Below are 56,516 nucleotides of genomic sequence, written 5' to 3' on the forward strand. Positions count from 1 at the left end.
TACTCAGGAGTTGGAGCCTCCGGCAAACCCGGCGCGGTTCACGCCGACCGATGAGGGCGTGCGGGTATTTCATGGTATCTACTTCAACTCTGATGAGCTTCAGGTTCTGCGGGATCGAATTAAGGGCAAAGTCAAAGTTTTCATTGATCCCGATAACCTGAATACGGCTTCCGTCGTTCTACCGGGGATCAAGGAGCCTGTCGAAGTCCAGCTTCAGATCACTGCATTCGCCGACATGACACTTCCCGAAGTTCTCAAGCTGATGGCGGAATTCCGGCGAGAAGACCCCAATACGAGTGAGATTCACGAAGATCGTATTATGCGGACAAGGCGAGACCGCTACGATCGGATCAAGGAAATTGGCCTGGAGCACAACCTTCCGCGAAGCTATTCTACCATGGCTGAATGCCGGGAAATGGCGAGGGCCGTCTTCTCTGGCGCGCGGCCGATAAGATCGCAGCCGTTGGCCGGAACTACCCGCCCGGGTGACATCACCGACATTCAACAAGGCGATGGGGTCTTTCACGTCGGCGGCGTTGACACTGCTTCAAGCGCTCCTGGCGAACCTGGTAACGCATCAAGTGAAGTGGGTCCATCATATCGCGAAACGTCGGGCATCCTATCGCCTGAAGGTGATCAATATGCTGTGGCAAAGCAGCCGAACGAGCCAGTGAAGCCGCGAAAGTCCAAAGACAAGTCGTCGGGTATGTTGGCTCGACCCAAGAATCTGAAAGGTCTGACCTGATGTCATTCATCAATACCAAAATCGTTGAAGCGTCTGCGCCTCTCAAAAGCGCCCATTTTCCGTTCAATCGGGGTGAGGATCTGTTCGAGGCTGTGTCGTGGTGCGTCACTGATTACTATACAAAGGCGTCGGCGGGGCAGCCTTTCGAAGCTCGGGGCGTGATGGTCATCGGGGAATCTCGACAGGGCAAGTCACGCGAGATCCAACGCCTCTTGGAAGAATTCAACGACGGGTCGGTGGTGATGCCTGATGGGCGGGAAGGGAAGATCATCCACTGCATTCTGTCTGGCAAAGTCACTTGGAAGGATCTTGGCCTGAAGGTCTTGGACCAACTTGGCTACCCGCTGAAAGGGCGCCGGACCCAGTCCGATATCTGGGATATGGTCATAAAGTATGCCAAGCTCCAAGGTGTAGTAGGCATCCATTTTGATGAATGCCAGCACGTGTTCTCGGAGGATGGCGCACGGACCAACCAGCAGATCCTCGATAGTTTCAAGACTTTGCTGAAGGAGTCTCGCTGGCCGCTAATGCTGATCCTTTCTGGTATACCGAGCCTCGCTGCGCATGTTGCGAAAGAAGAGCAGCTTGCCCGCCTGCTTCGCATCGTCCGGTTCCAGGAGATCGACCTGTCTCGGGCAGCCGACAAAGACGAAATGGTGCAGTTAACTTTCAGTTTTGCCGATAAGGCCGGACTGGATTTCACGCCACTTGCGACGGAAGACTTCCTTGCGCGCCTCGCTTTCTCCTGCTGCAATCGATGGGGGTTGGTGATTGAGATGCTTATCGAGGCGTTCACTCGGGCAAAGTTTCTGGGAGACGAGGTCTGCTCCAAGGACCATTTCTCTTACGCATACGCCCAGACCTACTCGACGCCGGCCGGCTACTCCCCGTTCACCATGCCCAACTATCACGATAGTTTCGACCAGGCGCAGCTCATGGAGGTGCTCAGACGAACCAAGTAGCTCCCAACAATTTTGTATGGAGAGGCCCGCCTTGTGCGGGCCTTTTTTTATCGCCGGACCATGCTGCGCAAGCTTTCAGTAAAAGTGCGCATGCTTATCCGAAGGCAAAACCGTAGTGAAAAAAATTTCGCTTGAAATCAATGCTATACAGATTTGGCGCGTTATCCGAATCACTTTGGTGCGCACTTATATGCCCCTTTGGCACCTAGCGGACCGCGCCTGCAGGCTCAGTGCGTCCAGGCACCGCGGCGCTTGGTGGCGAAATTCTCGCCATAGCCGCCGGGACGGATATTGGCGCGGCGAGATTTCGGCTTGGTCACCACCGCGTCGATGCCGTGCTCTTCGGCATAATCCCGGGCGTCCTGCTCGGTCGCGAACCGCAGCTTGACCTGCGATTGGGTGTCGCTGGAACTGGTCCAGCCCATCAGCGGATCGACCGATCGCGGCGCGTCGGGGGTGAATTCCAGCACCCATTCATGCGTCTTGGCGGTGCCCGATGACATGGCGGTGCGGGCGGGTCGATAGATGCGAGCAGTCATGGAACCTCCGGCATTGGGCGCGTGCCGTGTTATGGCGAAATGCGCGCCACGGCGCAAGGTTTCCAGAATTGGTCCGACGGCCCCGAAACGACGATGGCCGCCCCGAAAATGCGGGACGGCCATGCAAGTTGGGGTCCGACCAGCCCGAAGAGAGTGAGTGGGGAAATCTTGAGCCGGTCGGTTGGGGTCTTCTGCTTGCCCCTTCAATGAACGCGATCACATCGGAATGCGCAAGCATAAAATTCAACCTAAGGTTGCAATCCCCGGATCCGGCGACCGGTTTGCGGTTTCCCGCTCATCGAACCGGACCCCGCACGCGAGAATTTGCCTTGCCAGCGCTTGAGTTCACGGACCGAGACCTCAGATAAAGCCCTACCTGCCCAGATTCGCGGCAAATGTCCAAGGTCTTTGCAATGCCATATGCCCATTCCGACAAGCAAGCTCCCCTGATGACGGCGCCCGCCCCGCCGGTATCCGAGCGCACGAAACTGGAAGGCGGCATCGCATTTCGCCTGAAGTCGGACTTCAGCCCGGCGGGCGACCAGCCCACCGCCATCGCCGAACTCACCGCGGGCGTGCGTCAGGGCGAGCGGGACCAGGTGCTGCTGGGCGCGACAGGCACGGGCAAGACCTACACCATGGCGATGGTGATCGAAGAAACCCAGCGACCGGCCATCATCCTGGCCCCCAACAAGACACTGGCCGCGCAGCTTTACGGAGAGTTCAAGGGCTTCTTCCCCGACAACGCCGTGGAGTATTTCGTCAGCTACTACGACTACTACCAGCCCGAGGCCTATGTCGCGCGCTCGGACACCTTCATCGAGAAGGAAAGCCAGATCAACGAGCAGATCGACCGGATGCGCCACTCGGCCACCCGGGCCCTGCTCGAGCGTGACGACGTCATTATCGTGGCGTCGGTGTCGTGCATCTACGGCATCGGCTCGGTCGAGACCTACGGCGCCATGACCCAGGATCTGCATGTGGGCAAATCCTACGACCAGCGCGCGGTGATGGGCGACCTGGTGGCCCAGCAATACCGCCGCAACGACCAGGCATTCCAGCGCGGGTCGTTCCGGGTCCGGGGCGATTCGCTGGAAATCTTCCCCGCCCACTTGGAAGACCGCGCCTGGCGGCTCAGCTTTTTCGGCGAAGAGCTGGAAAGCATCACCGAATTCGATCCGCTGACCGGCGAGAAGACGGGCACGTTCGACCGCATCCGGGTCTATGCCAATTCGCATTACGTGACGCCGAAGCCCACGATGCAGCAGGCCGTCATCAACATCAAAAAGGAGCTGAAGCAGCGGCTCGACCAGCTTGTCGGCGAGGGCAAGCTGCTGGAAGCCCAGCGGCTGGAGCAGCGCACGAATTTCGATATCGAGATGCTGGAAGCCACCGGCGTGTGCAACGGGATCGAGAACTATTCGCGCTACCTGACGGGCCGCGCCCCGGGCGAGCCGCCCCCCACCCTGTTCGAATTCATCCCCGACAACGCGCTGGTCTTCGCCGACGAATCCCACGTCTCGGTCCCGCAGATCGGCGGCATGTACAAGGGTGACTACCGCCGCAAGTTCACCCTTGCCGAGCACGGCTTCCGCCTGCCGTCCTGCATGGACAACCGCCCCCTGAAATTCGAGGAATGGGACGCCATGCGGCCCCAATCCGTCTTCGTGTCGGCCACCCCGGCGGCGTGGGAGCTCGAGCAATCGGGCGGCGTCTTCACCGAGCAGGTGATCCGCCCCACCGGCCTGCTGGACCCGGTCGTGGAAATCCGCCCCGTCGAGACTCAGGTGGACGACCTGCTGGACGAGATCCGCAAGGTCACCCAGCAGGGGATGCGCACGCTCTGTACCACCCTGACAAAGCGGATGGCCGAGGATCTGACCGAATACCTGCACGAACAGGGCATCAAGGTGCGCTACATGCACTCGGACATCGACACGATCGAGCGGATCGAGATCCTGCGCGACCTGCGGCTGGGGGCCTTCGACGTGCTGATCGGCATCAACCTGCTGCGCGAGGGTCTGGATATTCCCGAATGCGGGCTGGTGACGATCCTGGACGCCGACAAGGAAGGGTTCCTGCGGTCCGAGACGTCGCTGATCCAGACCATCGGCCGCGCCGCGCGCAACGCCGAAGGCCGGGTCATCATGTATGCCGACCGCATCACCGGCAGCATGGAGCGCGCGCTGGCCGAAACCAACCGCCGCCGCGAAAAGCAGATCGCCTACAACCTGGAACACGGCATCACCCCCGAGACGGTGAAGAAGAACGTCGAGGATATCCTGGCCGGGCTTTACAAGGGCGACGTGGACATGGCCCGCGTGACCGCCAAGATCGACCCCGAGCGCGGCGGCTCGAACCTGCAGGCGGTGCTGGAAGGCCTACGAACTGACATGCGCAAGGCCGCCGAGAACCTGGAATTCGAGGAAGCCGCCCGCCTGCGCGACGAGGTCAAGCGGCTGGAAGCCGTGGACCTTGCCATCCACGACGACCCCATGGCAAGGCAATCCGCGGTCGAGGCGGCAAGCGATGCAGCCACGAAGGCATCCGGCCGAAGCACGGCCGGGCGTCCGGGCCAGCGGGGCGGGAATGTGAAGCGAAGGAAGAAGGGTGGCTGACTACCGAGAAGTTTCACAAGAGTATGCACAAGGCGCGATTAAGGCTGCTCTCTGGGCGAACGGTGGGATGGCTTTCGCAATCCTGAGCCAGCTTTCAAGCCTGTCGGAATTTATGGGACCAGAAACTGTGGCTACTGCCAGTTTAATTGGCTGTGTAGGCGTCCTGGCTGGCTTAATTACTTGGCTCTTGGCCTTCTTTTCAACGAGATACGTGGATCGAACCATACAAGGAGAAGAGGAAAGCTTCGAAGTGGCTAACCGATTTATGTTATGCGGCGTAGCAGCATTCGCGTGCTCTCTCTTATGCTTCATCATCGCTCCAATAGTCATCCTCTTCGGCATTTAAGGCTAAGTTCGGTCCGAACGCCTGCTGATCCATAAGCTTTGGATCTGCAAACAGCCCCCACCATCACCCCGAAGCGCGAGCTCCCGGAGCCGTCTTCGCCCATTTCATCCCTATAGTGCGCGTCAGCTCGGGCAGCTGGAACCGACCCGGGGCACCTGGGCGGCGCGGGTCTCAATCAGCACGGCCGTCTCGGAAATTAGTCTTACGCCAGTATTGACGCTGACGACCTTTGCGAGGCTCGATAGCCTCGTGCGTTCACGTCTGAGGCAAGAGGCGTGCCGTTCGCCTCGGAGCAACCTCGGTTTAAATGACGGTCGCAAGCTCAGATAACAAACGGGGTGCTGTCACCGATCGCCGAGTAGGCGGAATCGCTCGATGCCCGGCAGCGAGTTCCGCTCTACCTAATCACATGCACCGCACACGGCGCGTCGCGGATGATGCGGCCGGCGGTGGTGCCGAGCACCCAGTCGCGCATGGCGGGGCGGTGCGAGCGCAGGATGACCAGGTCGAAGTCGCCCTCTTTCTGGGTGTGCAGGATCGCTTGGGCCGGAACGCCGATCTCGACCACGAGCTCCACGTCCTTGTCATCGCCCAGCGCGGCGGCCAGCTTGTCGTGGGTGTCGGTGCGCGAGCCTTCGTAGATCTCTTGCGGCACCTGCACCTCGATATAGGCGGGCATGGCCTCGACCACCGACACCGCGGCGATCTGGCCGTCCGGGGCGCGCAAAGCGCGGGCGACCGGCAACATTTCGTCCAGCGTCTCGGCGTGATCGGGGGCGACGGCGATCAGGATGCGGTGGTACATGGCGGCTCCTCCTGCATCCGGTCTAGGGCGCGAGACGGATCCGCTTATTGATGTCGATCAAGCCCCCGTGCGCGCAACGAAAAAGGCGCCCCCGTTTCCGGGGACGCCCAAACTCGGCAAGACGGATCGCCTTACTGCGTGGCTTGGTCGTCGGTCTCGTCGGCTTCGGCGGCCGGCTCGACATCGACGGTCGGCACGGTCACGGTTTCCTCTTCCGTCGTCACTTCGACGTCGGGGACCGTCACGGTCTCTTCGGTGGTGCCGACATCGACCGATCCGGTATTCACCTCGGCCTCGGGCAGTTCGCCCTGTTCGACTTCCACGTTCACATCGGGCAGCGAGCCCTCATCCGTCACGTCGACATCGACGAAATAGAATCCCAGCAAAATAACGATGATGGCCACCAGCAAGGCGGCAATGACACCCTTGTTCATAATATGTCCCTTCATTCACAGACTCGTTTGCTAGACGTTCATCTCTGCGAAGGGTTCCTGCCCGGACCAAAGAAATGCGACCAATTGCAGCAGGACGGCGGATTTCAGCTGCGCCGGTCCCCGAAGAGCGCTCGCACCACCGCAAGAAGCAGGACCGCGCCCACCAAGGCCACGATGGCGATAACGAGCAGTCCACCCGCGGCCAGGACGCCCAGCCCCAGGGCCGCAAGCACGAAGGGCAGCGCCACCGCCCCCACGATGCCCGCGGCCAGGTAAAGCAGCTTGCGCCGCCCGGCGACCGCGCCCGCGATCAAGCCCGCGACCGCCCCTATGACGACCAGCAGGATCAACGCCGTCGCGCCGATGACGTCCAGTACCTGTTCCATGGCGGCTTCCTTTCGCGCTTCGCTCACAAGGATATGGGTCCTTGTGGGGTTCGCCGCAAAGGGAAGCCTTGCCGATCCGCGCCGCGCTCAGAACGGCTTGTCGCAGCGCACGGTCAGTTGCACCTTTCCCTTGACCGGCCTGCTCCAGCGCACCTTCACCCGATCGTTGTCGGCGCCGTCCAGCCCGCTGGTATTGGGCATGTCGAAGACAGCGTTGCCGCCCCCATCGGTGATCGCGCCCGTGGATTGCAGGGCTGCGATCGTCCGGGTCCAGCCATCGAAGGGCATCCAGGCGCCCGGCGCCAGCGTCCAGGTCTGGGCGGCGGTGGACTGGTTGAATTCCAGCGTCACCGGGTTGATCGTTTCCTGGCGGATGTTGTGGAAGCTGTTTGCGGTGAACTCGATCATCCGGTGCCGCGACGCATCAAGCGGCGCGATCGAATCGTCCACGGTCTCGACCCGGTCCACCTGCCCGTTGATCGAGCGGAACGTGTTTCCCGTGACGCTGAGGCCGTGAATGAAATGACCCGGCCCGAAGGGTTTCACCACGATCCAGCTGAACCAGTCGGCACTGTCGTTCACGGTGAAGATGTTGCCCGTCAACGTGAGCCCCCCGAACGAGAATTGTTCGCCCAGCGCCGGGAAGGCCTCGTGTTGGTTCGTCATCTCGACGAATGAATTGTCCAGGTAATTGCCGGTGATGATCGACTTCGGGTTGGTCTGGGTGAACACGACCCCCGCTACGCGCGGGGTGTTGGTGCCGTTGTCGCCCTGGAACCAGTGGTTGCCCACGATCAGATGGCCCGCACCGTCCAGCACCATCGTCGTGCCCAGACGCTGGAAGCGGTTGTCGCGGATCTTGCCGTCATTGGCGTTGATGTTGAAGCCGACGCTGGTGCGTTGGGTCGCCAGCGTGCCCTGCTCGTCGGACAGGAAATGGCAGCGGTCGATCTGCAGGTCCTGGCAGCCGCGCCCGTGGCTGGTGATGCCGCGATCCATGGGCTTGCCGAACGAGCAATCGCGGACGTGGAACGTCTCGCCCTCGGGCGCCAACAGGATACCGCTGGCCTTGCCGTCCATGTAAAGCTCGACATTGTCCAGCGTGAACTTGCTGAGCTTCGTGAAGCCGCTGAAATCGAGCACGTAGCGATAACGCTTGAACGTGTAGCTTTGCTGCGGGCCCGCCCCCCAGAGCGGTTGCGACAGCTCGATCGTGCCGGCGCCCACGTTCTTCGAGCGCACATAGACCTCGCGGCCCACGCCGTTGCCGATCACGTGGCTGCCCACCTCGATGTTGGCGACGTTCGTCACGCCGGTCAGCCGCGTCTGGTTCGCCGACGGATCGTACCCGGCCTGCGCGGTCACGGTGCGGGTGTTCCAGTTTGCACTGGTCTTCACGTTGAACTGGCCGTTGAGGATCGTGCGGCGGATTTCGAACACCGACTGCTCGCCCGCGTCGGCCATGTCTATGGGCCCGTAGGTTTCGATCCGGCGGCCGCACATGTCCAGGCTGTCGTGGTCGGCATTGGTCAGCAGCGCCTGGAAGGCCTTCTTGAACGCTTCCACCTCGTCGCCGAACGCGTCGATATAGGTGGCCAGGTCGAAATTCTTGCGCAGCACGAACTTGCGGTTGCGCGGCTGGGTGACGGTGCCTTCGAAGCGGATGCGGGTGTCGATGGTCACGTCCTGCGCCAGCCGGTAGGTGCCCGCGGGCACGATGATCTCGCGCCCTTCGGACGCGGCGTCGGCGGCCTCGAACGCGGCGCTGTCATCGGTCACGCCATCGCCCTTGGCGCCGAAATCCAGCACGTCGACGACCGGGATCAGGTCGGAAAGGTAGGCACCGGTGATGTCTTCGATGTCGATGTCGTCGATGCGCACAACGCCGCCCGACGGACCCGTCAGGTCCAAGCCGAAATAGCCGTAGGTCGGCGTGCCGCCCCAGACCATGTCCACCCCGCCGCGCGCGCCGGTTCCGACGATGGCCGATATCTCGACCACCTGGCCATAGGCCGTCAGCGCGGTCGACGGCCCGACCTCGGTGATGCCGCCCACGCCCACGTCGTTGCCCCTGCCCGCCCAGCCCGCGATGCGCACCGATGGCAGGTTGCCCGACACCGCCTTTACCCGCGCGCGGATGCGCAGGTAGCAGCCCGGCTCGATCGGGGTGCGCAGCATGTAGCGCAGCTTCTGGGTGGATTGCGTCTTCAGCAGCTCCAGCGCGCCGCCGAAATCCTGATCGGCGGGCACGAAGGCGGCGTTGGACGCGTTTTGATAGGTCGGCGATCCGGCGGTGCCATCACCGCTGGACCAGACATCGAGCCCCGCGCTGAAAGGCGTGGGTTGCAGCACCAGACCGTCGGTAATCGTCTTGTTCATCGCGTTCCTTTCCCACGAGGAACCCGACACACAGAAAGTCTGACCCGGCAGAACGCCCAAGGGTGGCCGGGATCTCGAATGTCATTGCCAAGGGGCCAGGCAGGCCCCGATCACTGGGAAAAGAATTAATGGGGCCGACTTAAGCCCGCGTCATCGCACCGTGCGCAGGAGTTACGCGCCCACCTGCGGCGCGCGCAGTAGCTGGACGCCGTTGATCTGCCACGCGCCGTCGACCTGGATCATCTCGTATTCCAGGACGTGCAGCGCCCCGTCCGCGTCCCGCATCATCACGCGCTGGCGGGTGACGGGGCCGACTTCGCGGGCGTTGAGGTATCGGACCTCGGCGGGGCGATAGACCATGGGATAGCCCTGCTCGACCATCATGCCGAAACGCTCCGGCGTGCCGAACATGCCCTTGATCATGGGCGAGGCGTAGCTGAAGGCGGTCTCGAAATCGTCGGCCTGGAAAGCGGTGATCTGGTCGGCGATCACCTGTTGGGCGTCGGTCTCCTGGGCCTGTGCTGCGGTGCACAGGGTCAAGGCGAGCAGTGTCGTGGCAAGGAACTTCATGGACTGACCTTTCGTAAGGTGAGCTTAAGTCACGAAAGATAGCCTGACCAAGTTTCAAATCCCTTGCTGCGCCGAAGTGCCTCAGCCTTGCGCCAACTGGCCCGCTAGCGCGCTTGAGATCAGCGCGCGCGTCTCGTCCACCCCGTAAAGCGCGATGAAGCCGCCGAATCGGGGGCCCTGGCTGGCGCCCAGCAGCACTTCGTAAAGCGCCTTGAACCAGTCGCGCAGCGGCTCGAACCCGTGCGCCTTGCCCACGGCGAACACCTCGGATTGAAGGGCTTCCGCGTCAAGCGGCCCGTCCCAGGCGGCCAGCCGCGCCTCGAGATCCTCCAAAGCCGCGCGTTCGCGGTCGTCGGGCATCCGGTACACTTTCTCGGGCTTCACGAAGTCGTTGTAATACCGCACGGCGAAAGTCGCCGCCGCGTCCAGGTCCGGATGCGTGTCCGGCGACGCTTCGGGCGCGTAGCGGCGGATGAAGCCCCACAGCGTCTGGGCATCCTCGGCGCCCGCCACGCTGGCCAGGTTCAGAAGCATGGCGAACGGCACGACCATGCGGCTTTCGGGCACGTCGGCGCCGTGGATGTGGAACACCGGGTTGGCCAGCTTCTGGCTCGCGTCCTGGTCCGGGTACGCCCGCAGCTGCTGGTGGTATTCGTCCACCGCCTTCGGGATCACGTCGAAATAGAGCCGCTTCGCCGTCTTGGGCTTTTGATACATGAAATACTGCAGCGATTCGGGCGCGGCATAGCGGAGCCATTCCTCCATGCTCAGCCCGTTGCCCTTCGACTTGCTGATCTTCTGACCGTGCTCGTCGTTGAACAATTCGTAGGTCAGCGTCTCGGGCGCGGGACGGCCCAAGGCGCGGCAGATCTTGCTGGCCTGCGTCACCGAATCGATGAGGTCCTTGCCCGACATCTCGTAATCCACGCCCAGCGCGTACCAGCGCATGGCCCAATCGGGCTTCCACTGGATCTTCACGTGGCCGCCGGTCACGGGGATCTCGACGCGCTCGCCGTCGGGTTCTTCATAGACGATGGTGCCCTTCGCCACGTTGCGCTCCAGCGTCGGGACCTGCAGGACGTGGCCTGTCTTGGGGCTGACGGGCAGGAAGGGCGAATAGGTCGCGCGCCGCTCTTCGCCCAGCGTGGGCAGCATGATCTCCATGACCTTGTCGTATCGCTCGAGCATCCGCAGAAGCGCGTCGTCGAAACGCCCGCTGGTGTAGTATTCGGTCGAGGACGCGAATTCGTATTCGAAGCCGAAACTGTCCAGGAACGCGTTCAGCCGTGCGTTGTTGTGGGCACCGAAGCTTTCGTGGGTTCCGAACGGATCGCGCACCTTCGACAGCGGCAGATGCAGATCCTCGGCCATCTGGTCCCGGTTCGGCACGTTGCCCGGCACCTTGCGCAAGCCGTCCATGTCGTCCGAAAAGCAGATCAGCTTGGTGGGAATGTCGGAGATCAGCTCAAATGCGCGGCGCACCATGGTCGTGCGCGCCACTTCGCCGAAGGTGCCGATATGGGGCAAGCCCGAGGGCCCGTAGCCCGTTTCGAACAGCACATGGCCCTTTTCTGGCGGCGCCTTGGCGAACCGCTTGACCAGGCGGCGCGCTTCCTCGAAGGGCCAGGCCTTCGACGTCATGGCAGTCTCTCGCAGGTCGGTCATGGGGTGCCCTTTCGGCTGGCGTGCTTCGGCGGCACTGCCTATTGCCGCAGCCCGTCCGCGTCAATAAATTGCAAAGGCGCGACAAGGATTTGCCGATGACCGAGATCACCCATTCCATGACCCCGCCCGATTGCCTGGTGGCGATGATGGTCGCCGTGTCCGCATCGGACGAAAATCTGCGCACCACCGAACTCGTCACCATCGAACGGATCGTCAATCACCTGCCCGTCTTCAAGGGCTACGACCAGGACCGCATCCGCACCATGTCACAGGTGGTGTTCGACCTCTTCGCAGAAGAAGACGGGTTGGACGCGCTGTTCGGGCTGATCCGCGAAAACCTGCCCGAGCGCCTGAACGAAACCGCCTACGCGCTGGCCTGCGACGTGGCCGCCGCCGATGGCGAGCTTCTGGACAACGAAATCCGGCTGCTCGAAGAAATGCGGTTCGAGCTCAACATCTCGCGCCTGTCGGCCGCCGCCATCGAGCGGGGCGCCCGCGCCCGGCACATGAGCTGAAAATACCCGCGCAACCATTCGGCACCTGCGACGTTATGTCCAAAATCGCAGCAAGAAAGTTTGCCCAATGGAATATGGAATTTTCGGCCTGATCGTCCTGATCGCGGACGTCTATGCCCTTTACAATGTCATCACCAGCGCGGCCTCCACCGGCTCGAAGATCATCTGGTGCCTTGTGATCCTGATCCTGCCGGTGCTGGGCTTCATCGCCTGGCTCATCGCGGGTCCGCGGGGCGGCAGCGCCCGCGTCTAGGCCTGCCCCGCATAGGCTTCGCCCCAGCGCGCCAGAAGCGCGCGCTGGAGGGTGCGCGCCTGGCCTGCCCAGGCACGGCCGCCTTCGGGCTTTTCGCGTTGGGCCATGGTCAGAGCGTCGCGCCGCGCAACGTCCGAACAGAAGATCGCGAAGGCCAGCTTGCGACCGTTCGCGGCGTCCAGGTATCCCGTCAGCGCATTCACGAAGTTCAGCGTCCCAGTCTTGGCCGCGACCTTGAAGGTGCCACGATCCCTCAGGTCGAAGGGCTTCATCAGGCTGCGCAGGTCGCCCGCCTTGTCGGCTTGCGCCATGGCGCGCACCATGTCCGACGCCGAGATGCGGCTGTCGTCGCCCAGGCCCGAATGATCCTCGAGCGTGACCTGCCGCAGGCCCAGGCTGTCCTTCAGCCACTGGTTCATCCGTTCGGCCGACCCGACCAGCGTTTCGGCCCCGCCCAGGGCTTCGGTGGCGCTCAGGCCCATGATCTCGGCGGTGATGTTGGTCGAATATTTCATCATGTCGCTCAGGATCGCGCGGCTGGTCGCGCTGTCGACCCTGGCGAGCTCGGTGCCCGCGTCGCTGTCGGCCCGCAGGATGTCACCGCCGATCTGGATCCCGTAGGACCGCGCCAGCGTCTGGAAGACCTCGCCCGCGTAAAGGCCGGGATGGCGCACGGGCAACCAGCGCGCCCCGCTTCCGCCCAGCGCGCCACGCGCCACGGTCCAATCGTCGCGGGCCGCTTGCCGCTGGTAGGTATAGATCGGCCCCTTGCGGTCCACGACCGCCATCCGCGCCATGGTCACGCCCGGCACCCGCGAGGCCGAGCGCGCGTCCATCGAGACCTGGTAATTCGCGCCCTGCCGCTTCCAGCCGAAATGCACCCGGTTGTAGTTCAGGTTCAGCCCGCCGATGGCCGGGTTGTAGCCCACGTGGTCGGGCTGCTCGGTGTCGATCTCGTGTAGGCTGGGCAGCGCGCCGGTCCAGATCTTCAGGTGCCCCGCGACCTCGCGCACGCCCGCCGCCTTCAGCTTCGAGGCCAATTCAGCCAGACCGTCGGTGTCGAGCGTGGGATCGCCGCCGCCCGCCAGCACCAAGTCGCCCTCGATGCGGGCGTTCTCGATCGGACCGGTCGCCAGCAACCGCGTGGTGAAACGGTGATCCGGGCCCACGACGCCCAGATGATAAAGCGACGTCAGCGCCTTGGCCGTGCTTGCGGGCGGCTGCGGGAACAGCGGCGCGCGGCTTTCCAGCACCGCGCCGCTTTGCGCATCGGCAACCACGAAGCTGACCCTGCCGCCCAGCTTCGCCCGCTCGATCAGGTTCTCGGCGCTCGGAAGCGCATTCTTCGAGAAGTCGGCCGCCCGCGGTGCCGGGCGAATCGAGCGCGCGGGCGCCTCGGCCAGCGCGCCGGTCGCGGCGGTGGCCAGCAGGCCTGTCATCATGTCGCGTCTGTTCAGTCGCAAGGCCGTTCTCGTCCCCCAGGTATCAATGCATGGCTTAGGTCAGTCACTTACGATCAATCAATCCCCAGATCATGGTAAAAATCAGTCAGATTGTTGCCAACTGCCGTTTTCACGCAATGCTGATGAGCTGTCATCGCGCATCGGCAGGTTCAGGAAGGTCCAAGCGGGCGGCGAAATGGATGCCAGCCCCTGTGCCTGCGACTTCGATCGACGGGCGAAGGCGTAGATCCGCGCGGCGGGCGACAGCCGGGCCGACAGCCGATCGCCGGGCCGCGCCAGCACACCCATGGGCACGCGGGCCACGATATCCTGCCAGTCGTCCCAGCAATGCAACTCGGCCAGGTTGTCGGCGCCCATCAGCCAGACGAAGCGCACGCCCGGATAGCGCGATTGTAGGGCGGCCAGCGTGTCGGCGGTATAGCGCGTGCCCAGCCGCCGCTCCAGGTCAGTCACGCGGACGCGGGGATGCTGCATCATCTCGCGGGCGCGGGCCAGTCGTTGGTCAAGCGGCGCGGGGCCATGCATTTTCAAAGGGTTGCCGGGCGTCACCAACCACCAGAGCTGGTGAAGGCCCAGGCGCTTCAATGCTTCGCGGGTGACGTGAACATGGCCGGGATGCGCGGGGTCGAACGATCCGCCCAGCAGGCCGATCGCCATGCCTGCCCGCGCCAGAGGCCACCCCGGTCCCCATCCCATGCCCGCTCCTTTCCCGGCTCAGGCCGCGAGGCCCAGCGCCGCGATCTCTTCGGCGATGATGTCGCCGATCAGCGCGCAATCGTCCAGCGAGAAGGTCAGCGGCAGGCGCATGTCGAACAGCGTCGACAGGATGCGGTCCGTCTGCGGTAGATCCTGCGCCTGCATGTAGCGCCACGAGGCGTGATTTGACGTGAAGCCGACCGGATCGGGCGCGCCGAACCATTTCAGCACGACGCCGCGCCCCTCGCATCCGGCGATCAAATCCCGGCAGAGCGCCGCATCGGCCCTGGGCAGCCGGAACTGGAAAGACGAGCCGACCCGCATCGCCTTGTCCAGCGGCCGCGGCAGCGCCACCCCCGCCACGCCATCCAGGCGCGCGCGTACCACCTCGTGCCGCTCGGACCACCGCGCGATATTGTCGTCCAGGTGGATCAGCTGGGCCCGCAGGATCGCCGCGCGCACCGCATCCATCCGCGCGCTGCAATTGGGCATCTCCAACCGCGCGCGCACGAAGGCATCCGGCTCGGGACCGGCGCCATGGTGGGCGTAATTCATGTAGCTGCCCGACAGAATCGTGGCGCGGGCCATCACCTCGGGGTCCGCGGTGGTCAGAAATCCGCCCTCGCCCGAATTCATGTGCTTATAGGTCTGGGTCGAAAAACACGCGGCATGGCCGAATTGACCCGAAAGACGTCCATCCCAACGCGCGCCCATGGTGTGGGCGCAATCCTCGATCACGATCAGGCCGTGGCGCGCGCAGATCGCCATCAGCTTGTCCATATCGCACAAATGCCCCCGCATATGGGACAGCAGAAGCCCGTCGCACTCGTGGTTTTCTGCCTTTCGCTCCAAGTCGCCCAGGTCGATGCACAACTCTTCGTCGCACTCGACCAGGACCGCCTGCGCACCAACGGCCGCGATTGCGCCGGGCACCGGGGCCAACGTGAAAGCGTTGCTCAGGACCCGGGCGCCCGGCCCAAGCCCAAGGGCCCGCAGCGCGATCTGCATGGCCTGCCCCCCCGACGTGACCGCCAGGCAATGCCGTGCGCCCTGCCAAGCGGCGTATTCGAACTCGAGCTCGGCCACCATGCCGCGCTCGTCCCCGGCCAGGTTATAGCGATGCAACCGGCCGGACCGCAGGATGTCGACCGCCGCGGCGATCCCCGCTTCGGGAATCGGCTCTTGCTGCGTGAACGACCCGCGGAAGATCCTGCCGGACCGCGTCTGCTGCATGGTCTTCATCTGCAACGAAATACCTCGATGGGGGTCGGAAAGCGCAAACCCCCCGACGTCTTTGCCAGTGATAGCGCCCATGCGGCAATTTTTCACCCTATTTCCGCGATCGTCTCATTGCAGCCTGCCCCGCGCCCGACTAGAACCCAAGGCCAAGTGCCGGGCCTTCCCGGCGCGCAGCTTATGGGAACCTTGAGGAGGCACGACATGGCTGACGCAGCCGTCCACGGCCACGACGGACACGACGAGCGGGGCTTCTTCACCCGCTGGTTCATGTCCACCAATCACAAAGACATCGGTATTCTGTACCTGTTCACGGCTGGTCTGACCGGCTTCATCTCGGTGGCCTTCACGGTCTACATGCGGATGGAGCTGATGAGCCCCGGCGTGCAGTACATGTGCATGGAAGGCGCGCGCCTGCTTCCCGCCGCCATCGAGAATTGCACACCCAACGGCCACTTGTGGAACGTGATGATCACGGCGCACGGCATCCTGATGATGTTCTTCGTCGTCATCCCGGCATTGTTCGGCGGCTTCGGCAACTACCTGATGCCGCTTCAGATCGGCGCGCCCGACATGGCGTTCCCGCGCCTCAATAACCTCAGCTACTGGCTGTTCGTCGCAGGCTCGACCCTGGCGATCTGCTCGGTCTTCGCGCCGGGCGGCAACGGCCAGCCTGGATCGGGCATCGGCTGGGTGCTCTATCCTCCGCTGTCGACCACCGAAGGTGGCTATTCCACCGACCTTGCGATCTTCGCCGTCCACGTCTCGGGCGCCTCGTCGATCCTGGGTGCGATCAACATGATCACGACCTTCCTGAACATGCGTGCCCCCGGCATGACCCTGTTCAAGGTGCCGCTTTTCTCGTGGTCGATCTTCGTGACCGCATGGCTGATCCTGCTGTCGCTGCCCGTTCTGGCCGGCGCCATCACGATGCTGCTGACCGACCGCAACTTCGGGACGACCTTCTTCGATCCCGCCGGTGGCGGCGATCCGGTCCTCTACCAGCACATCCTGTGGTTCTTCGGACACCCGGAAGTGTACATCGTGATCCTGCCGGGCTTCGGCATCATCAGCCACGTCATCAGCACCTTCAGCCGCAAGCCGATCTTCGGCTACCTGCCGATGGTCTGGGCGCTGATCGCCATCGGCGTGCTGGGCTTCGTCGTCTGGGCGCACCACATGTACACGGTGGGCATGTCGCTGACGCAGCAGTCCTACTTCATGCTGGCGACCATGGTGATCGCGGTGCCCACGGGCATCAAGATCTTCTCGTGGATCGCGACCATGTGGGGCGGCTCGGTGCAACTGAAGGCCCCGATGCTGTGGGCGTTCGGCTTCCTGGTGCTGTTCACCGCCGGTGGCGTCACCGGCATCGTGCTGAGCCAGGCCGCCGTGGACCGCGTCTATCACGACACCTACTACGTCGTGGCGCACTTCCACTATGTCATGAGCCTTGGGGCCGTGTTCGCCATCTTCGCGGGCATCTACTTCTACTTCCCCAAGTTCACCGGCAAGATGATCCCCGAATGGATCGGCCACACCCACTTCTGGGCGATGTTCATTGGCTCGAACCTGACCTTCTTCCCCCAGCACTTCCTGGGTCGTCAGGGCATGCCGCGCCGCTACATCGACTATCCCGAAGCGTTCTCGCTGTGGCATTCGGTGTCGTCCTGGGGCGCGTTCCTGAGCTTCGCGTCGTTCCTGTTCTTCATCGGTGCCGTTTTCTGGGTGCTGATCAAGGTGCCGCGCACCGTGGGTGCCAACCCGTGGAACGAGCATGCGGACACGCTGGAATGGACCCTGCCCAGCCCGCCGCCCGAGCACACGTTCGAAATCCTGCCCAAGCAGGAAGAATGGGACCGCCCGGCGGTGCACTGATCCCATGCCGATCGAGTGGATGAATTCCGAGACGGCCCCGGCATCGCCCGGGGCCTTTTCGTTCCAAGCCGGGGACGGCCCCCGCGCGCGCATCTCCCTGCGCCCGCACCGATCCCTGCCACGCAGCGGTTTCGCGGCCTTCATGCTGTTCACTTTCGCGATGATCCTGCTGCCGCTGCTAGGCGTGCTGGGCACGCCGGTGCTGTGGGGGCTGCTTCCCTTCCTGATGCTGGCGATCTGGGGGCTCTATGCCGCGATCCAGCGCAGCTATCGCGATGGCGAGACGCGCGAGGAACTGGCGCTCTGGTCCGACCACCTAGAGCTCGTGCGCTCGGATGCCGGTCGACCCACCCGCAGGTGGGAGGCGAACCCCTTCTGGGTCAAGCTGAACCTGATTAAGAAATCCGGCCCCGTGCCCTACTACTTGACCCTGTCCGGCGCGGGCCGCGAGGTCGAGCTGGGCGCCTTTCTCAGCGCCGAGGAGCGGCAGGAGCTCTACGACGACCTGACGCGACTTCTGGGGCGGAACGTCTAGCGTTCGCGTGGGGCGGAATGAAGTAAATCGAGGGATTCGATAGCCAATGAACGACTTCGATCGATTGAATCCGTTAACCATGGATCGCGCACGAGGTTTCCTGAGTTTGGCCAAGCGCAGTGACGGGTCAGTAAGCGAAGGTATCCCGGCAGTAATACTTGCCGCATTTGCGTGCGAAATTTCGCTAAAGGGCCTCGGAGCGGGAGAAGGGCACGACTTGTTGAACCTCTTCCACGATCTTTCAGACGCCCGTCAGCATTGGCTTTGTGACCGTTACGCCCAAGAGGTCAAGGGCAACCTAGAAGCCGACCTGGAGAAGTGTAGAAATCTCTTTGTCGATTTGCGATACATCCACGAAAAGAACAGTTTTTCTGGCGATACTGGAATTTGCTACACGTTGGCGAATTTCCTGATTGCCGCCGGACACGTGGCAATCGAAGCACGCGCCGATCGGCAATTCATCTCACTCGAATGGACGTCTCGCTAACTCAGGCGCTTCTTCACCATCGGGCCCACAAGGCCGAAATCCATCTGGCCGGTATACTTGCCCTTCAGAACGCCGATCACCTTGCCCATGTCGCGGATCGACGTGGCCTCGGTCTCGGCGATGGCGTCGTCTATGGCCGTCTCGACCTCCGCGTCGCTCAGCTTGCGGGGCAGGAATTCCTCGATCACCTCGATCTCGGCGCGTTCGGCGTCGGCCAGTTCAAGCCGCCCGCCTTCTTCGTAGGCGCGCACGCTTTCCTGGCGTTGTTTCACCATGCGTCCCAGGATCTGCATCAGCTCGGCATCGCTGGCCGCACCCGGGCTGTCGTCGCTGCCGCGCGCCGCGATATCGCGGTCCTTGAAGGCGGCGTTGATCAGGCGCAGCGTGCTCAGCCGATCGGTCTGCTTTTCCTTCATCGCCGTTTTCAAGGCGGCGTTGATGCGGTCGCGAATATCCATCGTGTCACCTTGTGCTTGGGACCAGATCCGAGGCGCAAGGAGTATCCTAGTCCAGCCTGCGCCACAACCAAGCCCGGCCGCCGCGATCGCGCCTTGACCGCTCGCGCCCGCCTCCATAGAACACCGAAGATTTGCGCCCTGCCCCCTGCCAATCAGGAGTGTCCGATGCCCCGTCCCAAGCCCACCGCCTGTCTTGCGCTCGCCGATGGCACCATCTTTCAAGGCGTCGGGTTCGGAGCAACCGGCGACACTACGGCCGAGCTGTGCTTCAACACCGCCATGACCGGCTACCAGGAGATCATGACCGACCCGTCCTACGCCGGCCAGATCGTGACCTTCACCTTCCCCCATATCGGCAATACCGGCACCACGCCCGAAGATGACGAGGCGCGCGAGCCCTTCGCCGCCGGCATGGTCGTGAAGTGGGATCCGACCCAGCCCAGCAACTGGCGCGCGACGGGGACGCTGCAGGACTGGCTGCGCAAGAACGGGCGGATCGGCATCGGCGGCGTCGATACCCGCCGCCTGACCCGCGCCATTCGCCAGCAGGGTGCGCCGCACGTGGCGCTGGCCCATGATCCCGATGGCAATTTCGATATCGGGGCGCTGGTCGCGCGGGCCCGCGCGTTCAAGGGGCTCGAGGGGCTGGATCTTGCGAAGGACGTGACCTGCGCGCAATCCTACCGCTGGGACGAAATGCGGTGGGCCTGGCCCGACGGCTATCCCACGCGCGAGGGCAAGGGGCACAAGGTCGTCGCCATCGACTACGGCGCGAAACGCAACATCCTGCGCTGCCTGGCCTCGGCGGGCTGCGATGTGACAGTCCTGCCCGCCTCGGCCACGGCCGAGGACGTGCTGGCGCAGAACCCCGATGGTCTGTTCCTGTCCAACGGCCCCGGCGATCCGGCGGCCACGGGGGTCTATGCCGTGCCGATGATCCAGCAAGTTCTGGAAAAAAGCGACATGCCCGTCTTCGGCATCTGCCTGGGCCACCAGCTTCTGGCGCTGGCGCTGGGGGCGCGCACCGTGAAGATGAACCACGGCCACCACGGCGCGAACCACCCGGTGAAGGACCATGAGACCGGCAAGGTCGAGATCACGTCGATGAACCACGGCTTCACCGTCGACAGCCAGACCCTGCCCGCGGGGGTGGTCGAGACGCACACGTCGCTCTTCGACGGGTCCAATTGCGGGATCAGGATGGCCGACCGCCCCGTCTGGTCGGTCCAGCACCACCCCGAGGCCAGCCCGGGCCCGCAGGACAGCTATTACCTGTTCGAGCGATTCTCGAAAGCCATGGCCGCGCGCAGCTGAATTCTTAACACATCGTTAACCAATTTTCGGCACTGTATCCTGGGGGATTTCTTCGGGAAACAGGCTTCGGGTGCTGCATAAATCCATCTTTTCGTCGGTGCGGACCCTGCCTTCGGGCGGGATTGATCCGCGCGGGCGGAAGCTCGGCGCCATCCTGGTCGATGCCGGTCAACTCACCGACGAGCGTTTGGACTGGGCCATTAGGCGCCAACGGCGGCACCTGTGCAAAATTGGCGACATCCTTCTCAGGCATGGGCTGGTCAGCGAGCATGTGCTCTATTCCGCCCTCGCCCGCCAATATGATGCACTCTTCCTGCAAGCCGCCGATGCGATCGCTGCACCCGACCTGATCGACCGGATCGGGGTGGATCTCTGCGTGACGCACGGCATCCTTCCGCTTCGCAGGGCGGGGGGCCTGTGCCTTGTGGCGACCTGCGAGCCGCAGGCCTTCGAAGGTCTGCGCACCCTGCTCGAGCCGCTTCTGGGTCCCGTTGCGATGGTCGTGATGCCCCGCTCTGACCTGCGCGCCAAGCTTCAGGCCATGCGCCGCCATCGGCTGGTCGGTCAGGCCGAATGCCGTGTACCGCTGGCGACGTCCTGCCGGACTTTCGGAACGGGCCGGGGCGGTGCGGTGGCGCTGGCTCTGTTGGCCCTGGTCGCCGCCTTCGCTTGGGCAGCACCGGTGACCATTTTCGCCATTGCGGCAGCTCTGGCATGCGCCCTTACGGTCACCAACACCGCCCTTCTGCTTTACGCGATGCACGTGCCGCGATCCCGTTCCGTCGAGGCGAACGCGACAGACACGCTTTCCATGGCGCGGCTGCCGCGCGTGTCGGTGCTGGTGCCGCTCTATCGCGAGCGCGAGATCGCCGACGCGCTGGTCGAGCGCTTGTCGCGGCTGAACTACCCGCGCGAATTGCTCGAAATCTGCCTGGTGGTCGAGGATGACGACGTGATCACCCGTGACGCGCTGGATCGGTCCGACCTGCCGCTCTGGATGAACCAGATCGCCGTGCCCTATGGCACCCTGCGCACCAAGCCTCGGGCGATGAACTACGCGCTGGGCTTCTGTTCGGGCGACATCATCGGGATCTACGACGCCGAAGACGCGCCGCCCGCCGACCAGATCCTGCGGGTCGTCCACCAATTCGCGCGCTCCCATCAGGACGTCGGGTGCCTGCAGGGGCGGCTGAACTTCTACAACCCGCGCGCGTCCTGGTTGACGCGCTGTTTCAGCATCGATTACGCCGCCTGGTTCTTCCTGATCCTGCCCGCGATGCACCGGCTGGGCTGGCCCATTCCGCTTGGCGGCACCACCGTGTTCTTCCGCCGCGCCGCGCTGGAAGACGTGGGCGGCTGGGACGCGCATAACGTGACCGAGGACGCCGATCTGGGCATCCGGCTGGCGCGGCGCGGCTATCGAACCGACCTGCTGCCCAGCCTGACGCTGGAAGAGGCGACGATCCACCCCCGCGCCTGGGTTCACCAACGCTCGCGGTGGCAGAAGGGCTACGCGATCACCTACCTGGTGCACATGCGCCGCCCCTTCCAGCTGCTGCGTGAGTTGGGGCTATGGCGCTTCGCCGGGGTGCAGATCCTGTTTCTCGGATCGCTGGGCAGCACCGTGCTGGCGCCGGTCCTGTGGTCCTTTTGGCTGCTTTGCTTCGGGCTGCCGCACCCGTTATCGGGCGTTCTGGGTATCGCCCCTTCGATCATCCTGATGGCGATCCTGTTTTCGTCGGCGCTGGTCGGCGCGGCCGCGCAGGCCCAAGCCTTGATGCGGTTGCGCCGTCCCGGGCTGATCCCCGCATTGCCGCTGATGCATCTCTATTACCCGCTGGCCACGGTGGCGCTGATGAAGGCGCTTTGGGAACTGATCCGTCGCCCGTTCTTCTGGGACAAGACCCAGCACGGCGTGTCGCAGCCTGATGTGCCGATCACAGAGCTGGATCCCGCCCCGAATCGTGCTTGAGGCGCGTCTCGAACGCCTTCGAGATATGCGCCCTCAGCGCCTCGTAGGCCGCGTCGCCGTCCCCTGCCCCAATGGCGCTCACGATGCTTTCATGCTCGGCCAGCGCGTCTTCGCCGCGGCCTTCGACGGCCAGCGACGTGGTCGCCAGAAGCGCCATCGAGCGATGCACGAGGTCCAGCTGCTGCACCAGGTAGCGGTTGTGCGACGCCAGGTGGACCTGCTTGTGGAAGCGTCGGTTGGCACGGCTCAACGCGGCCGGGTCGTTCAGCAGCGCCCGGTCTTCCTCGACCATCTGGCGCAACACCCGCACTTCTTCCTCGCTGGCGTGCTTGGCGGCCAGCCGCGCGGCCAGCCCCTCGAGCTCGGCGCGGACCGCGTAAAGCTCGGCCAGCTGGTTGTGATCCAGCGACGCCACGATCAGGCTGCGCCCGTCCCGCGTCAGCAGCGACTGGGTTTCAAGCCGCTGAAGCGCCTCTCGGATGGGTGTGCGCGACACGCCGAACCGCTCGGCCAGCTCGTTTTCGACCAGCCGATCGCCCGGCTGGTAGGTCCCGTTGTCGATTGCATCGAGGATCAGCCCATAGGCATCCTGCGGCGCCGGTTTCATGTCACATCCCCCCGTCCGTTTCACCCCGCCATAAACCACAGCGAAACACGCTTTGGTATAGGATTGCGCACGCGGTGTGCCCGCGATAGGCCGTTTCCATGTTGGACTTCGCGCATATCCGGACCTGGATCTTCGATCTGGACAACACCTTGTATCCGCCAGAGGCGAACCTGTTCGCACAGATCGAAACCCGGATGACCGACTGGGTCATGCGCGTGACGGGCGTGGACCGGGCCCGCGCCGATCACTTGCGCAGCGATTACTGGGCGCGCTACGGAACTACGCTGGCAGGATTGATGGCCGAGCATGACGTGGATCCCGCGCCCTATCTGCACGACGTCCACGACATCGATTTCGGTCATCTCGAGCGGGATGAAACGCTGGCCTCCCGCATCCACGCGCTGCCCGGCCGCCGCATCGTCTTTACCAATGGCTCGGCCCCCTACGCGCGCAACGTGCTGGCCGCGCGCGGCCTCGGGGCCGCGTTCGATGCCGTTTACGGCGTCGAACACGCGGATTTTCGCCCCAAGCCCGAGCGCGCCGCCTTCGATGCCGTGCTGGCCCGCGACGGGACCGATCCGACCAGCGCAGCCATGTTCGAGGACATGGCCCGCAACCTGATCGCGCCGCACGAGATGGGGATGCGCACCGTTCACGTGGCCCCGGCGGCCGAGCCCGCGCCGCATATCCACCACCACACCGCCGATCTGTCGGACTTTCTGTCGCGGCTGGGGAACTAGCCCCACGAGCGGCCGGTTTCCTGATCCACACCAGCGGGGAACGAAAGCCATGACCGACAGCACAGACATCTTCATTTCGGGCGCCGGGTTGGCGGGCATGATCTTGGCCGCACGGCTGGCCAAGCGCGGCTTCAGCGTGGTGATCTGCGATCCCTCCACCCCGCCCGAGAACGCGGAAGCCGAAGGCTCGGACCTGCGCTCGACCGCGTATCTGGAGCCGTCCCGGAAGGTGATGGACGATGCGGGGATCTGGGAAACGCTGGCGCCCTACGCCACTGCGCTGAAAGCGCTACAGGTCATCGACACCCATGATTGGCCCCCGCGGGAACGGACGCGCCGCACCTTCCACCCCACGGACCTGGACCTGGACAGCTTCGGCCAGAACATCCCCAACTGGCGCGCGCACCTGGCGCTGATGGAGCATTTGCAGACCCGCGACAGCGTCGATCTGCGTCTGGGCGTGGGCTATGACAGCCACGTGGCCCGCGATGACGCGGTGACGGTCACGCTGACCGATGGCAGCACGATCCGCGCGCGACTTCTGATCGGGGCCGACGGGCGAAATTCGCCCGTGCGCGACGCGGCGGGGATCGACGTGAAGACCACGCGCTACGGCCAGAAGGCCTTCGCCTTCGCCGTCGGCCATGAAAAGCCGCATCACAACATATCAACCGAGATCTACAATTCGGGCGGCGCCTTCACCACCGTGCCGCTGGCCGATCACGACGGCGCCCCGGCCTCGGCCATCGTGTGGATGAACGACGCCAGCCGGTCCCGCGAGTTGTCGGAAATGGACGAAAGCGGGTTTCGCGAGGTTCTCAACGCGCGGTCCTGCAGCATCCTGGGCGACATGCACGCGGTATCGCCGATCCGCACCTGGCCGATCATCACGCAGACGGCGAAGGCCCTGTCGGCCAAGCGCACCATCCTGATCGCCGAAGCCGCCCACGTGCTGCCGCCCATCGGCGCGCAAGGGCTGAACACGTCGATCGCCGATATCGCCGTGCTTTGCGACATGCTGGGCGACGATCCCGGCGCCGACGACACGCTGCAGCGCTATGCCAAGGATCGCGCCCGCGACATGAAACTGCGCTCGGGCGCCATCGACCTGTTCAACCGGGTCTGCCAGTCCGACAACGCGGTCGTGCAGGGGATGCGCAGCGCGGGGCTGATCGCGTTTCACGACTTCGCCCCGCTTCGCAAGCGCGTGATGCAGGCCGGGATGGGCAGCGCGGCCTAGAAGACCGCGTCCAGGACCTTTTCTAGCCGCCCGACGCTGGCATCCACGTCCTTCAGCTTGTCCAGGCCGAACAGGCCCAGCCGGAACGATTTGTAGTCGTCCCCCTCGCCCACCATCAGCGGCACGCCCGCGGCGATTTGCACGCCGTGCTCGGCGAAGGCCTTGCCGGTCTTCACGTCGTCGCGCTCCGTATAGGCGACCACCACGGCGGGGGCTGCGAAGCCGTCGGCGGCGACCGAGCGGATGCCGCGGTCACGCAGCAATCCGCGGACCTTTTCGCCCTGCTCCCACTGCGCGTCACGCAGCTTGTCAAAGCCGTAATCGCGCGTCTCGATCATCGTGTCGCGGAACCCGCGCAGCGCGTCGGTGGGCATGGTCGCGTGGTAGGCGTGGCCGCCGCCCTCGTAGGTTTCCATGATCGACAGCCACTTGCCCAGGTCGACGGCGAAGCTGTTGGACTTGCGCGATTTCACCACATCGACCGCGCGCTTGCTCATCATCACGCAGCCCGCGGCGGGTGACGCCGACCACCCCTTCTGCGGGGCCGAGATCAGGACATCCACGCCGGTGGCCTTCATGTCCACCCAGGCGCAGCCCGACGCGATGCAGTCCAGCACCATCAGCCCGCCCACATCGTGCACAGCCTTGGCCACGCGCGCGATGTAGTCGTCGGGCAGGATCATGCCAGCGCTGGTTTCCACGTGGGGCGCGAAGACGACGGCCGGGCGCTTCTCGGCGATCTTTGCCTCGACCTCTTCGATGGGTGCGGGCGCGAAGGGCGATTGCGGGTCGTTGCCCTGGCGGCGGGCGGGCATCACGATCTCGTCGTAGGGCAGATCGCCCGCCTCGAAGATCTGGGTCCAGCGGTAGGAAAACCAGCCGTTGCGGATCACCATGACCGTCTGGTCGGTGGCCAGCTGGCGCGCCACGGCTTCCATGGCGAAGGTGCCGCCGCCGGGGATCAGCGCGACCGCGTCGGCGCGATACACCTCTTTCAGCATGCCCGACAGATCGCGCATGACCTGCTGGAACGCGGCGGACATGGAGTTGAGCGAGCGGTCGGTGAAGACCACCGAGAATTCCATCAGGCCATCGGGGTCGATATCGGGCAGCAGCGCGGTCATGGGTAATCCTTTCGTTTTACCTTTGGTAACGGGACCGCGGGCGCTGGGCAAAGTCTATCTTCGTATGCCGTTCAGAGCGGCCCGGGGCGCCGTTCCTCGCTGAGCAGGACGTTCGCTTCCACATCGCCCACGCCCGGCAGGGTCATGATGCGGCGGCGCAGGACACGCTCGAAATCCGCCAGGTCGCGGGCGACCACGCGCAGACGGTAATCGTAAAGACCTAAGACATGCTCGACCGTCTGGATCTCGGGGATGGCGCCCAGCGCGCGTTCGAAATCCGGCAGGGCGACGCGGCCCCTGGTGGCCAGCTTCACGCCCAGGAACACGGTCACGCCGAAGCCCAGCTGTGCGAGGTCCAGATCCAGCCGCCGCCCCGCGAGGATCCCGGCCTCTTCCAGGCGGCGCACGCGTCTCCACGTCATCGGCTGGCTCAGACTCACCCGGTCGGCCAGGGCGCCGCTGCTGAGCGTCGCGTCCTCCTGCAGGGCTCGCAGGATCGCGCGGTCGGTGGCGTCGATGGCGGTCAAAGCGGCAACCGTTCGTCGGTTTTCAGGGTCGCAAGCTGCATCAGCGCCTCGACCTCGGCGATATGGGGCAGCGTGACGATGCGGTTGCGGTAGAGCTGGTGGTAATGGTCCAGGTCGCGCGCGATCACCGACAGGCGCACGTCGACACGGCCGAGGAACGTCTGGATTTCGACGACTTCCGGCACCTCGCGCGCGGCCTCGATGAAGTCGTCGAAGGCGCGCGGCGCGGCCTTGTCGAGCGTGAAGCGCAAGCTGACCTCGACGCTGTAGCCCAGCGCCCGCCAGTCGATCCGCGCGTGCTGACCCCGCAGCACGCCGTCGCGGCGCAGCTTGTCGAAGCGTCGCGCGGCCAGCTGGGCCGACACCCCCGCGCGGGTGGCCAGCGCCTGCGTCGTGGCGGCGGGATCGTTCTGAAGCTGCCGAAGCAGACGGCGGTCGGTGTCATCGAGCATTGGATCGAGAGTTTTTCGCAGATGAGTGAATAGAAAACCGTATAGCAGCGCGCAATCTGCGCATCCAGAACGGTTTTCGCACGTGGATTTGCCCTTATGGTGCCCGCCAGAGACATCAACCCGAAAGGACGAAGACATGCGCGTGTATTACGACCGCGATTGCGACATCAACCTGATCAAGGACAAGAAAGTGGCCATCCTGGGCTACGGCAGCCAGGGCCACGCCCACGCGCTGAACCTGCGCGATTCGGGCGCCAAGAACCTTGTGGTCGCGCTGCGCGACGGTAGCCCCAGCCGCAAGAAGGCCGAGGGCGAGGGCCTGCAGGTCATGGGCATCGAGGAAGCCGCCGCCTGGTGCGACCTGATCATGTTCACCATGCCCGATGAGCTCCAGGCCGAGACCTACCGCAAGCACGTCCACGAGCACCTGAAGGAAGGCAGCGCCATCGCCTTCGCGCACGGTCTGAACGTGCATTTCGGCCTGATCGAGCCCAAGGCGGGCGTCGACGTCATCATGATGGCACCCAAGGGCCCCGGCCACACGGTGCGCGGCGAATACACCAAGGGCGGCGGCGTGCCCTGCCTGGTCGCGGTCCATAACGACGCGTCCGGCAAGGCGATGGAGATCGGGTTGTCCTATTGCTCGGCCATCGGCGGCGGCCGCTCGGGCATCATCGAAACCAACTTCCGCCAGGAATGCGAAACCGACCTCTTCGGCGAGCAGGCGGTGCTCTGCGGCGGCCTGGTTGAGCTGATCCGCATGGGCTTCGAGACGCTGGTCGAGGCGGGCTACGAGCCCGAGATGGCCTATTTCGAGTGCCTGCACGAGGTGAAGCTGATCGTGGACCTGATCTACGAGGGCGGCATCGCCAACATGAACTACTCGATCTCGAACACCGCCGAGTACGGCGAATATGTCTCCGGTCCGCGCATCCTGCCCTACGACGAGACCAAGAAGCGCATGAAAGAGGTCCTGTCGGACATCCAGACGGGCAAGTTCGTGCGCGATTTCATGCAGGAAAACGCCGTGGGCCAGCCCATGTTCAAGGCCACCCGCCGCCTGAACGACGAGCACCAGATCGAACAGGTGGGCGAAAAGCTGCGCGGCATGATGCCGTGGATTTCCGAAGGCCGCATGGTCGACAAGGACAAGAACTGATCCATCTTCTATTCCGATCCGAAGGCCCCGGTTCACCGCCGGGGCCTTTTCCGTTTGCAAGCGAGCCTCAATGACCGACCGCCCGACCCTGGAAAACTGGCTTTCGATCCTGGCCCTCGGGCTGATCTGGGGCGGCACGTTCATGGTGGTCAGCGTGGCGCTGCGCGGCTATGGCCCGCTGACCGTGGCCGCCGCGCGCACCGGGTTGGGGGCCGTGGCGCTGATGATGCTCATGGTGGTGCTGGGGCGCAGGTTGCCGCCCTTCGGGCCGATCTGGATCTCGGGCGCGCTGATCGGCATCGCGACCTCGGCGTTGCCGTTCTTCCTGCTCAGCTGGGGCCAGCAATACGTGCCGTCGGCTTTCGCGGGGATTTCGATGGCTGCACTGCCGCTATTCGTGCTGCCGCTGGCGCACGTGTTCTCGGACGAGCCGTTGTCCGGGCGCAAGGCGGCGGGGGTCACCCTGGGCTTCATCGGCGCGCTGGTGCTGATCGGACCGGGCGTGCTGTCCATCGCGTCCGAGCGGCTGGTGGCGCTGGGTCAGCTGGCCTGTATCGGGGCCGCGCTGTCCTACGCGGTGGGCTCGATCTTGACGCGGCGCTGTCCCGAGGTGGACGCGATCACGCTGGCCACCATCACCCTTGGCGTCGGCGCGGTGATGCTCGTGCCCGCAATGCTGGTCGTGGAAGGCGTGCCGCGACCCACGGGCGGCATGCCGGACGCGGCGATCCTTTTCCTGGGCCTGATTCCCACGGCTCTGGCGTCGCTCATCCGGGTGCGAGTGGTGCAGACGGCCGGATCGGTCTTCATGACGCTGGTCAACTACCAGGTGCCGGTATGGTCGATGGTGCTGGGCGCGCTGGTGCTGGGCGAGGATCTGCCGCTCAGGTTCTTCGCGGCGCTCGCGCTGATCCTTGCCGGGCTCGCGATCAGCCAGTGGCGCTCGCTCCGGGGGATGGCCCGGGCCTAGGCGTCGCGCGCATCGGCGATCTTGGCGGCGATGCCAGACACGACCTCGTTGAGCATGTCCTCGTCCTCGCATTCTGCCATGACGCGGATCAGCGGCTCGGTCCCGGATTTGCGGATCAGCACCCGGCCCGTATCGCCCATGCGCTTTTCGGCGGCCTCGATCTCGGACTTGACGCGCGCCGTGTTCAGCGGGTCCGACCCTTCGGCATAGCTCACGTTTTCCAGCTTCTGCGGCACGCTCTGGAACTGGCGGGTCAGTTGCGAGGCACGCTTGCCGCTCGCGGCCATGATGGCAAGGAATTGTAGCCCCGCCAGCAGCCCGTCGCCGGTGGTGGCGTGGTCGGTCATCACGATATGGCCCGACTGCTCGCCGCCCAGGTTGAAGCCGCCCTTGCGCATCGCCTCGACCACGTAGCGGTCACCGACGGCGGTGCGGTGCAGCTTGAGCCCCTGCGCATCGAGATGCCGCTCGAGGCCTAGATTACTCATCACGGTGGCGACCAGCGTATTGCCCCGCAAGCGCCCCTCGCGGGCCCAGCGGGTCGCGAACAGCGCCATGACCTGATCGCCATCCGCGATCTGGCCGTTCTCGTCGATGATCATCACCCGGTCCGCATCGCCATCCAGGCAGATGCCCAGATCGGCGCCCGCTTCGATGACGCGGGCGGCGGCGGCCTGCGGTTTCGTCGATCCGCAGCCTTCGTTGATGTTGCGCCCGTCCGGCGCATTGCCCATGGCGATGACCTCTGCCCCGAGCTCCCACAGGACTTCGGGCGCGACACGGTGGGCCGCGCCGTTGGCGCAGTCGATCACCACCTTCACCCCATCGAGCGTGGCCCCCGTCGGCAGCGACGCCTTCACCCGTTCGGCATAGCGGAAGCGGCCGTCGTCGATCCGCTTGGCGCGCCCGATATTGGCGGGCCGGGCCGGGGTCACGCCTTCTTCGACCATGCGCTCGATCTCGGCCTCGGCCTCGTCGCTCAGCTTGTAGCCGTTCGGACCGAAGAACTTTATGCCGTTGTCCTGATGCGCGTTGTGCGACGCCGAGATCATGACCCCCGCATCCGCCCGCATGGATGGCGTCAGCATCCCGACGGCAGGGGTCGGCACGGGGCCCAGCAGCAGCACGTTCATGCCAACGCTGGTGAAGCCCGCGGTCATCGCGGTTTCGAACATGTAGCCCGACAGGCGCGTGTCCTTGCCGATGACCACGCGGTGCGCGGCCAGCCCTTCGCGGCGGAAGTAGCGGCCCGCCGCAGCACCCAGCCGCATCGCCAGGTCGGCGGTCATGGGATAGGTGTTGGCGGTGCCGCGCACGCCGTCGGTGCCAAACAGGGATCGGGTCATGGGTCTACCTCGGTGCTGGCCTGCCACAGGGTCAGGGCCTGTCTGGTGGGCGCTATATCATGGACCCGGCTGATCTGGACCCCTTGCGCGATGCCCGCAAGCGCCACGGCGATCGAGCCCGGCATCCGCGCCCGCGCGTCGTCGGTATCGCTCAGCGTGCCGATGAACCGCTTGCGCGACGCGCCCAGCAGGATCGGGCATCCCAGGTCGTGAAACAGCGCCAGGTTTCGGATCAGCGCAAGGTTATGCTGAAGGGTCTTACCAAATCCTATACCGGGATCGACCACGATCCGGTCGCGCCGGATGCCCGCCGCCTCGGCACGGGCGATGCGCTCGGCGAGGGCGTCGAAGACGTCCAGGACCACGTCGTCATAGTGCGGCGCATCCTGCATGGTCTCGGGCGCGCCCTGGGCATGCATCAGGCAGATCGGCAGCCCGCTATCGGCCGCGGTCGGGGCCATGTCCGGATCGAAGCCCAGCGCCGAGACGTCGTTGAGCATGGTCGCTCCCGCGCCGATGGCCGCCCGCGCGACGCTGGCCTTCCGGGTATCGATCGAGATCGCCCCGTCCCAGTCGGCCCGCGCGGCACGGATCGCGGGCAGAACCCGGGCGATTTCGGCGTCGGCGTCGACCTCGTCCGCGCCGGGTCGGGTGCTTTCGCCGCCCACGTCCAGGATATCCGCGCCCGCCGCGATCAGCGCGCGCGCGGCGCGGGCCGCCGCATCGGGACTGTCGAAGCGCCCGCCATCCGAAAAGCTGTCGGGCGTCGCGTTCAGGATCGCCATCAGCCGCGGCGCGTCCATGGACAGCCCCGCGACATCCGCGCGCGGTCGGCTGAGCCGGTTCAGGGTGTCGAGCGGCATGTCGTCAACGGCCACCACATGGGGCGCGGCTTTGCGGTCCAGTCGCAGCGCGTGGGTGAACCACGTCCAGCCCCCCGCCAGCGGCACGGCGCCCTCGGGCCGCCAAGGCCCGGTCTGGGCAAGCGGTCGGTAATAGCTCATGGCAGCGTGGTCTGGTCCAGATCGATGCCGGTCGCGCCCTCCGGCGCCGTGGCGCCGATGAACAGGATTTCGCGGGCGTGCATGACCTGGGCGAACCACAGGCACAACGCGGCGGCGTCGCGCGGCCCGGCGGCGGGCGGGGCGACGGCATCGAGCACCATTTTCGGCGGCGCCCAGACGGTCAGCTGGCCGTGCCGCATGGCCCAATCAAGCTCGGTCCGGGTTTCGACCACCACGCAGCGCGGATCGCGCCCCGCCAGGACCCAGCCGTTCTGCTCGGTCGCCAACAGGTCGATGCGGCGCTGCGCCAGGGGAGCCGCGCTGCGCGGCGCGGGGCGGTCGGCGGGGCCGACACACAGGATCGCGGGCGCACACGCCGCGACCTGGTCGATCCAGCCGGTCAGGTTGTCGGACGCGATGGCCTCGTTGCTCAGGAAGACGACCAGCGGCCGTGGCGCGTCGAGCTCTTCGGCCAGCCGCGGCTCGGACGGTGCCGACCGCACGATTTCGACCCCCAGCGCACCGGGCCCACGGTCCAGCTTCTCGATCCGCACGAAACAGCGCAGCGCCAGCGGTTCGGTCAGGATGCGCTCGGCGATGCGTTCGGCCAGGGTTTCCAGCAGGTTCAGCCGCTCGGCGCTGAGCTCCGCGGCGATCGCTTCGGTGATGCGGTCATAGGACAGGATGCGGTCCACGTCGTCGCCCAGGTCGGCGGCATGGGGGCGCACTTCGACCACCACGTTGAAACAGACCCGCTGGGTCGTGCCGCGTTCGGGCTGGTAGGCCCCGATCTCAACCTCGACGATATGGTCGCGCAGGGAAATGCGGTCATGCGGACGATCCGGCCCGGTCGCGACGGCGCGCGCTTCGGGATGCGCGAAGGCGAGTTTCAGATCGCTAGGCATGAAAAGGGCCGCCCCCCAGGTCAGGTGCGGCCCCGATAGCGGTTTCGGTCGAGCGTGAAAAGCCCCGTGATCCTTAGCCTTGGGCGTAGAAGTGATGCGCGCCGATGGTGGTCGTGCGGTCGAAGACCTTGGCCCAGCGGGGATTCACCGCCTTGGTGTGGTAGAACTCGGCCCCGTCGGTCAACGCACGGGGGGCGCCGTCCAGCATCAGCTTCGCGATCTTGCCGACGTCGCGATAGGACGCCGCGTCGCGCACCACGTCCGACAATCCATCGCAGGTATAGGTGAATTGGCACTGGTACTTGCGGCCCGTACCCTGGTTCACCACGCCGCACACGGTGTCGGGGAACTGTGCGCTGTCGACGCGGTTCAGGATGACCTCGGCCACCGCGAACTGCCCCTTGGGGGTTTCGCCGCGGGCTTCGAAATACAACGCCTCGGCCAGGCAGGCCCATTGCTTGTCGCCCTTGGCGCTGGGCTGGCGAGCCAGGAATTCAGCGGTATATTCGATCTGGTCCGGTGCGGTCGCGGGGGCGGTCGTCCGGCTACCGAAGATACGCGACAGGATCGACACGCGCTCCTGTCCGACCTCGGGCGCGTCGGCGCCCAGAAGGCTGGTCAGCTTGGCGCCCAGCGCGGCGGGCGCTTCCGACTTGGTCGAAATCACCGTCTCGGCTTGGGCGGCCTGTCCAGCGGTCAGGCAAGTCGTGACGCAAAGTGCGAGCGTCCGGAGTTTCTTGACAAGCATGTCGTGTCCCTGTTTCTGCACGGCCGCATGAACTCAAGTCCCCACTCGTCAAAACGGCCGCATATGTCAGTGAATGCTGGCGTTATAGCTAATGCTGCGGTGCAGCAACACCCGACATTCTGTCGCACTCGGCGCAGGCGGAAAGCTGCCTAGCGGATCGGGGGTGCAGATCCCAGGTCTTCGCCTTCGCGGATCGCCAGATGCGCCGCGGCCATCCGGGCGACGGGCACGCGGAACGGCGAACACGACACGTAATCGAAGCCCAGGCGTCGGCAAAAGGCGATCGAGTCCGGATCGCCCCCGTGTTCGCCGCAAAGCGACAGGGTCATGGACGGTCGCGCCGCCCGCCCGCGGGCGGCACCGATTTCAAGCAGCTCGCCCACACCATCTGTGTCGAGTTGCAAGAACGGGTCGTCCGGGAACACCCCCTGCCCCACATAGGCCGACATGAACCGGCCCGCATCGTCGCGCGACAGCCCGTAGGTCATCTGCGTCAGGTCGTTGGTGCCGAAGCTCAGGAAGGTGGCGCAATCCGCGATCTCGCCCGCGCGCAGCGCCGCGCGCGGGGTTTCGACCATCACGCCCAGGGCGTAGTCCACGCTCTGGCCCGTCTCGACCTCGATCGCGTCGGCGACGGCGGCGATGCGCGCACGCACGATCTCGACCTCGCGCTTGGCCGATACGAGCGGGATCATGATCTCGGGCGCGACACGGGGCTCGGTGGCCAGCGCGGCCTCGAATATGGCGCGGGCCTGCATCTCGTAGATCTCGGGCACGGCGATGCCCAGCCGCACGCCGCGCATCCCCAGCATCGGGTTGACCTCGGTCAGGGACTGCACCCGCTCGGTCACGGCGCTGAGCGGCAGATCCAGCGCGGCGGCAAGCGACAGCATCCCCGCGCGGTCGGTCGGCAGGAACTCGTGCAGGGGCGGGTCGAGCAGCCGGATGCAGACCGGACGCCCCGCCATGATCGTGAACAGTTCCTTGAAATCGGCGCGTTGGACGGGAAGCAGTTGTTCCAGGGCGGCGCGCCGGTCCTCGGGCCGGGCGGCGAAGATCATCTCGCGCATGACCGTCAACCGCCCTTCTTCGAAGAACATGTGCTCGGTGCGGCACAGCCCGATGCCGTCGGCCTGGAAGCGATCGGCGACCCGCGCCTCGGCGGGGGTGTCGCAATTGGCGCGGATGGAGATGTCGCGCTGCTCGTCGGCCCAGTTCAGCAGGGTGCGGAAGGCCGGGTCCATCGCCGGTTCCAGAAGGGGTGCGGCGCCGCGGATGATACGGCCCGCCGAGCCGTCCAGCGTGACCAAGTCGCCCGCCTTCAACTGGGTGCCGTCGTCGGCGGTCAGGGTCTTCTCGCGCAGGTCGATATGCAGGGTGTTCGCACCCACCACGCAAGGCAGGCCAAGCCCGCGCGCGATAACCGCGGCGTGGCTGGTGGCCCCGCCGCGCTGGGTCAGGATCCCGACCGAGGCGTGCATTCCCAGCACATCGCCCGGCGTCGTCTCGCGGCGGACGAGCACGCACCGTTCCTCGCGCGCGGCGGCGGATTGGGCGTCGGCCGCGGTGAAGACCAGCCGCCCTGTCGCAGCACCAGGGGACGCGGCGATGCCCTTGCCGAACACTTCGAAGGTGCCTTCTGGATCGACCTGGGGGTGCAGCACGTCCAGAAGCGTGCGCGGCGCGATGCGCAACACGGCTTCGGCCTCGGGGATGATGCCGTCGGTGGCCAGCGCGACGGCGATGCGCAGCGCGGCGCGGGCGCTGCGCTTAACGCGCAGAGCGTCCAGGATGTGCAGCGTTCCGTGCGAGACGGTGAATTCGATCTGCATTTCCTCGCGCAGACGCTGGCGGCAGATCGCCCCGTGATCTTGCAGCGCCTCGAAAATCTCGGGCGCGCGCTCTTCCAGGGACGGGCCGCGCTTGTCGCGGGTCAGATAAAGGGCGGGCACGTCCTTCAAAAGCGCCTCGCGGCCCTGGGACTGGTTCAAGTAGCGTCCGGTGATCTGCGGCTGGCCCTCGGCCGAGTTGACGAACTGGATGACGCCCGAGCCGGACTCGCCCCGCTCGGGATCGCCCACGCCCATGACCATCTGCTGCACCACAAGGCCAAGCCCGGCATCGGCGGGGGCGCCGCGCGCTTCGCGCAGCAGCCGCGCTGTGGTTCCGTCCCAGGCGCGCGCCATGGATTTCAGCACGTCGGCCAGTTGCAGCGCCGGATCCTGGGGGAAGGGCTCGTCCAGAGCCGCCTCATAGGCTTTCTGCAGCGCCCGGATCGTGGTCTGGCCGTCGAAGATATGCGGGTCCAGCCGCGAGATCTGCAGCGCGTAGGCCTGGATGAAACGGGCGTAGATCGCGTCCGCCGCCTGCACGCCGATGCTGCGCTGCAGCAGGTCGTGGGTGCGGTCGGTCATGCCGATATTCAGCAGGGTCGATGGACCGCCCCAGTCCGGCTGCGCCGTCGACGGGCGCACCGACACCAGCGGCATCTCAGGATCCATGGCGGCCAGAATGCCCGCGCAGTCAAGGCGTTCGCCCGCGCCCACGGACGCGACGGTGTCGAAATTCAGCGCCAGCGTCCGCGGCACCGGCAGGCCCAGCCGGACCAGCCGTTGCAGGCATTTCGCGCGGCCCCCATGGACGGGCACACGGATATTGGCGGTGGGGGTGATCTCGGTCACGCCCGGAAAGGGGTGGTTATGCTGCACTGCGGCGCTCCTGTCCGGGCAACCCTAGTGAACTGCGTGCCGCCAATCAAGTTCGCGCCAACCGGCGCACCGGCATGGGGTGTCCCGCGCTACCCGTCCACCCGGGTCAGATCGGCCACGTCGAGACACAGCTGACGGATGCGATTGAGCAGGTTCAGACGGTTGCGGCGGACGATCTGCACGTCGCTATTGACCTGCACCGCCTCGAAGAACGCGTCGATCGGCGCGCGCAGCTTCGCCAGTGCGGCCATGGCGGCGCCGAAATCCTCGGCCTGCATGGCGGCATCTATGTTCGGACCCTCGGCATCGAGCGCGGCGAACAGCGCGCGTTCCTCGTCCGAATCCGCGTATTTCACGTCCGCGCCGTAACTGTATTCGACGCCGTCCTTTTCCTCGGCCTGGGCCAGGATGTTGTTGGCGCGCTTGAAGCCCTGCAACAGGTTCTCGCCGTCGTCCGTCTTCAGGAAATCCGACAGCGCACGTGCGCGCTTGACCAGAAGCGTCAGGTCGTCGTTGCCGGGCATCGCAAGACAGGCGTCGATGACGTCGTGGCGGATGCCCTCGTCGCGCAGGTGGACCTTCAGGCGGTCGTGGAGGAAGGCGAGGAGGTCCGGTCCGTAGACATCGAAGTTCGGACCTGAAATGCCGTCCTCGTTCTCGGCGATCAACATGTCTGCTTTCGAGAAGATACGATCTTCGAGAAGCTTTATTCGTATGTCGTTCACGAGCAGCAGCCGGATCACCCCCAGCGCGGCGCGGCGCAAGGCGAACGGGTCCTTCGAGCCGGTCGGCTTCTCGTCGATGGCCCAGAAGCCCGTCAGCTTGTCGATCTTCTCGGCCAGCGACACGGCGACCGAGACGGGCGCGGTGGGCACGGTGTCCGAGGGGCCAAGCGGCGCGTAATGCTCGGCCACGGCGTCGGCCACTTCCGCGGGAAACCCGGCTTCCAGCGCGTAGTAACGGCCCATGATCCCCTGCAACTCGGGGAACTCGTAAACCATTTCCGAGGTCAGGTCGGCCTTGGCCAGCCGCGCGGCCTGTTCGGCGGCGTCCGGGTCGGCGCCGACGGCAGGGGCCAGCTCGCGGGCCAGTGCCGCGATGCGCGCGACCCGCTCGGCCTCCGAGCCCAGCTTGGCGTGGAAGGTGACGCTGGCCAGGTTCTCGATCCAGGGCTGCATCTTCGCATCACGCGCCACACGCAGGTCGTTTTCCCAGAAGAAGGCGCCATCGGCCAGGCGGGCGGACAGGACGCGCTGGTTGCCCGCAAGGATCGTGGCACCGTGATCGGCCGTCTCGCGGTTGGCGACCGTCACGAATTGGACGATCTGCCCGGTTTTCGGGTCGCGGACCGAAAAGAACTTCTGGTGTTCGCGCATCGAGGTCTGAAGCACCTCGGGCGGAAGCCCCAGATACGCGTCGTTGATCCGGCCCATCAGCGTCACGGGCCATTCGACCAGCCCCGCGACCTCCTGCAAAAGGCCCGCGTCTTCCACCACTTCGAGCCCGTTGGCGAAGGCCGCGTTGGTGGCGTCGTGCCAGATCGCGTCGGCCCGCTCGACCGGATCCAGGATTACGCGGGCGCGCTTCAGCTTGGCCACGTAATCGTCGAAGCCCGTCACGCGGATCTCGCCCGGGGCCATGAAACGGTGGCCTTCGGTGATGTCGGCGGCGACGATGCCATCGACCGTCAGCGGCACGATCTCGGCGCCGTCCTCGCGCGTCAGGATGCACAGGATCCGGTGCAGCGGCCGCACCCAGCGCAGGCCGCCCGCGCCCCAGCGCATGGATTTGGGCCAGGGGAAATCGCGGATGGTCGCTTCCAGGACTTCGGCCACGATATCGGCGGCGGCGCGGCCGGGCCGCTTGATCGTGGCGTAATAGACCTGGCCCTTCTTGTCGTCGCGGATCTCCAGGTCGTCGCGGCTCACGCCCGCCCCGCGCAGGAAGCCGTCGACCGCCTGGTCGGGCGCACCGACCTTGGGGCCCTTGCGCTCTTCGACGGTGTCCGGCGAGCGGTCCAGCAGACCCTCGAGCGCCAGGGTAAGGCGGCGCGGCGTAGCGAAGGCGCCCGCATGCGCATAGGTCAGCCCGGACTCGACCAGCCCGTCGGTGACAAGCCGTTGCAGATCCTCGGACGCGCGTTTCTGCATCCGGGCGGGGATCTCTTCGGAAAACAGCTCGATCAGCAGGTCGGGCATCACTCAAACTCCTCGCGCGGGGGGCAGGCTTCGCCGACGGGGGTGCCGTCATAGGCCTTTTCGCCGCAATTGTTCAGCTGGTGCCAGATGAAGCCGCGCCCGTCGTCCAGGATGGCGACGATCCGGTCGGCGCCGTAGGCCACGTTCTTTTGCGACAGAAACGTGGCGCCGCGGCCATCGGCCAGCGCCGCGCCGATGGCATCGGCATCAAAACAATCGAACCAGCGGGGCGCGTTCAGCGGTTGCGCGTCCACCGGCGTGAACGTGGCGCGCGCCTCGGACGGGGTCAGGTCGGTGGTGAAGCAGGCCCGGAAGCGGATGGGCGACGAATTGGCGTCGATGGCTTTGATGTCGCGCGCGTCGATCCGGCGCGGCGCACCATCGCCCTGCGGGATCAGCGCCACTTCGGACGCTTCCAGCGTCACCTCGTCGTAATAGTGATAGACCTGCAGGTAATAGACCGAGATCGCCACCACGATCCCGGTCAGCACGATCGCAGCGGTCATGATCTTGCCGATCATGCCGCGCGGCCGCCCGCGCCCGTCCGCAGAAACGCGTCGGCGCACATCTTGGTCAGCGCCCGGACCCGACCGATGAACGCCTGCCGTTCGGTTACCGAAATCACGCCCCGCGCGTCCAGAAGGTTGAAGACATGGCTGGCCTTGATCGCCTGGTCATAGGCCGGCTGCGCCATGACGATGTGGCGACCGGTCTTGGGGTCGGTGTCGGGCTGGTCGAGGATGCGGGCGCATTCGGCCTCGGCATCCTGGAAATGCTGCAGCAGCGTGGCCGTGTCCGCGGTGTCGAAGTTCCAGCGGGCGTATTGCGCCTCGGCCTCGCGGAAGACGTCGCCGTAGGTCAGCGGGATCGGCGCATCGGGCGGGTTGAAGGGCATGGCGTTGCCATCATCGAAGCCCAGCACGTACATGGCCAGCCGTTCCAGCCCGTAGGTCAGCTCGCCCGACACCGGGTGGCAATCGTGGCCGCCAACCTGCTGGAAGTAGGTGAATTGCGACACTTCCATGCCGTCGCACCAGACCTCCCACCCAAGACCCCAGGCGCCCAGCGTCGGGCTTTCCCAATCGTCCTCGACGAAGCGGATGTCGTGCAGCTCGGCGTTGATGCCGATGGCTTCGAGCGAGCCGAGGTAGAGCTCTTGCAGATCGGGGGGCGACGGTTTGATGATGACCTGGAACTGGTAGTAGTGCTGCCAGCGGTTGGGGCTGTCGCCATAGCGCCCATCGGTGGGTCGGCGGGACGGCTGCACATAGGCGGCCGACCAGGGCGTCGGGCCCAGCGCGCGCAGGGTCGTGGCGGGATGGAAAGTGCCCGCGCCGACCTCCATGTCGTAGGGTTGCAGCACCGCGCAGCCCGCATCCGCCCAGTACTTTTGCAGGGCCAGAATGATATCCTGGAAACAGCGCGGTTGGGCCATGGTCTGACGTCCTGTCGGATGCGCGGAGAGATGCGCGCCTTGCATAGGCAGAAGGGCAACAAGGGTCAATCGCAAGGGCCGGTAACGGTTCGTTTTCTTGACCTTTTCGCTTCTATCGGTGTGTCTAGCGCGCGAACGCTCTTGGTATCGGGCTTAAACGGACTTTGGATTGACGATGACAGCTTTTTTCCGCGCCACGCTGATGGCCCTGACCCTGATCGCAGCGCTTCCGGCCCTGGCGCAGACCGCGGATCGCTATATCCAGATCGAGGCGCAGTCGGGCGTGAACGCCGCGTTGCGCGCGGCCCAGCGCTATGACGCGCGGCTCGACCGGGTCGAAGGCTACCGGCTGGGTGCGACGAATTGGTACGCCATCGTGCTGGGCCCGTTCACCGAGCAGCAGGCCAACCAGGTGCGGCGCGATTTGCGCTCGCGACGCGCCATCCCGGGCGATTCCTTCCTGACCGATGGCGGCTCGTTCCGGCAGAAGTTCTGGCCGGACGAGACGGCGACCGTGCCGAACGCGTTGCCGGAACCGGTGGAGACGGCGACCTTGCGCGAAGTCACCCCCGAAACCACGCCCGCCCCAGAAGAGGCGCCCGCGAACCTGCTCCCCGCGCCGCCGGCCCAGCCGGGCGAGACGCGCGACCAGGCCTTGCGCTCCGAACGCGATCTGGACCGCGACGCCCGTCGCGACCTGCAGGTCGCGCTGCGTTGGGCGGGATATTACGACGCCGCCATCGACGGCGCCTTCGGGCGCGGCACACGGGGTGCAATGGCCGACTGGCAGGCGGCGCGCGGCTTCGAGTCCACGGGCGTTTTGACGACCCTGCAACGCGTGGCGCTGATCCGCGAATACAACTCGGTTCTGGACGGTCTGGGCTTGCAACGGGTGACCGACGATGTGGCCGGAATCACGGTCATGATGCCGACGGCGCTGGTGGATTTCGAAACCTACGAGCCGCCCTTCGTCCACTACGCACCCACCGATCCCGACGGGATCCACAAGGTGCTGCTGATCAGCCAGCGCGGCGATCGGGCCAATCTTTACGGCCTGTTCGACATCATGCAGACGCTGGAAATCGTCCCGCCCGAGGGCCCGCGCGAAAAGCGCGATCGGGGCTTCACGCTGGTGGGCGAGGGCAAGGACTTCATCTCGCAGACCGAAGCGCGGCTGCGCGACGGGCACGTGAAGGGCTTCACGCTGATCTGGCCCACCGGCGACGAAGCGCGGCGCAAACGCGTGATCGAGGAAATGATCGCCAGCTTCGACGCCAATCCCGACGTGGTGATGGACGACATGGTGGGCGAGCCCAGCGAAGACCAGAGCATCGATCTGTTGGCGGGCCTGCAGATCCGGCGCCCCGAAACGGTGCGCTCGGGCTTCTACGTCTCGCGCCGGGGACAGGTCCTGACAAGCGCCGACGCGGCGCAATCGTGCCAGCGCATCACCCTGAACAACGACGTGGACGCGCGCGTGATCGCGGTCGACGCCGCCGCGGGCCTGGCCCTGCTGGAACCCACGCAGCCGCTGGCGCCGCGCGCCCATGCGGCGTTCCAGGCGGCCGTTCCGCGCCTGAAATCGCAGGCGATCCTGGCCGGGTTCAGCTTCGACGGCGCGCTCGGGGCGCCATCGCTGAGCTATGGCGAACTGGCCGACATGCGCGGGCTCAACGGCGAGGAATCGGTGAAGCGATTCGCCCTTGCCGCGCAGCCCAGCGATGCGGGCGGGCCGGTTCTGGACAGCACCGGCGCGGTGCTGGGCATGTTGCTTCCCGGGCCGGTCGAAAGCGGCCGCGTCCTGCCCGAAGGCGTGGCCTTCGCCGCGGATGTCGAGACGATCGACGCGTTCCTCGGCGCCAACGGCATCGATGCGCCCGCGGCGCGGGGCAATGCGCGGCTGGCCCGCCGCGCGCTCGAAGATCGGGCGACGGACATGACGGTGCTGGTGGGCTGCTGGAAATAGCCTGTCCCGGCCAGGCGGGCCGTCTAACGCAGGATCGTCCGCATCAGCGGGCTTTCCGCGTCCTTCAGGCCGTCGATCACGTCGAAATGATGCCGCCCGGCGTCGATCTCGCAAGGCACGCCCCACGCGCTCGCTAACCATTGCGCCTGGTCCAGGAAGGCAGGTCGTTCGTCGCCGCCGACCCAGACGGTCACGGGCACGTCGAGCGCGCGGGCCTGTAGCGCCGGGCTTTCGGCCACGGCTTCGCGGTGGGTCAGGTGCAAATCTTCGTTCATCGCCGTTTCCATCAGCGGACGCAGATCCGTCAGCGGCGAGATCGGCACGCAACGCTCGATCCGCGCGGCCAGGGCGTCTGGCAACAACGCGTCGGCACACAGCATCCGCGCCGCCAGGTGTCCGCCCGCCGAGTGGCCCGTCAGCCGGATCGGCCCCGCCACCGCATCGGCAATCAGTCCGAGCGCCGTCACGATCTCGCGCGTCATGGTCGAAATGCGCGCCTCGGGGGCCAGGGTGTAGCCCGGCATCGCCACGGCCCACCCCGCGTCCAGCGCGCCCCCGGCGAAGGCCGACCAGTCCGACGGCTCGAAGCTGCGCCAATAGCCGCCATGGACGAAGACGACCGTACCACGCGGCGCGCTTTCGGGCAGGAACAGATCGAGCGTCTGACGCGCGCCGTCGCCGTAGTGAAAGCCCGACACCGCCCGCTTGCCCAGCGCCTTGCGGAAGGCGCTCGCCTCCGCCCGCCAGCGGGGCGGAAAGTTTTCCGCGTCCGGTATATGGTCGCGATTGTTGTAGGCGTCATCCAGCGCCGTGATCAGTTCCTGTGTCATTTCACAAGTCTGACCCTATCGACGCAGAAATACACGCAAAAAGTTAACGCCGCACCCCGGCAGGGATGCGGCGCGTCACTCAGCTTGTCGGCGAGCGATCAGGCGTCGTGCTGCTCGACCGCTTTCCCATTGACGGTGTCGCCCTTGGCGATCTCGATGCGGCGGGGCTTCAGAGCCTCGGGAACTTCGCGCTGCAGCGCGATGTTCAGCATGCCGTTCACGTGGGTCGCGCCCGTGACGCGGACATGGTCGGCCAGCGCGAAGCGACGCTCGAAGGCGCGCGTGGCGATGCCGCGGTGCAGGAAGGTGCGGCCAGAATCGTCGTCGGACTTCTTGGCGGTGACGATCAGCGCGTTTTCACGCTGCTCGACGCTCAGCTCGTCCTCGGTGAAACCGGCAACCGCGATCTGGATCTGCCAGGCATCGTCGGCGGTCTTTTCGATGTTGTAAGGGGGGTAGGTCTGCGCACCGGACGTGTCGGACATGACACGGTTCATGAGGTCGGCCATCTGGTCGAAGCCGACAGTGGCGCGGTGCAGCGGAGCAAGGTCGAAATTACGCATGGGGGTCATCCTTTTCATAAGCGATAACAGTCATCTGCCCGCTCGTGCGTCCGAGCCGGGCGTCGGTTCACCGGACCCGTCTGGCATCCGGTGACGCATATGTGGGAAGACGTTTTTGCCCCTTCAAGACCCCCGGATGGGGAAAAATTCCGGTCTCAGGGCCGCAGGAATTTGGCCGAGCCCATGGCGCGCGCTTCGCTCTGGCCCATCCGCACGACCTTGGGTGTCTTGCGGTGGAACACGCCGTCGCCCTGCGCGTCGAGCAGCGCGAGCAACTCGGCCACGGGCTGCTTCAGATCGGTGCCGATGGACACTTTCTGATCGGCGACCTCGGCCTTGGCGCTGACGACCGATACCAGGTGCGGCACGTTGTCGGCATCGAAGGTCAGGATCGGCGCGCCCGACGCCCCGAAATCCACGTTGCAACTGGTGATCAGCGCGCCGTCCTGCGCGTTCAGCACGTGGCAGACCTCTTGCAGGTCGGGCCGTTCGGACCGGTCGAACTGGTAGGACACGACGCCGACCTCGGTCCCCATGCGGACCGCGCCGTTCATGTCGATGGCCGCCACTTGTTCGGCGGCGATGGCGTGATCGAGCTCGATCAGCGCCAGGTCGACCGCCAGGTCGCCCAGCCCGGTCTTCCCGTGGTGATACCGGGGGTGCACGATCACGCGCCGCACGGCGCGGTGCGCCTCGGCCCGGCCGTCACGCAGACCGGCCAGGAAAACGATCTCGGCGGGGCTGTGCCGCCCGCCGGTGCGCACATCGAACAGGCAGTGACCGGCCGTCAGCACGAGCTTCGGCGCGATCAGGGTCGCGGTGCAGAACTTCCCGTTGGCGAATTCCAGCTTGCCGATGGCCGAGAACGCCTGGCTGCCGTCGCGGCTGGCGAGGGTGCGGATCACGTCTGCGTCGATGGCGACGGCCGGGCCCGCGAAGACGCTCGCGGCAAGGGCCGCGGCGGGCAACAGGACGCGTCTGAGAAACGGGCGCATGGGCGGACTCCTCGCTGATGTCGAGGCAAGCGATAGCAGCCCGGCGCGGCGCGTTTATGTCGGGACTTCAGCCGTTGCGGGGCAAAGCGGCCACGGTTTCGCCCAATTTCGCCGGTCGCGGACCACCCATTGCCCAATCCAGCAGCTCGACCGTATGCACGACCGGCACCTCCGCCCCGCCCGCCAGCTGCATCATGCAGCCGATATTGCCCGCGGCGATGACTTGCGGCGCCTTCGCATGCAGCGTCTTCAGCTTGCGCGCCTTCAGCTCGCGCGAGATCTCGGGCTGCATCAGGTTGTAGGTGCCCGCCGAGCCGCAGCACAGGTGGCTGTCGGCGGGCTCGACCACCTCGAAACCGGCCCGCTTCAACAAGGTCTTCGGGTGCGACTTGATCTGCTGGCCGTGCTGCAGCGAACAGGCGGCGTGATAGGCGACGCGGATCGGCCCCTGCCCCGCCGGTCCCGGCGACACCGCGTCGATGCCCGCGATGTCCATGCGCGCCTCGTTCAGCGGCAGGGGCGCATCGCCGGGCAGCAGCTTCATCAGCACCTCGCTCACATCCATCGCCTTTTCGCTGATCTCGGCGGCATCCTGGGACACCGGATCGTTGCGCAGCATGTGGCCGTAATCCTTCACCGTCGTCCCGCAGCCCGAGGTGTTGATGACCACCGCGTCCAGCCCGCCCTGGTCCTTCACCGCCATCCACGCGGCGATGTTGCGCTTGGCCGCGGCATGGCTGTCCTGCTCGCGCCCCATGTGGTGGACCAGCGCGCCGCAGCAGCCCATGTCCTTCGCCACGACCACCTCGGCCCCCAGCCGGGTCAGCAGCCGGATGGTCGCGTCGTTGATGTCGGTGTCCAGCGCCCGCTGCGCGCAGCCGGTCAGAAGCGCGACGCGCATCTTCGTCTCGCCTTGCGCGCCGAAGGTCTGCGGATCGTCGTTGCGGCTGACCGGCGGTATCCACTTCGGTGCCATCTCGAGCATCGCGCGCAGCCGAACGTCCGGCATCCAGCGGGCGAAGGGGCGGCCCAGCTTCGCGCCCATCAGCGCCAGCCGGAACCGGCCCGGATAGGGCAGCACCGCCGCCAGCAGCCAGCGCAGCGCCCGGTCGCGCCAGGGGCGCTTGTAGGTCGCCTCGATATGGGCGCGGGCGTGGTCCACCAGGTGCATGTAATGCACGCCCGAGGGGCACGTGGTCATGCAGGCCAGGCACGACAGGCAGCGGTCGATATGCTTGACCGTCTTCTCGTCCGCCGGGCGCCCCTGCTCGAGCATGTCCTTGATCAGGTAGATCCGCCCGCGCGGGGAATCGAGCTCATCGCCCAGCACCTGGTAAGTCGGACAGGTCGCCGTGCAGAAGCCGCAATGCACGCAGGCGCGCAGGATCTCGTTGCTGCGCGCGGTGGCGGGATCGGCCAGCTGTTCGGGGGTGAATGTGGTTTGCATGTCGGTGCTTTCGGATCAGCCCATCAGGCCGGGATTCAGGATGCCGCGCGGATCGAACTTCGCGCGCAATCCGTCGCTGATCGCCGCGACGGGTGCGGGCGCGGGGTGGAACGTGCCGAAGCGCGCGCGGGCCGTGTCGGATGCGCGGACCAGGGTAGCGTGACCGGGAATCTCGCTTAGCGCCGCGCGCACATCGAAGGTTTCGTCCAGCTCGGCCCAGATCAGACCGCCCGCCCAGTCCATCAGCAGCTTGCCATCCGGCAGCGCCGCCGCCACGCGCGGCCCGTCCGAGGGCTTGACCGAAATCCGCCAGAGCGCGCCCGAGCCGCCCCCGAACATTTCCGCATCGCGCACCCAGCGCCAGCCCGGATCGGTGCCACCCTCGCGCCCCGCCATTTCGTCGATCCGTGCGTCGCCAAAGGGTTCCAGCAGTGCGCGCAGCTTCTGGGACCGGTAGGCGACAGATGCCTCGAACCCTTCGAGCCGCAGCATGGTCACAGGCGCGCCATCCGGCCCCACGGGCACATGCGCCGCACCCGACACCTCATAGGGCGAGCCCAGCGCCGCGGCCATGGCGGCGACGGCGCGCTCGGGCGACAGACCGTCAAGACGCAGGCTGACCGTGGTCTCGATCCCCGGCAGGACCTTGAAGCTGACCTCGCTCAACACGCCCAGGGTGCCATGGGAACCGGCCATCAGTTTCACGAGGTCGTAGCCGGTGACGTTCTTCATCACCCGCCCGCCATTCTTGACGATCGTGCCGGTCCCATCCACGAAGCGCACACCGATCAGGCTGTCGCGGCAGGCCCCCGCCACGATCCGGCGCGGGCCGCTGGCATTGACCGCCACCGCGCCGCCGATCGTTGGCGTTCCCTCGGTGCCAAGGATTGCGCGGTGATCCATAGGCTCGAAGGGAAGGCGCTGGTTCTCGGCCGCAAGCGCTGCCTCGATATCGGCCAGCGGCGTGCCCGCCCGCGCCACCAACGTCAGCGCGCCCGGCTCGTAAAGCGTGATGCCCGAAAGCCCCGCGACCGACAGGGTGTCACCTTCCACGGGCGCATACGTCCGCGTGCCGCCACCTTGCACGCGAAGTGGTCCGGCGGCCCCCGCCACGGCCTCTGCAAGTTCGTGCTCGTCCGTGGGCGTCAAGGCCCCGTTCTGTTCCATCACTGGTCTCCAAATACCTCGGGGGAGTCCGCAGAGCGGACGGGGGCAGCGCCCCCTACTCCGCCGCCACCCGTCGCGACGCCGTCACCGACAGCGGAAACACCTTCGCCGGGTTCAAAAGCCACGCGGGATCGAACACGTCCTTCACCCGCAGCTGCGCTTCCAGGTCCGCGGGCGAAAACTGCGCCTCCATCAGGTCGCGCTTTTCGACGCCCACGCCATGTTCGCCCGTCAGGCAGCCGCCCACCTCGACACACAGCCGCAGGATGTCCGCGCCCATTTCTTCGGCCTTTTCCAGGTCACCGTCCTTGTTGGCATCGAACAGGATCAGCGGGTGCATGTTGCCGTCGCCCGCGTGAAACACGTTGGCCACGTCCAGCCCGTACTGCGCGGACAGATCCTTGATGCCGCCCAGCACGCGCGGCAGCTCGCTCACCGGGATCGTGCCGTCCAGGCAGATGTAGTCGTTGATCTGGCCCATGGCCCCGAAGGCGGATTTGCGGCCCAGCCAGATGCGGGCGCTTTCCTCGGCGGACTGGCTTTCGCGCAGCTCCACCGGATCGTGACGCCGCGCGATCTGGCTGATGACGCCCAGCTGCATGTCGATCTCGGCGTCCGAGCCTTCGACCTCGACGATCAGCAGCGCCTCGCAATCGGGATAGCCCGCGCCCGCGAAGGCCTCGGTGGCGCGGATGCAGGGGCGATCCATGAACTCGATTGCGACAGGCAGCACGCCCGCCTTGATGATGTCGCTGACGCAGGCGCCCGCCACCTCATTCGAATCGAACCCGATCAGCACGGGCCGCGCGCCCTCGGGCTTGGGCAGAATGCGCAGCGTGGCTTCGGTCACGACGCCCAGCTGCCCCTCGGACCCGCAGATCACCCCCAGCACGTCGTAGCCGCCCGCGTCCAGATGCGCGCCGCCGATCTCGGTCACCGTGCCGTCCATCAGGACCAGCGTCACGCCCAGCAGGTTGTTGGTGGTCACGCCGTATTTCAGGCAATGCGCCCCGCCCGAATTCATGCCGATATTGCCCGCTATGGCGCAGGCCAGTTGCGACGACGGGTCGGGGGCGTAGAAGAAGCCGTCCTCTTCAACCGCGCCGGTCACGCTCAGGTTCGTGCGGCCGGTCTGCACCCGGATGTAGCGATCCGCGTAATTCGTCTCGAGCACGTCGTTCATCCGCGCCACGCCCAGGATCACGCAATCGGCCGTGGGCAGCGCGCCGCCCGCCAGCGACGTGCCGGACCCGCGGGGCACCACCGGAACGCCTTCCTCGGAACAGATCCGCAGCACGTCCGACACTTCGGCGGTCGACGCGGGCAGGACCGCGGCCAGCGGCGGGCACTTGTAGGCCGTCAGCGCGTCGCATTCATAGGCGCGCGTCTCTTCGGGCGCATGGATCACCGCGTCTTCGGGCAGGACCTGCAGCAGTCGCTGCACGATCCGCGCTTTATGCGACAGGATGGTGGGGCTCGGGGCGGGCATCTCCATGGCGGATCTCCTTGCTGCAATCCCTACATGGCGGGGTCACGCGGCTTGCGCAAGCGGACGGCGCGCCGCAGCCGCCTTGCGAGCGTGCCCCCACGGCGGCTAGATGGACTGATGCAGACCATGCTTCCCCCGCTTCTGAGCCTTTTGCAACCGCTCGACTACGTCGCCATGGCGTTCCTGCTGGCCGGGTGGTGGCTGACCGGATGGCGCGTGGAACGCACCCGGGGCAAGCCGTCGGTGACGGTCCTGATGATGCAGCACAACCGCGACTGGATGGCGCAGATGCTGACCCGACAGCCGCGCATCTTCGACGCGCAGGTGCTGTCGGCGATCCGCCAGAGCACCGCCTTCTTCGCGTCCACCTGCGTCATCGCCATCGGCGGCGCGCTGGCGCTGATGGGCAACGCGGACAACCTGCAATCGGTGGCCGAGGGCTTCGGCGAGCGCGACCTGCCGCCGGTGCTGTGGCAGGTGAAGCTGGCGCCGGTGGCGGCACTTCTGACAGCGGCCTTCTTGAAGTTCGTCTGGTCCAACAGGCTTTTCGGGTATTCCGCCGTGGTCATGGCGGGCGTGCCGAACGATCCGAACGATCCCGAAGCACCGGACCGCGCGCGGCAGGCGGCCGAGTTGAACATCCGCGCGGCGTGGAATTTTAACCGCGGTCTGAGGGCGATGTACTACGCGCTCGGCGCGCTCGGCTGGCTGCTGGGACCGGTGGCCCTGCTGGGAACGGCAGCGCTGACCCACTGGATCGTCTGGTCGCGTGAATTCCGGTCACGTCCGCGCGATATCCTGTTGGGAAAGCTCTGACATCCCCCGCGGGCGTGCTATCCATCGCTTCATGATTTGCCGAATCCTCATCCCTGCTGCCCTTGCCTTTGCACTGCCCGCGCTTGCCGATCCCGCACGGATCGAAGGGGCCAAGGCCGAGCGATCGGGCGATGGCTGGACCGTATCGGTTACCCTGCGCCACGCCGATACCGGGTGGGAGGATTACGCCGACGGCTGGCGGGTCGAACTGGCCGACGGCACCGTTCTGGCAAGCCGCGTTCTCGCCCATCCCCACGTCACCGAGCAGCCCTTCACCCGCGCGAAAAGGGGCGTCGCGATCCCCGAGGGCGTCGACACCGTGATGATCCGCGCCCGCACGCGTCCCGGCGGCTGGTCGGACGAAACGCTGTCCTTGTCCTTGCGCTGAACGCGAAGACCAGCGGGACCCGGCCGCAATCCGCGCCTCAGCGAAGGTGGATATAGGCAAGCAATCCTTCGATCGTGTCGGGCAGAACGCCCTCCGCCTCGCGCGCACCCAACCCCGCGCGGGCGCTGAACCAACCGCCCTTCGCTTCTGCCCGGTGGACGCGCGCCGCGTGCACCGCCCGCGCGGCATGGCGCAGCCAGCTTCGCAGAGTTTCGGGGTCGGCTGTGCCGCCCTCGTCAAGCTCGGCCAGCACGGCCTCGTCGCGAAGCATCAGCCTGATTCTTTGGCCATGACCGTTCAGGATGTGGCCGACGCCCTCGACCCTCCACGGCTCGATGGCGATGCACAGGTCCTCGGCCGAGCGGTACACCGTCACATCGCCCGGCGTGTCATAGCTCGGGCTGTCGTTGCAGACGATCACGTCTTGCAGCCAGTCCTGCGAATTCCCATCACTCGGCATCGTTGCCCCCCTTTGGCGTCCCGGATCATGCGGGGGCAGTCGATCCTATCGCCGCCCCTCGCGCAACCATGCACCGACGCTCAGCAGCGCCGCCAGAAGCAGCCACGCCCAGGCAGGCAGAATCGGGCGCGATGTGACATCCGCCGTCAGGTAGGCCGCGCGCGGCGTGATACCCAGCCAGCCGCGTCCGGCCGCAGCACGTCCTTCGCGCACTTGGCGCAAGTCCGGCAGCCCGTCGGAAATCGAGCGGATCCCGCCGCGGCGTTCCTCGATCAGCGGCGCAAGCAGGCTGCCATCGGCCACGGTCTGCTCGAATTCCCGCGGTGCGCTCGGGCCCAGCGCGATGACCGTTTCCTCGTCGCCTTCGCGCAGCCTGTACAGACCCAGCTCGGGCCCGGTGATCGTGGTCTGGAAACGTCCGGGCGACACCTCGTCCAGCGGGATCATCGTCACCGTGCCATCGGGCGCCGTCAGCTCCAGCTCGCCCACGCTGTCGCCCAGCGTGCGGCGGGTGATCGTCATTTCCTGCCCCTCGGCCGTCGCGTCGAGCGCTTCTTCGTCCAGCTCGGGCTCTTTCATCATCCAGTGCGCAAGGCGCCGCAAAAGCTCCAGCTGCGGCCCGCCGCCGTCGAAACCCCGCGACCATAGCCACGCGTGGTCCGATCCCAGCAGGGCGACACGGCCCGCGCCGACCCGGTCGAGCACCATCAGCGGTGCTCCGTTCACGCCGGTCATCGCCACCTGCCCGCCCGTGGCGTCCAGCTCGATCTGGCGTAGCCAGCGGCCCCAGGTCGGATCTTCGCCGCCGCCGGTCAGGCCCTGGGTGACCGGGTGGCGCATCCCAAGGTCCGTCAGTTCGGGCAGGTAAGGCTCCTCGATCACCCGGCTCGTGGGTGCGGCGGGCAGGATCTCACCCAAGGGCGAGCGATAGAGCGACGCGGCGGTCGCGAATTCGGGGCCCGCGGCCACCAGCACGGCGCCGCCGTCCTCGACGTATTGGCGCACGTTGTCCAGGTAAAGCGCGGGCAGGATGCCGCGCCGCTGGTAGCGGTCGAAGATGATCAGATCGAACTCGTCGATCTTGTCGAGAAACAGCTCGCGGGTCGGAAAGGCGATCAGGCTCAGCTCGTCCACCGGCACGCCATCCTGCTTTTCGGGCGGACGCAGGATGGTGAAATGCACCAGGTCGACGCTGCTGTCCGACTTCAGCAGGTTGCGCCAGGTCCGCTCGCCCGGATGCGGCTCGCCGCTGACCAGAAGGACGCGCAACCGGTCGCGCACGCCGTTGATCTGCACCACCGCGGCGTTGTTGCGGTCTGTCAACTCGCCCTCGGCCAGCGGGGTCGAGAACTGGATCACGTTGCGCCCGCCATGGGGCAGCGTGACGGGAAGCTCCAGGTCCTGGCCCACGGGCACGGTGAAGTTGACCGGCTCGCCGCCATCCACCGCGATCGAGATCTCGGCGGTGCCATCCTGGCCCGCGGGCACGGCGCCCTGGTCCTCGATCCGCAAGCTCAGCGTGACCTCTTCGTCGAGGATCGCGAAGGCGGGCGCGCTCAGGATCGCCAGGCGGCGGTCCCAATCGTCGGGCTGACCGGTCAGAAGCAGGTGCAGCGGTGCGGGCAGGTCGGGCGCCCGCTCGACATCGTGGAGCCGCCCGTCCGAGATCAGGATCGCCCCCGCCAGCCGCGCCCGCGGCTCGTCGGCCACGGCGTCGGCAAGCGCGGTCATCAGCAGGCTGCCCTCGTCGCCGGGACCGTCCCCCATGCGCACCACCCGCAGCTCGGTGTTCTCCAGCGCCGCCACCTCGGCCTCGATCCGCGACAGCGCTTCCTCGGCCTGCGCGGCGCGGTCCGACAGGTCCTGCGACGCGCTTTCGTCCACCACCACCACCACGATATCGCTGAGCGGGGCGCGGTCCTCGCGCTGGAAGGACGGACCGGCCAGGGCCGCCAGAACCGCCAGCCCGGCGAGCGCCCGCAACCACCAGCCGCCCAGGCCCCGCCAGATCGCCAGCACGACGATCAGCGCGACCAGCCCGCCCAGTACGGCCAGCACCACCACGGGCACCAAGGGGTCGAATACGATGCTTCCGGTCAAAGCTGCCTGCCCTTCATCTTTCCAAAAATACCTCCGGGGAGCGCGAGGGGCTGGCCCCTCGCATCCGAAGCCGTCCTACTGCCCAAGCCGGTCCAGCAAGGCGGGCACGTGCACCTGGTCGGATTTGTAGTTGCCCGTCAGCACGTGCATGATCAGGTTGATCCCAAAACGATATGCGATCTCGCGCTGCCGCTCGCCCGCGAAGCCACGGCCCACCGGGAACATCCGGCCGCCCGCATCGTCGATGGCCCAGGCCGCCGCCCAGTCGTTTCCACCGATCACCACCGGGGTGACGTTGTCGTTGAGATTGCGGAACGGCATCCCCTCCACCGCTTCGGCGTCGGGGGGCGCGGCCTCGACCCAGACGTCGCGGCCCGCGTGGCGTCCTGGGAAGTCCTGCAGCAGGTAGAACGTGCGCGTCAGCACATGGTCGGCGGGCACCGCCTCGAGCGGGGGGATATCCAGGGGCCGCGCCAATTCCTGCAACTTGCGACCGGCGGGCGTGGCCGCGCCGAACCCGGCCACATCCGCATCCCGCGTGTCGAACAGGATCATGCCGCCACCGCGCAGATAGGTGTTCAGCTTGGCATAGGCCGCGTCCGACGGGATCGGCTGATCCGGCGATATGGGCCAGTAAAGAAACGGAAAGAACGCCAGCTCATCGGTCTCGAGGTTCACGCCCATGGGCGCTGCGGGCTCGATCGACGTGCGCGCGAACAGGGTCCGCGACAGACCCTCGAGCCCGGCACGCGCCACGTCGTCAAGCCGCGCGTCCGCGGTCAGAACATGGGCCAGGACCACTTCGGTCGTGGCCTCCAGGGCGAAATCGCCCAACGGCTCGCGGTCGTCTTGCGCGCGCGCCTCGCCCACGGGCAGCGCCAGGGCGAACACCAGCATCGCCGCGGCCGCGCGCGGACCGGTCAGCCGTCCCGCCAGCCAGAGCGACGCCAGCACGTCCACCGCCAGCGCGGCCAGCGCCGCGGCCAGCAGCCAGCCCTTCAGGTCCTGCTCCTGCACCACGCCCATTCCTTCGACCGCGATCCGCGCGGGCCATTGCGCGGCGGCCAGCGTGGCGTCGGCATCCAACACGTTCAGCGCGATCCGGCGGTCTTCACCGGCGTAAAGACCCGGCGGGGTGTCGGGCGACGGCCGAGCACCGGCCAGGTCCTCGCCCGCGATGCCCGGCAGGATGCCCGCATCCTCGACCTGTCCGAACGCCGTCAGCACCTCGTCCATCGACCAGGTGGTGCCCGCCAGATCCTCGACCGACGGTGCCGCGGGACGGGTCGACACCGCCAGCCGCTCCAGCATCGACACGAATAGGCCCGACAGCGGCAGCGACGACCACTCGGCATTGGCGGTGACGTGAAACAGCACCACCTGGCCCTGCCCGATCCGCTTGCGCGTGACCAGCGGCGTGCCATCGGTCAGCGACGCGATGGTGCGGTCGCCCAGCGTCGGGTCGGGCTCTGCCATGACCTGCGCGCTGACCGTCACATCGGGCGGAACGCTGAGTCCGTGGAAGGGGGACGCTTCGCCGAAGGCGCGCAGCGATTTGGGCTCGCCCCAGCTCATGGCGCCACCGACGCTGCGCCCGCCCGCCCGCAGGCGCACGGGCATCAGCACGTCTTCGGTCCCGCGGCTGATATCGCTGGCGGCTTGGCGCGGGCCCGCGAAGCGCAACAGCAAGCCGCCTTCCGTGACCCAGTCCTCCAGCGCCTGCACCTGCGCGTCGGGCAGCGTCGCGACATCGGCCAGCACGATCACGTCGGGATTGGCCAGCAGCACATCCGACAGCGACCCGCCCAGCAGGTCGGCCACCGGAGCCAGCGCCTGTTCCAGGTAATGGGTGGGCGACAGCAATTGCAGACCCTCGCGGTCGTCCCGGCCCGCGATCAGCGCCACTTCGCGGCGCTTCAGGGCGTCGTCGGTCAGGCTCACGGCCGCGGCCGACCGCACGCCTTCCAGCTGGAATCGCGTGATCCGGTTCCGCAGCTCGGGCGGCAGCGACAGGGCCAGCTCGGCGCGGGTCTGCCCGTCCTCGAAAAGCATGGTCTCGCGCGCCAATTCGCGGGCCACACCGTTGGGATCCAGCCCATGCGCGGTGACGGTCACCTCGCGCTCCGACCCCGCGGCGGCGCGCAGGGCGGCCAGCTGGATCGCCCCATCTTCGAAGCGCGGCGGCAGCAGGCCGAAAACCGGACGCGGCGATTGGAACACGCGGACCGATCCCCTTTGCTCCAGCGCCGCCAGCACATCCGCGCGCCAGTTCTGGGAGGTGCCGTCCGACAGCCAGATCGTGTCGAAAGACGTCTCCAGGCCCTCCGCCCACGCCCCCGCGTCCTGGGGCTGCCACGCGGCCGGAGCCAGTCCGGCAAGCACCGCGAACCAGTCGCTGGCCGCGCGGAACGGCAACGCGCCCTCTGGCAGATCGGTCAGGGTCACAAGGGCCACGGGCCGATTATCGCGCGCGGCCTCGTCAAGCGCCTGTTCCACCCGCTCGAGCCGCGCGGGCCAATCGCGCGCATCGGCCCAGGTGCCATCCATCAGCACCAAAAGCGGGCCGCTGCCCGCCTCGCGGTCCGACGGGTTCAGCACCGGACCCGCAAAGCCCAGGATCAGCGCGGCGATGGCCAGGGCGCGCAGCAGCAACAGCCACCAGGGGGTCTTGTCGGTCTGGTGCTCGTCATCCTGCAGGCCCAGCAGCAATGCCACGCCCGGAAACCGCCGCCGGATCGGCGCGGGTGGCACGGCGCGCAGCAGGATCCAAAGGATCGGCAGGGCCAGCAGCCCCAGCAGCAGCCAGGGCGCGGTGAACCCTATAGGACCGACGATCCACATCAGTGGTCACGCTCGAGCGCGCCATAAAGCCAGAGCAGCGCCGCGCTGGCCGAATGGTCGGTATGGTGCAGGTGGTATTGCCAGCCGGTGACACGGCAGAGATCGCGCAAGCGCGCCTTGCGCTCGGCCAGCCGGTCCAGGTAGCGGGTCCGCAAATCGCCCGCCTTCAGCGTTTCGTGGCTGAGCGTGCCGCCCATGGATTCGAAGATGGTGCGCCCGTCGAAGGGGAAAGCCTCTTCCTGCGGGTCCAGGATCTGCAGCAGAACGCCGCTGACGCCGCGATCGGCGGCCATGGTCAGGGCGCCTTCCACCGGGGTCACGTCGCCCAGGAAATCCGACAGGAACACGGCGCGGGCGCGGGCCGGGATCTCGCGCGCGTTGGGCGCACCGTAATCGGCATGGTCGTCGTCGCCCTCGAGCGCCTGGGCCATGCGCAGAAGCTGCAACGCGCCGCTGCGCGGGGGCAGATCGTGGTTCGACAGGCCGACACGCTCGCCGCCATGTCCCAAAAGGATTGCCATGGCCATGGCCAGCTCGGCCGCGCGACTTCCCTTCGGCGCAAGATTGGCGGATGCGAAGCCCATGGATTGCGAGCGGTCGACCCAGAACATGACCGACTGCGCCGCCTGCCATTCCTTCTGGCGCACGAATTGCTCGTCCGACCGGCCCGAGCGGCGCCAATCCACCATCCGCGCCTCGTCGCCCTGGACGACGGGGCGATACTGCCAGAACTCGTCCCCCTGCCCCGGCCTGCGGCGGCCGTGGCTGCCCAGCAGGACCGAACGCGCCAGATGCTGCGCGCCCGCCAGAAGGGCGGGCAGCGGCGCGGCAAGCTGTTCGGCGCGGGAGCGTAGGAGGGCGGCGTCGCTCACGCGGCCTGCGCCCGGGTCTTGGCGTCGACCACTTGCGCGATGACATGCTCGAGCGTCTCGCCCCGGGCGCGCGCGGCGAAGCTCAGCGCCATGCGGTGGCTCAGAACGGGCACCGCCATATCCGCCACGTCCTCGGCGTTGGGGGCCAGCCTGCCGTCGAGCAGCGCCGCGGCCCGCACCGTCAGCATGAGCGCCTGTGCCGCACGCGGCCCCGGACCCCAGCCCACGTGGTCGCGCACGGGCTGCGGGGCGGTGTCGTCCTCGGGGCGGCAGGCGCGCACCAGGTCCAGGATCATCTCGACCACGGCGTCACCCACGGGCATCCGGCGCAGCAGGGATTGCGCGGCGATCAGCTCTTTTGCGGTGAAGACGCCGTGGGATTCGGCTTCCTCGGCCCCGGTGGTGGCCAGAAGGATATCACGCTCGGTGCCGCGGTCCGGATAGGGCACGTCGATCTGAACCAGGAACCGGTCCAGCTGCGCTTCGGGCAGCGGATAGGTGCCTTCCTGCTCGATCGGGTTCTGGGTGGCCAGAACGTGGAACGGCTTGTCGAGAGCGTGGGCCTGACCCGCGACGGTCACAGACTTCTCCTGCATCGCCTGAAGCAGCGCGGACTGGGTGCGCGGGGACGCGCGGTTGATCTCGTCGGCCATCAGAAGCTGGCAGAAGACCGGCCCCTCGATGAACTTGAACGCCCTGCTGCCGTCCTTGCCGGTTTCCAGCACTTCCGAGCCAAGGATATCGGCGGGCATCAGGTCGGGGGTGAACTGCACGCGCTTGCCGTCCAGGCCCATCACCGTGGACAGCGTCTCCACCAGCCGCGTCTTGCCCAGACCCGGCAGGCCGATCAGCAGACCGTGTCCACCGCACAGCAGTGTCGACAGCACCAGATCGACCACGCGGGTCTGGCCGATGAACCGCTTGGTGATCGAGTCGCGCGCGTCGGCAAGTTTGGCGCCCAGCGTGTCGATCTCGTCCAGAATGGGGTCCGTCATGACAAAGTCCTTCGCCGGGCTAGGTTGAATTGCATGATGCAGACCTATTGCGGCAGGCACAAATGACAAAAGAGCACACAGGACAAAAGCCCGTGATCCCCGACGCGGGCAGCATCGAAGCGCAGGTCCGCCGCGCCGCACCGCGCGGTCTTCCGCCGGTCGAGGACT

Annotated in this window: 53 protein-coding genes (1 of these 53 running past the window's edge); 19 read left to right on the top strand and 34 right to left on the bottom strand. The window is 66.3% G+C overall.

Going from position 1 to position 56,516, the window contains the following annotated elements; genetic code table 11:
• Positions 1-745: hypothetical protein (locus ILP92_RS05215; RefSeq protein WP_438361545.1), on the top strand; the 745-nt coding region annotated here is incomplete at its 5' end.
• Positions 745-1,707, top strand: a complete 963-nt coding sequence (locus ILP92_RS05220) for an ATP-binding protein (RefSeq protein ID WP_198915321.1) — start codon at positions 745-747, stop codon at positions 1,705-1,707. The genes ILP92_RS05215 and ILP92_RS05220, both read left to right, overlap by 1 nt.
• 227 nt (positions 1,708-1,934) lie before the next feature.
• Here ILP92_RS05220 and ILP92_RS05225 read toward each other — a convergent pair whose 3' ends face one another.
• Positions 1,935-2,246, bottom strand: coding sequence for an ETC complex I subunit (locus ILP92_RS05225; protein WP_198915322.1), 312 nt, complete (start codon positions 2,244-2,246; stop codon positions 1,935-1,937).
• Positions 2,247-2,659: 413 nt separating this feature from the next.
• Between ILP92_RS05225 and uvrB the strand changes: the two genes are divergently transcribed.
• Together uvrB and ILP92_RS05235 are read left to right on the top strand one after the other, a co-directional pair.
• The gene (uvrB, locus tag ILP92_RS05230) at positions 2,660-4,864 is read left to right on the top strand and encodes an excinuclease ABC subunit UvrB (protein WP_198915323.1); all 2,205 of its coding nucleotides are present in this window, start codon (positions 2,660-2,662) and stop codon (positions 4,862-4,864) included.
• Positions 4,857-5,210 carry a hypothetical protein gene (locus tag ILP92_RS05235; protein WP_198915324.1) on the top strand — a complete coding sequence of 118 codons (354 nt, stop codon included), beginning with the start codon at positions 4,857-4,859 and terminating at the stop codon, positions 5,208-5,210. Before uvrB ends, ILP92_RS05235 begins: the two co-directional genes overlap by 8 nt.
• A gap of 397 nt (positions 5,211-5,607) precedes the next feature.
• On the opposite strand, the gene ILP92_RS05240 is transcribed toward ILP92_RS05235, so the two are convergent.
• From ILP92_RS05240 to ILP92_RS05265, 6 genes are all read right to left on the bottom strand, one after another.
• Entirely contained in the window at positions 5,608-6,015 is a 408-nt protein-coding gene (locus ILP92_RS05240) for a universal stress protein (RefSeq protein WP_198915325.1), read from the bottom strand.
• Between the two features lie 131 nt (positions 6,016-6,146).
• Positions 6,147-6,464: a hypothetical protein gene (locus ILP92_RS05245; protein ID WP_235971128.1), complete on the bottom strand. Its 318-nt coding sequence runs from the start codon at positions 6,462-6,464 to the stop codon at positions 6,147-6,149.
• Positions 6,465-6,553: 89 nt separating this feature from the next.
• Positions 6,554-6,835, bottom strand: a complete 282-nt coding sequence (locus ILP92_RS05250; RefSeq protein WP_198915326.1) for a GlsB/YeaQ/YmgE family stress response membrane protein — start codon at positions 6,833-6,835, stop codon at positions 6,554-6,556.
• An 87-nt stretch (positions 6,836-6,922) separates the two neighbouring features.
• On the bottom strand, positions 6,923-9,214 hold the full coding sequence (locus ILP92_RS05255; protein WP_198915327.1) for a glycosyl hydrolase family 28-related protein: 2,292 nt from the start codon (positions 9,212-9,214) through the stop codon (positions 6,923-6,925).
• 171 nt (positions 9,215-9,385) lie between these two features.
• Positions 9,386-9,784, bottom strand: coding sequence for a DUF4864 domain-containing protein (locus ILP92_RS05260; protein ID WP_198915328.1), 399 nt, complete (start codon positions 9,782-9,784; stop codon positions 9,386-9,388).
• Positions 9,785-9,865: 81 nt separating this feature from the next.
• On the bottom strand, positions 9,866-11,449 hold the full coding sequence (locus ILP92_RS05265) for a lysine--tRNA ligase (protein WP_198915329.1): 1,584 nt from the start codon (positions 11,447-11,449) through the stop codon (positions 9,866-9,868).
• Between the two features lie 95 nt (positions 11,450-11,544).
• On the opposite strand from ILP92_RS05265, the gene ILP92_RS05270 reads away from it, so the two are divergent.
• Complete coding sequence (locus tag ILP92_RS05270) at positions 11,545-11,964, top strand: tellurite resistance TerB family protein (protein WP_198915330.1); 420 nt, start codon at positions 11,545-11,547, stop codon at positions 11,962-11,964.
• 67 nt (positions 11,965-12,031) lie between these two features.
• Positions 12,032-12,217 carry a PLDc N-terminal domain-containing protein gene (locus tag ILP92_RS05275; RefSeq protein WP_198915331.1) on the top strand — a complete coding sequence of 62 codons (186 nt, stop codon included), beginning with the start codon at positions 12,032-12,034 and terminating at the stop codon, positions 12,215-12,217.
• On the opposite strand, the gene dacB is transcribed toward ILP92_RS05275, so the two are convergent.
• The 3 genes from dacB to ILP92_RS05290 form a co-directional block, all read right to left on the bottom strand.
• The gene (gene dacB / locus ILP92_RS05280) at positions 12,214-13,659 is read right to left on the bottom strand and encodes a D-alanyl-D-alanine carboxypeptidase/D-alanyl-D-alanine endopeptidase (RefSeq protein ID WP_198915332.1); all 1,446 of its coding nucleotides are present in this window, start codon (positions 13,657-13,659) and stop codon (positions 12,214-12,216) included. The genes ILP92_RS05275 and dacB overlap by 4 nt on opposite strands.
• Before the next feature lie 102 nt (positions 13,660-13,761).
• The gene (locus ILP92_RS05285) at positions 13,762-14,376 is read right to left on the bottom strand and encodes a nicotinate-nucleotide adenylyltransferase (RefSeq protein WP_198915333.1); all 615 of its coding nucleotides are present in this window, start codon (positions 14,374-14,376) and stop codon (positions 13,762-13,764) included.
• Positions 14,377-14,394: 18 nt separating this feature from the next.
• Positions 14,395-15,618: a DegT/DnrJ/EryC1/StrS family aminotransferase gene (locus ILP92_RS05290; RefSeq protein ID WP_368667843.1), complete on the bottom strand. Its 1,224-nt coding sequence runs from the start codon at positions 15,616-15,618 to the stop codon at positions 14,395-14,397.
• Between the two features lie 198 nt (positions 15,619-15,816).
• Here ILP92_RS05290 and ctaD point away from each other — a divergent pair, with 198 nt between their 5' ends.
• From ctaD to ILP92_RS05305, 3 genes are read left to right on the top strand one after another with little or no spacing between them, the layout of a single operon-like run.
• Positions 15,817-17,490 (top strand): cytochrome c oxidase subunit I, encoded by a 1,674-nt coding sequence (gene ctaD / locus ILP92_RS05295; RefSeq protein ID WP_198915334.1) that lies wholly within the window; start codon positions 15,817-15,819, stop codon positions 17,488-17,490.
• 4 nt (positions 17,491-17,494) lie between these two features.
• Positions 17,495-18,025: a DUF2244 domain-containing protein gene (locus ILP92_RS05300; protein WP_198915335.1), complete on the top strand. Its 531-nt coding sequence runs from the start codon at positions 17,495-17,497 to the stop codon at positions 18,023-18,025.
• 46 nt (positions 18,026-18,071) lie between these two features.
• Complete coding sequence (locus ILP92_RS05305) at positions 18,072-18,512, top strand: hypothetical protein (protein ID WP_198915336.1); 441 nt, start codon at positions 18,072-18,074, stop codon at positions 18,510-18,512.
• Here ILP92_RS05305 and ILP92_RS05310 read toward each other — a convergent pair.
• Positions 18,509-18,970, bottom strand: a complete 462-nt coding sequence (locus ILP92_RS05310; RefSeq protein WP_198915337.1) for a GatB/YqeY domain-containing protein — start codon at positions 18,968-18,970, stop codon at positions 18,509-18,511. The genes ILP92_RS05305 and ILP92_RS05310 overlap by 4 nt on opposite strands.
• A 165-nt stretch (positions 18,971-19,135) precedes the next feature.
• Between ILP92_RS05310 and carA the strand changes: the two genes are divergently transcribed.
• Together carA and ILP92_RS05320 are read left to right on the top strand one after the other, a co-directional pair.
• On the top strand, positions 19,136-20,284 hold the full coding sequence (gene carA, locus ILP92_RS05315) for a glutamine-hydrolyzing carbamoyl-phosphate synthase small subunit (RefSeq protein WP_198915338.1): 1,149 nt from the start codon (positions 19,136-19,138) through the stop codon (positions 20,282-20,284).
• A gap of 70 nt (positions 20,285-20,354) precedes the next feature.
• Complete coding sequence (locus tag ILP92_RS05320; RefSeq protein WP_198915339.1) at positions 20,355-22,256, top strand: glycosyltransferase; 1,902 nt, start codon at positions 20,355-20,357, stop codon at positions 22,254-22,256.
• On the opposite strand, the gene ILP92_RS05325 is transcribed toward ILP92_RS05320, so the two are convergent.
• Positions 22,222-22,863 (bottom strand): GntR family transcriptional regulator, encoded by a 642-nt coding sequence (locus ILP92_RS05325; RefSeq protein ID WP_198915340.1) that lies wholly within the window; start codon positions 22,861-22,863, stop codon positions 22,222-22,224. The two genes, ILP92_RS05320 and ILP92_RS05325, sit on opposite strands and share 35 nt — an antisense overlap.
• A gap of 98 nt (positions 22,864-22,961) precedes the next feature.
• Here ILP92_RS05325 and ILP92_RS05330 point away from each other — a divergent pair, with 98 nt between their 5' ends.
• Positions 22,962-23,603: a pyrimidine 5'-nucleotidase gene (locus ILP92_RS05330; protein WP_198915341.1), complete on the top strand. Its 642-nt coding sequence runs from the start codon at positions 22,962-22,964 to the stop codon at positions 23,601-23,603.
• A 49-nt stretch (positions 23,604-23,652) separates the two neighbouring features.
• Entirely contained in the window at positions 23,653-24,843 is a 1,191-nt protein-coding gene (locus ILP92_RS05335; protein ID WP_198915342.1) for an FAD-dependent monooxygenase, read from the top strand.
• Here the strand turns inward: ILP92_RS05335 and ILP92_RS05340 are convergent.
• The 3 genes from ILP92_RS05340 to ILP92_RS05350 form a co-directional block, all read right to left on the bottom strand.
• Entirely contained in the window at positions 24,840-25,967 is a 1,128-nt protein-coding gene (locus ILP92_RS05340; RefSeq protein WP_198915343.1) for an aminotransferase class V-fold PLP-dependent enzyme, read from the bottom strand. The two genes, ILP92_RS05335 and ILP92_RS05340, sit on opposite strands and share 4 nt — an antisense overlap.
• Positions 25,968-26,038: 71 nt before the next feature.
• Positions 26,039-26,494: an Lrp/AsnC family transcriptional regulator gene (locus ILP92_RS05345; protein WP_198915344.1), complete on the bottom strand. Its 456-nt coding sequence runs from the start codon at positions 26,492-26,494 to the stop codon at positions 26,039-26,041.
• Positions 26,491-26,946 carry an Lrp/AsnC family transcriptional regulator gene (locus ILP92_RS05350; protein ID WP_198915345.1) on the bottom strand — a complete coding sequence of 152 codons (456 nt, stop codon included), beginning with the start codon at positions 26,944-26,946 and terminating at the stop codon, positions 26,491-26,493. The genes ILP92_RS05345 and ILP92_RS05350 overlap by 4 nt, the downstream gene beginning before the upstream one ends.
• A 136-nt stretch (positions 26,947-27,082) precedes the next feature.
• Here ILP92_RS05350 and ilvC point away from each other — a divergent pair, with 136 nt between their 5' ends.
• Together ilvC and ILP92_RS05360 are read left to right on the top strand one after the other, a co-directional pair.
• Positions 27,083-28,105 carry a ketol-acid reductoisomerase gene (gene ilvC, locus ILP92_RS05355; RefSeq protein WP_198915346.1) on the top strand — a complete coding sequence of 341 codons (1,023 nt, stop codon included), beginning with the start codon at positions 27,083-27,085 and terminating at the stop codon, positions 28,103-28,105.
• A 70-nt stretch (positions 28,106-28,175) separates the two neighbouring features.
• On the top strand, positions 28,176-29,075 hold the full coding sequence (locus ILP92_RS05360) for a DMT family transporter (protein ID WP_198915347.1): 900 nt from the start codon (positions 28,176-28,178) through the stop codon (positions 29,073-29,075).
• On the opposite strand, the gene glmM is transcribed toward ILP92_RS05360, so the two are convergent.
• The 8 genes from glmM to ILP92_RS05400 form a co-directional block, all read right to left on the bottom strand.
• The gene (glmM, locus tag ILP92_RS05365) at positions 29,072-30,421 is read right to left on the bottom strand and encodes a phosphoglucosamine mutase (protein ID WP_198915348.1); all 1,350 of its coding nucleotides are present in this window, start codon (positions 30,419-30,421) and stop codon (positions 29,072-29,074) included. The genes ILP92_RS05360 and glmM overlap by 4 nt on opposite strands.
• Entirely contained in the window at positions 30,418-31,425 is a 1,008-nt protein-coding gene (folP, locus tag ILP92_RS05370) for a dihydropteroate synthase (RefSeq protein ID WP_198915349.1), read from the bottom strand. The genes glmM and folP overlap by 4 nt, the downstream gene beginning before the upstream one ends.
• Entirely contained in the window at positions 31,422-32,330 is a 909-nt protein-coding gene (locus tag ILP92_RS05375; RefSeq protein ID WP_198915350.1) for a dihydroneopterin aldolase, read from the bottom strand. Before ILP92_RS05375 ends, folP begins: the two co-directional genes overlap by 4 nt.
• A 73-nt stretch (positions 32,331-32,403) precedes the next feature.
• Positions 32,404-33,078: a cell wall hydrolase gene (locus ILP92_RS05380; protein ID WP_198915351.1), complete on the bottom strand. Its 675-nt coding sequence runs from the start codon at positions 33,076-33,078 to the stop codon at positions 32,404-32,406.
• A 149-nt stretch (positions 33,079-33,227) separates the two neighbouring features.
• A complete protein-coding gene (locus ILP92_RS05385; RefSeq protein ID WP_198915352.1) occupies positions 33,228-35,786 on the bottom strand; it encodes a putative PEP-binding protein in 2,559 nt (852 codons plus the stop codon).
• A gap of 89 nt (positions 35,787-35,875) precedes the next feature.
• Entirely contained in the window at positions 35,876-37,984 is a 2,109-nt protein-coding gene (glyS, locus tag ILP92_RS05390; protein WP_198915353.1) for a glycine--tRNA ligase subunit beta, read from the bottom strand.
• Positions 37,984-38,490 (bottom strand): DUF6446 family protein, encoded by a 507-nt coding sequence (locus tag ILP92_RS05395; protein ID WP_235971131.1) that lies wholly within the window; start codon positions 38,488-38,490, stop codon positions 37,984-37,986. Before ILP92_RS05395 ends, glyS begins: the two co-directional genes overlap by 1 nt.
• Positions 38,491-38,501: 11 nt before the next feature.
• Positions 38,502-39,419: a glycine--tRNA ligase subunit alpha gene (locus ILP92_RS05400; RefSeq protein ID WP_368667844.1), complete on the bottom strand. Its 918-nt coding sequence runs from the start codon at positions 39,417-39,419 to the stop codon at positions 38,502-38,504.
• A gap of 175 nt (positions 39,420-39,594) precedes the next feature.
• On the opposite strand from ILP92_RS05400, the gene ILP92_RS05405 reads away from it, so the two are divergent.
• Entirely contained in the window at positions 39,595-41,385 is a 1,791-nt protein-coding gene (locus ILP92_RS05405; protein ID WP_198915355.1) for a trypsin-like peptidase domain-containing protein, read from the top strand.
• 23 nt (positions 41,386-41,408) lie between these two features.
• Here the strand turns inward: ILP92_RS05405 and ILP92_RS05410 are convergent, their stop codons facing one another.
• The 6 genes from ILP92_RS05410 to ILP92_RS05435 form a co-directional block, all read right to left on the bottom strand.
• Positions 41,409-42,215, bottom strand: coding sequence for a hormone-sensitive lipase (locus ILP92_RS05410; RefSeq protein WP_198915356.1), 807 nt, complete (start codon positions 42,213-42,215; stop codon positions 41,409-41,411).
• Positions 42,216-42,313: 98 nt separating this feature from the next.
• The gene (locus ILP92_RS05415; RefSeq protein ID WP_198915357.1) at positions 42,314-42,778 is read right to left on the bottom strand and encodes an Hsp20 family protein; all 465 of its coding nucleotides are present in this window, start codon (positions 42,776-42,778) and stop codon (positions 42,314-42,316) included.
• Positions 42,779-42,933: 155 nt separating this feature from the next.
• Positions 42,934-43,773 carry a trypsin-like serine peptidase gene (locus ILP92_RS05420; RefSeq protein ID WP_198915358.1) on the bottom strand — a complete coding sequence of 280 codons (840 nt, stop codon included), beginning with the start codon at positions 43,771-43,773 and terminating at the stop codon, positions 42,934-42,936.
• Between the two features lie 67 nt (positions 43,774-43,840).
• Positions 43,841-45,220, bottom strand: coding sequence for a glycolate oxidase subunit GlcF (glcF, locus tag ILP92_RS05425; protein WP_198915359.1), 1,380 nt, complete (start codon positions 45,218-45,220; stop codon positions 43,841-43,843).
• Between the two features lie 15 nt (positions 45,221-45,235).
• Positions 45,236-46,387 carry an FAD-binding protein gene (locus ILP92_RS05430; protein ID WP_235971133.1) on the bottom strand — a complete coding sequence of 384 codons (1,152 nt, stop codon included), beginning with the start codon at positions 46,385-46,387 and terminating at the stop codon, positions 45,236-45,238.
• 55 nt (positions 46,388-46,442) lie between these two features.
• A complete protein-coding gene (locus ILP92_RS05435) occupies positions 46,443-47,882 on the bottom strand; it encodes an FAD-linked oxidase C-terminal domain-containing protein (protein ID WP_198915360.1) in 1,440 nt (479 codons plus the stop codon).
• A 111-nt stretch (positions 47,883-47,993) separates the two neighbouring features.
• On the opposite strand from ILP92_RS05435, the gene ILP92_RS05440 reads away from it, so the two are divergent.
• Both ILP92_RS05440 and ILP92_RS05445 read left to right on the top strand, forming a co-directional pair.
• A complete protein-coding gene (locus ILP92_RS05440) occupies positions 47,994-48,692 on the top strand; it encodes a DUF599 domain-containing protein (RefSeq protein ID WP_198915361.1) in 699 nt (232 codons plus the stop codon).
• A gap of 31 nt (positions 48,693-48,723) precedes the next feature.
• Positions 48,724-49,080: a hypothetical protein gene (locus ILP92_RS05445; protein WP_198915362.1), complete on the top strand. Its 357-nt coding sequence runs from the start codon at positions 48,724-48,726 to the stop codon at positions 49,078-49,080.
• A 37-nt stretch (positions 49,081-49,117) separates the two neighbouring features.
• On the opposite strand, the gene ILP92_RS05450 is transcribed toward ILP92_RS05445, so the two are convergent.
• The 5 genes from ILP92_RS05450 to ILP92_RS05470 all read right to left on the bottom strand — a co-directional run bounded on the left by ILP92_RS05450 (position 49,118) and on the right by ILP92_RS05470 (position 56,348).
• Entirely contained in the window at positions 49,118-49,540 is a 423-nt protein-coding gene (locus tag ILP92_RS05450) for a hypothetical protein (RefSeq protein ID WP_198915363.1), read from the bottom strand.
• Positions 49,541-49,585: 45 nt separating this feature from the next.
• Complete coding sequence (locus tag ILP92_RS05455; RefSeq protein WP_198915364.1) at positions 49,586-51,640, bottom strand: hypothetical protein; 2,055 nt, start codon at positions 51,638-51,640, stop codon at positions 49,586-49,588.
• Positions 51,641-51,715: 75 nt separating this feature from the next.
• Positions 51,716-54,481, bottom strand: a complete 2,766-nt coding sequence (locus tag ILP92_RS05460; protein WP_198915365.1) for a DUF4159 domain-containing protein — start codon at positions 54,479-54,481, stop codon at positions 51,716-51,718.
• Positions 54,481-55,353, bottom strand: a complete 873-nt coding sequence (locus ILP92_RS05465; protein ID WP_198915366.1) for a DUF58 domain-containing protein — start codon at positions 55,351-55,353, stop codon at positions 54,481-54,483. Before ILP92_RS05465 ends, ILP92_RS05460 begins: the two co-directional genes overlap by 1 nt.
• Positions 55,350-56,348, bottom strand: a complete 999-nt coding sequence (locus ILP92_RS05470; RefSeq protein WP_198915367.1) for an AAA family ATPase — start codon at positions 56,346-56,348, stop codon at positions 55,350-55,352. Before ILP92_RS05470 ends, ILP92_RS05465 begins: the two co-directional genes overlap by 4 nt.
• 62 nt (positions 56,349-56,410) lie before the next feature.
• On the opposite strand from ILP92_RS05470, the gene ILP92_RS05475 reads away from it, so the two are divergent.
• A protein-coding gene (locus ILP92_RS05475) for a DUF1285 domain-containing protein (protein ID WP_198915368.1) crosses the window boundary here: on the top strand, positions 56,411-56,516 show its beginning. Its footprint extends 482 nt past the window's final position; 106 of the gene's 588 nt are visible here — the first part of the coding sequence; its start codon is at positions 56,411-56,413; the stop codon falls past the right edge of the window.

The sequence above is a fragment of the Palleronia pontilimi genome, assembly GCF_016412875.1.
GTDB classification, from domain to species: domain Bacteria; phylum Pseudomonadota; class Alphaproteobacteria; order Rhodobacterales; family Rhodobacteraceae; genus Palleronia; species Palleronia pontilimi.

Bases quoted from the DNA above. Each gene is read 5' to 3' on its own strand.
- ILP92_RS05220 (WP_198915321.1), top strand. From the start codon at position 745: ATGTCATTCATCAATACCAAAATCGTTGAAGCGTCTGCGCCTCTCAAA.
- ILP92_RS05225 (WP_198915322.1), bottom strand. From the start codon at position 2,246: ATGACTGCTCGCATCTATCGACCCGCCCGCACCGCCATGTCATCGGGC.
- uvrB (WP_198915323.1), top strand. From the start codon at position 2,660: ATGCCATATGCCCATTCCGACAAGCAAGCTCCCCTGATGACGGCGCCC.
- ILP92_RS05240 (WP_198915325.1), bottom strand. From the start codon at position 6,015: ATGTACCACCGCATCCTGATCGCCGTCGCCCCCGATCACGCCGAGACG.
- ILP92_RS05245 (WP_235971128.1), bottom strand. From the start codon at position 6,464: ATGAAGGGACATATTATGAACAAGGGTGTCATTGCCGCCTTGCTGGTG.
- ILP92_RS05250 (WP_198915326.1), bottom strand. From the start codon at position 6,835: ATGGAACAGGTACTGGACGTCATCGGCGCGACGGCGTTGATCCTGCTG.
- ILP92_RS05255 (WP_198915327.1), bottom strand. From the start codon at position 9,214: ATGAACAAGACGATTACCGACGGTCTGGTGCTGCAACCCACGCCTTTC.
- ILP92_RS05260 (WP_198915328.1), bottom strand. From the start codon at position 9,784: ATGAAGTTCCTTGCCACGACACTGCTCGCCTTGACCCTGTGCACCGCA.
- ILP92_RS05265 (WP_198915329.1), bottom strand. From the start codon at position 11,449: ATGACCGACCTGCGAGAGACTGCCATGACGTCGAAGGCCTGGCCCTTC.
- ILP92_RS05270 (WP_198915330.1), top strand. From the start codon at position 11,545: ATGACCGAGATCACCCATTCCATGACCCCGCCCGATTGCCTGGTGGCG.
- ILP92_RS05275 (WP_198915331.1), top strand. From the start codon at position 12,032: ATGGAATATGGAATTTTCGGCCTGATCGTCCTGATCGCGGACGTCTAT.
- dacB (WP_198915332.1), bottom strand. From the start codon at position 13,659: ATGATGACAGGCCTGCTGGCCACCGCCGCGACCGGCGCGCTGGCCGAG.
- ILP92_RS05285 (WP_198915333.1), bottom strand. From the start codon at position 14,376: ATGGGATGGGGACCGGGGTGGCCTCTGGCGCGGGCAGGCATGGCGATC.
- ILP92_RS05290 (WP_368667843.1), bottom strand. From the start codon at position 15,618: ATGAAGACCATGCAGCAGACGCGGTCCGGCAGGATCTTCCGCGGGTCG.
- ctaD (WP_198915334.1), top strand. From the start codon at position 15,817: ATGGCTGACGCAGCCGTCCACGGCCACGACGGACACGACGAGCGGGGC.
- ILP92_RS05300 (WP_198915335.1), top strand. From the start codon at position 17,495: ATGCCGATCGAGTGGATGAATTCCGAGACGGCCCCGGCATCGCCCGGG.
- ILP92_RS05305 (WP_198915336.1), top strand. From the start codon at position 18,072: ATGAACGACTTCGATCGATTGAATCCGTTAACCATGGATCGCGCACGA.
- ILP92_RS05310 (WP_198915337.1), bottom strand. From the start codon at position 18,970: ATGGATATTCGCGACCGCATCAACGCCGCCTTGAAAACGGCGATGAAG.
- carA (WP_198915338.1), top strand. From the start codon at position 19,136: ATGCCCCGTCCCAAGCCCACCGCCTGTCTTGCGCTCGCCGATGGCACC.
- ILP92_RS05325 (WP_198915340.1), bottom strand. From the start codon at position 22,863: ATGAAACCGGCGCCGCAGGATGCCTATGGGCTGATCCTCGATGCAATC.
- ILP92_RS05330 (WP_198915341.1), top strand. From the start codon at position 22,962: ATGTTGGACTTCGCGCATATCCGGACCTGGATCTTCGATCTGGACAAC.
- ILP92_RS05335 (WP_198915342.1), top strand. From the start codon at position 23,653: ATGACCGACAGCACAGACATCTTCATTTCGGGCGCCGGGTTGGCGGGC.
- ILP92_RS05340 (WP_198915343.1), bottom strand. From the start codon at position 25,967: ATGACCGCGCTGCTGCCCGATATCGACCCCGATGGCCTGATGGAATTC.
- ILP92_RS05350 (WP_198915345.1), bottom strand. From the start codon at position 26,946: ATGCTCGATGACACCGACCGCCGTCTGCTTCGGCAGCTTCAGAACGAT.
- ilvC (WP_198915346.1), top strand. From the start codon at position 27,083: ATGCGCGTGTATTACGACCGCGATTGCGACATCAACCTGATCAAGGAC.
- ILP92_RS05360 (WP_198915347.1), top strand. From the start codon at position 28,176: ATGACCGACCGCCCGACCCTGGAAAACTGGCTTTCGATCCTGGCCCTC.
- glmM (WP_198915348.1), bottom strand. From the start codon at position 30,421: ATGACCCGATCCCTGTTTGGCACCGACGGCGTGCGCGGCACCGCCAAC.
- folP (WP_198915349.1), bottom strand. From the start codon at position 31,425: ATGAGCTATTACCGACCGCTTGCCCAGACCGGGCCTTGGCGGCCCGAG.
- ILP92_RS05375 (WP_198915350.1), bottom strand. From the start codon at position 32,330: ATGCCTAGCGATCTGAAACTCGCCTTCGCGCATCCCGAAGCGCGCGCC.
- ILP92_RS05380 (WP_198915351.1), bottom strand. From the start codon at position 33,078: ATGCTTGTCAAGAAACTCCGGACGCTCGCACTTTGCGTCACGACTTGC.
- glyS (WP_198915353.1), bottom strand. From the start codon at position 37,984: ATGCCCGACCTGCTGATCGAGCTGTTTTCCGAAGAGATCCCCGCCCGG.
- ILP92_RS05395 (WP_235971131.1), bottom strand. From the start codon at position 38,490: ATGACCGCTGCGATCGTGCTGACCGGGATCGTGGTGGCGATCTCGGTC.
- ILP92_RS05400 (WP_368667844.1), bottom strand. From the start codon at position 39,419: ATGGCCCAACCGCGCTGTTTCCAGGATATCATTCTGGCCCTGCAAAAG.
- ILP92_RS05405 (WP_198915355.1), top strand. From the start codon at position 39,595: ATGACAGCTTTTTTCCGCGCCACGCTGATGGCCCTGACCCTGATCGCA.
- ILP92_RS05410 (WP_198915356.1), bottom strand. From the start codon at position 42,215: ATGACACAGGAACTGATCACGGCGCTGGATGACGCCTACAACAATCGC.
- ILP92_RS05415 (WP_198915357.1), bottom strand. From the start codon at position 42,778: ATGCGTAATTTCGACCTTGCTCCGCTGCACCGCGCCACTGTCGGCTTC.
- ILP92_RS05420 (WP_198915358.1), bottom strand. From the start codon at position 43,773: ATGCGCCCGTTTCTCAGACGCGTCCTGTTGCCCGCCGCGGCCCTTGCC.
- glcF (WP_198915359.1), bottom strand. From the start codon at position 45,220: ATGCAAACCACATTCACCCCCGAACAGCTGGCCGATCCCGCCACCGCG.
- ILP92_RS05430 (WP_235971133.1), bottom strand. From the start codon at position 46,387: ATGGAACAGAACGGGGCCTTGACGCCCACGGACGAGCACGAACTTGCA.
- ILP92_RS05435 (WP_198915360.1), bottom strand. From the start codon at position 47,882: ATGGAGATGCCCGCCCCGAGCCCCACCATCCTGTCGCATAAAGCGCGG.
- ILP92_RS05440 (WP_198915361.1), top strand. From the start codon at position 47,994: ATGCAGACCATGCTTCCCCCGCTTCTGAGCCTTTTGCAACCGCTCGAC.
- ILP92_RS05445 (WP_198915362.1), top strand. From the start codon at position 48,724: ATGATTTGCCGAATCCTCATCCCTGCTGCCCTTGCCTTTGCACTGCCC.
- ILP92_RS05450 (WP_198915363.1), bottom strand. From the start codon at position 49,540: ATGCCGAGTGATGGGAATTCGCAGGACTGGCTGCAAGACGTGATCGTC.
- ILP92_RS05460 (WP_198915365.1), bottom strand. From the start codon at position 54,481: ATGTGGATCGTCGGTCCTATAGGGTTCACCGCGCCCTGGCTGCTGCTG.
- ILP92_RS05470 (WP_198915367.1), bottom strand. From the start codon at position 56,348: ATGACGGACCCCATTCTGGACGAGATCGACACGCTGGGCGCCAAACTT.